Below are 57,671 nucleotides of genomic sequence, written 5' to 3' on the forward strand. Positions count from 1 at the left end.
CCTTTTCCAGCCAACAACGCAGCCGAACACAGGCCGCCAATCCCCGCGCCGATAATCACGACGTGGTGGTCTCCTTGCGGCGCGGCATGCGAGGCTGATGGTGCTGTCAGGTCGCCCCCTTTCGAAACGAAGATCATTGACCTTTACACCGCATCTGTCCAGTTCATTGGACATATGGCGGATCAATTTTCTCGATCTGGTGCAGCTGCGCCGTCCTCATGGAAAATCCGCTGGGTGGCTCAACGTAATCGAATTCTTGGCTCTCCCGCCTTCCAGAATTGGACTTCGAGATTTTGGCCAATGTCGCTGGTTGCCCGCTACAAAGCTAGACAGGCTTTCGACCTTGTGGCGGGCTTCACCTACTCTCAGACCCTTCTCGCATGCGTTGAATGCGGGTTACTCGATTTGCTGGCGACGGGACCCTGCGATCTTCCCAAGATCGCCGAACACACCGAGCTTTCGCACGACGCAGCGCTTCGGCTGGTGAAAGCGGCGGCTGCGATCGATCTGGCACAGGAGGTTTCATCAGATTGCTGGATGCTCGGCAAACAGGGCGCTGCTCTTCATGCAAATGAAGGCGCCATCGCCATGGTGCGCCACCACCGGCTGCTTTACCGCGACCTCACCGATCCGCTGGCTCTGCTGCGCGCAGACCGGAAGCAAGAGACGGCGCTTTCCCAATTCTGGCACTATGCCTCCGAGCCGGACGGCGAAAAAGCTTCGGAATATTCGCAGCTTATGGCGACGTCTCAGGCGATGGTGTGCGAGCAGGTGCTCGGCGCTTACGATTTCGCGCAGCATGTCAGCTTGCTGGATATCGGCGGCGGTCACGGGCGCTTCGTTTCCGGAGTTGCCGAAGCCCATCCGGCATTGCGACTCGGCATCTTCGATCTGCCGCCGGTTCTCAAAGGAACTGCGAGTCGGCTGGCGCAGCAGGGGCTGGCGGGCCGCGTTTCGCTGCATGCAGGGGATTTCTTCCACAGCCCCATTCCCGCCGGATATGATTGCGTTTCGCTCGTGCGGATCCTGCATGATCATGACGATGAACAGGCGGTCCATCTGCTGACCGAGATCCGCAAAGCACTGCCGCCCGGCGGACGGCTCATCATTGCCGAACCGATGGCCGATACCCCCGGTGCCAAGGGCATGGGAGACGCGTATTTTGGCCTTTATCTCTGGGCCATGAATTCCGGACGCCCGCGCTCAGCAAAGGAAATTTCAAAGATGCTGCGCGCTGCCGGTTTTGCCCGCTCCGGTCAGGTACGAACACGCCAGCCTTTGCTGTGCAGCGTGATTGTAAGTTTTCTTTGACATAGATCATTGTCTTCTAAAATTGACACTCGGTGCTGTAAGGCGTAGCTAACGGTGAGGAAGAGTATCGAAAGATACCGAGAGGCCCTCACGGGACGGAAAGGGGAAGACCGGGCGCATGGATGCACACGCGGTCATTTTAGAGGCACCACGGCAGCTTGCGCTCCGCCGCCTGAACCTGTCCGAGTGCGGCCCTTCTGACGTTATCGTCGATATCGCCTGGAGCGGTATCAGCACCGGCACCGAAAAACTTCTTTGGAATGGCGAAATGCCGCGGTTTCCCGGCATGGGTTATCCGCTTGTACCTGGCTATGAATCGGTCGGCCGGATCACCGACGCTGGGCCTGACGCTCAGGACCGCATCGGCGAATGGGTCTTCGTGCCCGGCGCCACGTGCTATCAAGATGCTCGCAGCCTTTTCGGCGGCACTGCAGAGCGGGTGATCGTCCCGTCATCGCGGGCGCTTCTGGTTTCCGAATCACTTGGCAAGGACGGCGTCCTTTTCGCTCTGGCTGCGACCGCGCTGCACGCAATCTCCGGCGAAAGGCCGCCCGAGCTGATTGTCGGCCACGGCACATTGGGGCGCCTGCTCGCCCGCCTGACCATCGCTATCGGAGCGCCTGCACCCACTGTGTGGGACAACAAGCCCAGTCGCCGCAGCGGCGGGATTGGCTATGATGTGATCGCCCCGAAAGACGATGATCGCAAAGACTATGCGACCATTTATGACGCGAGCGGATATGCCGATGGTATCGACACGCTGATCGGTCGCCTCGCCCATGGCGGCGAACTGGTCCTCGCAGGCTTCTACGCCAACCGCCCAAGCTTCGCCTTCCCGCCCGCTTTCCAGAAGGAAGCGCGGATGCGCATTGCGGCGGAATGGCAGCCGCAGGATCTCGCCGTAACACGCGATCTTATCGAAACCGGCGCGCTCGATCTTTCCGATCTGATTTCGCACACCAGCCCCGCTGGCGATGCGGAGCGCGCCTATCCCACAGCCTTTCACGATACCGACTGCCTGAAAATGGTGCTCGACTGGAGCCAAGCCGCATGACGATGCTCGATACTGACGCCGCCCTGCGCGAAGAAGCCGCAATCGAACCCGATCCGGTCCACACCGGAGAGGTCAAATCGGAAACGCAGATTATCGCGATCTACGGCAAGGGTGGATCGGGCAAAAGCTTTGCCCTCTCCAACCTCAGCTACATGATGGCGCAGCAGGGCAAGCGCGTGCTGCTGATCGGCTGCGATCCGAAATCCGACACCACCAGCCTGCTGTTCGGCGGCAAGAGCTGCCCGACCATTATCGAGACATCTTCCAAGAAGAAGCTCGCGGGCGAGGAAGTGACCATCGAAGATGTGTGCTTCCAGCGCGATGGCGTTTTCGCGATGGAGCTTGGCGGGCCGGAAGTGGGTCGCGGATGCGGCGGTCGCGGCATCATCCATGGCTTCGAACTGCTCGAAAAACTGGGCTTCCACGATTGGGGCTTCGACTACGTCCTGCTCGATTTCCTCGGCGATGTGGTGTGTGGCGGCTTCGGCCTGCCGATTGCCCGCGACATGTGCCAGAAAGTGATCGTGGTCGGATCGAACGATCTGCAGTCTCTCTATGTCGCAAACAATGTCTGCCAGGCGGTCGAATACTTCCGCAAGATGGGCGGCAATGTCGGCGTCGCCGGCATGATCGTGAACAAGGATGACGGCACCGGAGAAGCGCAGGCCTTTGCTGACGCTGTTGATATCCCGGTCCTCACGGCCATTCCTGCGAATGAGGATATTCGCCGGAAATCAGCCAATTACCAGATTATCGGAACGCCCGGCGGCGAATGGGGCTCGCTCTTTGAAGAGCTGGCCGCGAATGTCGCTGAGGCTCCGCCGCGCCAGCCCACCCCTCTCGACCAGGACGGGTTGTTAGGCCTCTTCTCCCCGGAAGACACTGGTGGTGACATCACTTTGGTGCCAGCCACTCAGGCCGATATGCGCGGCGGTTCTTTTGAGCCGAAGCCAAGCCTCGAGGTTGTCTATGACGAGGTGTAGCGCTTGACCGACGGCATTGCCTCCGTGCGCGAGCGTGACACGCTCGATATCGGTTCCACCGAGGGTGGCGCATGTTCCAGCACGGAAACCATGAAGGATGCCGCGCGCAAGGCTGGCAAGAGCGAGATCCTCGATCAATATGCCGCCGACTATCCGGTGGGCCCGCATGACCAGCCGCAGAGCATGTGTCCCGCATTCGGCTCGCTTCGCGTCGGACTGCGAATGCGGCGTACGGCTACGGTGCTCTCGGGCTCGGCTTGCTGCGTTTACGGACTGACTTTCACATCCCATTTCTACGGCGCGCGCCGGACCGTGGGCTACGTGCCCTTCTCTTCCGAAACGCTCGTCACCGGCAAGCTTTTCGAAGACATCAAGGAAGCGGTCGAGGAATTGGCCGATCCGGAGAATTACGACGCAATCGTCGTCACCAATCTCTGCGTTCCCACTGCCAGCGGCGTTCCGCTGCGACTGTTGAAAAAGCAGATCAATGGGGTGCGTATTGTCGGCATCGATGTGCCGGGCTTTGGCATTCCGACACACGCTGAGGCAAAGGACGTCCTCGCTGGCGCGATGCTCAAATATGCGCGCGAGGAAGTGGCCGAGGGCCCCGTCGCCGCGCCGCGCGAGCAGAGCGACAAGCCCACCATCACCCTTTTGGGTGAGATGTTCCCCGCCGACCCGGTAGGCATCGGGATGATGCTGGAGCCGCTCGGTCTTGCAGCCGGACCGGTTGTTCCGACCCGCGAGTGGCGCGAGCTTTATTCCGCACTCGATTGCGCGGCTGTTGCTGCGATCCATCCCTTTTACACTGCCAGCGTTCGCGAATTCCAAGCTGCTGGCCGCAAAGTGCTCGGCTCAGCTCCCGTGGGGGCAGAGGGCACCGCAGCTTGGCTGGACGCCGTGGGCGAGGCGTGCGGCATTGCACAGGCCAAGGTCGATGCGTCGAAGAATGCCTTTATCGGCGCAATCAAGGGCGCGCTTGCCGCCAACCCAATCAATGGCCGGATCACCGTATCGGGCTATGAAGGTTCGGAACTACTGGTTGCGCGGCTGCTGATCGAAAGCGGCGCGGATGTGCCCTATGTCGGCTCCGCCTGCCCGCGCACGCAATGGTCCGATCCCGACCGCGAATGGCTCGAAGCCAAAGGCGTGCGCATGAACTTCCGTGCGAGCCTGGAAGAAGACATCGCAGCGATCGAAGAATTCGGTCCTGACCTTGCGATTGGCACCACGCCCGTCGTGCAGCACGCGAAGCAGAAGGCGATCCCTTCGCTCTATTTCACCAATCTCATTTCGGCCCGTCCGCTGATGGGCCCCGCTGGGGCTGGCTCGCTGGCACAAGTGATCAACGGCGCGATGGCGAACAAGGCGCGCATGGACAGCATGAGCGCTTTCTTCGACGGCGTCGGCACCGATCACACCTCGGGCGTATGGGAAGACACGCCGCAGGATCGGCCCAAGTTCAAAGCCAAATATGCCGCCCTCAACGAAGCTGCGCGCAAGGCGGCAGAGGCGGTGGGCACATGAGCCTGATCCTCGATCATGACCGCGCTGGCGGATATTGGGGCGCGACCTATGTCTTCACCGCGGTGAAAGGCCTGCAGGTGATCATCGATGGCCCGGTCGGCTGCGAGAACCTGCCCGTCACAAGCGTGCTGCATTACACAGACGGCCTGCCACCGCACGAATTGCCGATTGTCGTCACTGGCCTGGGTGAAGAAGAACTCGGCAAGACGGGTACCGAAGGCGCGATGAAACGCGCGTGGCAGACCCTCGATCCCGAATTGCCTGCCGTGGTTGTCACCGGCTCCATCGCCGAAATGATCGGCGGAGGCGTCACACCCGAAGGCACCAACATCAAGCGCTTCCTGCCGCGTACGATCGACGAAGATCAGTGGCAAAGCGCTGATCGCGCGATGAGCTGGCTATGGACCGAATTCGGCCCGAAGAAAGTGCCCAAGCTGCGCCCGCGCAAGGAAGGTGCGAAGCCGAAGGTCAATATCCTTGGCCCCGCCTACGGCATGTTCAACATGGCGAGCGACCTCGCCGAAATCCGACGCTTGATCGAAGGAATCGGCGCGGAAGTGAACATGGTATTCCCGCTGGGCAGCCATCTCGCCGATGTCCGCCGCCTTGCCGATGCTGAAGCCAATGTCTGCATGTACCGCGAATTCGGCCGCAATCTGTGCGAACTGATGGAGCGGCCCTATTTCCAGGCGCCTGTAGGTCTCGACAGCACGACGAAATTCCTGCGCGCAATCGGCGAAGAGCTGGGCCTTGACCCGGAGCCGTTTATCGAGCGCGAAAAGCACACGACCATCAAACCGCTGTGGGATCTGTGGCGCTCTGTCACGCAGGATTTCTTTGCGACCGCCAGCTTTGGTATCGTCGCGAACGAGACGTACGCGCGCGGCATCCGCAAATTCCTCGAAGACGATATGGGCTTGCCCTGCTCTTTCGCTTTCAGCCGCTCTGCCGGGGTAAAGCCGGACAATGCGGCGGTGCGCGAAGCCATTCACACCAATCCGCCGCTGATCGTTTTCGGCAGCTATAATGAACGCATGTATATGGCCGAGTGCGGAGCGCGCGGCATCTACATCCCTGCCAGCTTCCCGGGCGCAGCGATCCGTCGCCACACCGGCACGCCCTTCATGGGCTATTCGGGTGCGACCTATCTGGTGCAGGAAGTCTGCAACGCGCTGTTTGACGCGCTCTTCCATATCATTCCGCTCAGCACCGATCTGGATACGGTCGATCCCACACCCGCGCGCGCCGAAATGGCGTGGGACGAGGATGCGAAAGCGAAGCTGGATGTGCTGATCGAGGCACAACCCGTCCTGATCCGAATTTCCGCTGCCAAACGTTTGCGCGATGCCGCCGAACGTGCGGCACGTGCAGCTGGCGCGAGAAGCGTCAGTGCCGAATTGCTGGCCGATGCGCTGCTTCAGGGGGAGCGCGCATGAGGCTGACCAACACCATCCATTCTGCCCGGTCGAGGGGCAACTCCCAATCCCCGCGGATCCTCCGCGAGGATAAACCGGAGGCACATGCCTCTCGCACACCAACCAGAAATGGAGAAAAGCTATGAGTGATCCCGATGATCGCTTCGGCGTTCGGACTTACCTGACGCCCGAAGAGGCCAAGGAATTCCACAAGCTGTTCATGGCAACGTTCGTAGGCTTCGTGGCAATCGCCGTCGTCGCCCACGCGTTGGTTTGGGCCTGGAGGCCCTGGCTCGCCTAACAGTCGCGTCTTCGCTGCCAGCTTGTTCTGGCAATGAAAAAATTCAATTAATCAAGGAGATGTACCATGTGGAGAGCTTGGATGATCTACAATCCACGTACGGCAATTGTGGGACTGCATGTGTTCCTCGCCGTGCTGGCATTCACCATCCACTTCATCTTGCTGAGCACGGATACGTATAACTGGCTGGACGGCCCGAATGCGGCCAGCACAGCACAGCTTACGTCCAACTGACGCTAGCTAACGAAGTGTAACCATTCGACTGTGCGAGAGGTGCGGCTGGCGCCGCCAGTCGCGCCTCACGGTCGAAATGTTGACTAACAATTGCCCGTCATTCGGCGGGGGAGGATTGGGCTATGGCGCTCCTCAGTTTTGAGCGAAAGTATCGTGTGCGTGGCGGCACGCTGATCGGTGGAGACATGTTCGACTTCTGGGTCGGCCCGTTTTACGTGGGCCTGTTCGGGGTCATTACGGCGCTCTTCGCCACCTTGGGGACGATGCTGATATTTTACGCAGCGTCGCAGGGCCCGACCTGGAATCCGTGGCTGATCAGTATTGCGCCACCGGATCTGAGCTACGGGCTGATGATGGCCCCGCTCAAGGAAGGTGGTTTCTGGCAGATCATCACGGTCTGCGCGCTGATTTCTTTCGTCTCGTGGGCGCTGCGCGAGGTGGAGATATGCCGCAAATTGGGAATGGGTTATCACGTGCCGGTTGCGTTCGGCGTTGCCATTCTCGCCTATTTCACGCTGGTGGTGATCCGGCCCGTCCTGATGGGCGGCTGGCACTTCGGCTTCCCCTACGGGATTTTCAGCCATTTGGACTGGGTGTCCAACACCGGCTACCAATACCTCCACTTCCACTACAATCCGGCGCATATGCTGGCGGTGAGCTTCTTCTTCACCACCACGCTGGCACTGGCATTGCACGGCGCGCTGGTCCTTTCCGCCACGAACCCGGCCGCAGGCGAAGAAGTGAAGACACCCGAATATGAAGACACCTTCTTCCGCGATCTGATCGGCTATTCGGTCGGCACGCTGGGCATCCACCGCGTGGGCCTGCTGCTGGCACTGAATGCCGGTTTCTGGAGCGCGGTATGCATCGTCATCAGCGGACCATTGTGGACCAAGGGCTGGCCCGAATGGTGGACCTGGTGGCTTAACCTGCCGATCTGGTCGTGAAGGAGCACTGAGACATGGCTCAATATCAAAACATCTTCACCCAGGTTCAGCTGACCGCCGCACCGGAAATGGGTGTTCCGACAGCAGACTCCGGCCTGCATCGCACCAAGAAAGCAAGCTTCAGCCACTGGATGGGATTGATCGGACAGGCGCAGATCGGCCCGATCTACCTCGGCTGGCTCGGCGTTCTCTCGCTGGTTCTCGGCATTATCGCCTTCGAGATCATCGGGCTGAACATGCTTGCCTCGGTCAATTGGGACCCGGTGATGTTCGTGCGGAACCTGTTCTGGCTCTCGCTCGAGCCGCCGGCACCCGAATATGGCTTCTCGCTCTTCGTGCCCCTGGCAGAGGGCGGGTGGTTCATTTACGCTGGTGCCTGCCTCACCCTTTCGGTGATCCTGTGGTGGGTGCGGACATACAAGCGCGCCGCCGCTCTCGGTATGGGCAAGCACGTATGCTGGGCTTTCGCTTCCGCCATCTTCCTTTTCCTGGTGCTGGGCTTCTTCCGCCCGATGCTGATGGGCAGCTGGGCAGAGGCGGTGCCATACGGCGTATTCCCGCACCTTGACTGGACCGCCGCTTTCTCGATCCGTTACGGTAATCTGTTCTACAACCCGTTCCACGCGCTCTCGATCGTGTTCCTCTATGGCTCGGTCCTGCTCTTCGCGATGCACGGTGCGACCATTCTGGCAGTGGGCCGCTATGGCGGTGAACGCGAGATCGAGCAGATCACCGATCGGGGCACGGCATCCGAACGTGCAGCGCTGTTCTGGCGCTGGACCATGGGCTGGAACGCCTCGATGGAATCGATCCACCGCTGGGCCTGGTGGTTTGCAGTGCTGACGACGCTTACGGGCGGCATCGGCATCCTGCTGACGGGCACGGTGGTCGACAATTGGTATCTGTGGGCACAGCAGCATGGCTATGCGCCCGCCTATCCGGACACCGGCGTCATCGACCCGGCGAGCATGGGGAGTGATGGCTAATGAAAAAGCTTGCAACAATTGCCCTTGTGGCAAGTCTTCCCCTCGCTCTTGCCGCGTGTGAAGTCGCACCCAAAACGTCCGAACAGACCGGCTTTCGCGGAAGCGGCGGCAACCAGATCTATGTGAGCGACGAGACTGGGATGCCTGACGTCCCTCCGCCTCCCTATGAGCTGCCGGAGGATACCGGCGGCCCAAGGGCTTCCGAGGTCTATGAGAACGTCCAGGTGCTGGGCGATATCTCGGCGGATGAGTTCAACTATCTGATGGCAGCGATCACCGAGTGGGTCGCACCAGACGAAGGCTGCAATTACTGCCACAATCCGGCGAATATGGCGTCTGACGAGATCTATACGAAGATTGTCGCGCGCCGCATGATCCAGATGAACCAGAACATCAATCAGGAATATGGCGATCACGTCGGCCAGACCGGTGTGACCTGCTATACCTGCCATGCAGGCAACAATATCCCTGAGAATGTCTGGACGCTGCCGGAAGATGGCGGCCATCCGAGTATTGCAGGCGATCTCAATGGGCAGAACAATCCGGTCATCGGCACAGGCTATTCATCCCTGCCCGAGCATGCAGTCGCGCGATATTTGCTGAATGGCGACTCGCTGGATGGTATTCGCGTGCAATCGGCCAGCATGCATCCGACGGACAATCCTGTGACGACCATGGACGCTGAATCGACCTATTCGCTGATGGTCCATATGTCGCAGGCGCTGGGTGTGAACTGCACCTATTGCCACAACACGCAATCCTTCGGTGACTGGAGCATCTCCGGTCCGGTGCGTTCGACAGCCTGGTATGGCCTGCGCATGGTCGCCAATTCCAATGAGGAATATGTGACCCCGCTGACCGAATGGTTCCCTGACAACCGGCTTGGGCCCGCGGGTGATCCGTACAAGATCAACTGCACGACCTGCCATCAGGGTCTTCGCCGTCCGCTTGGCGGCGCGCAAATGGCTCAGGATTATCCGGCGCTTTGGAACTATCGCGGGAGCGACGGGGCGATTGCTCCGGATATGGAGCCGGATGAAGTCGAAACGCCTTAGGCCACCCGATCAGGTCGAAAAAGAACGCCGGGCCGTGAAGGTCCGGCGTTTTTGTTTGTCTGGTATGAGGCGTTGCGCCCGAAGCTATGAATTGCGGCGCGCGAGGTCTGCGAGGTGCGCGGGAAAGGACAATGCAAGAAAAGCCGCTATCCAATACCATTCCGCACCGATCAGCGCGGCGCGCAATGCGAGCAGGATGAGAGCCGCAGGTAACAGCATGAGGAAAGTATCGAGCGCGTTCCGGCCCCTTCGCCAAAGCCACACGAACTCCAGCGCCAGAACCGCGAGGACGAGGTCAACCGCGTGGCCACTGGCGAAGAACCACTCCACGCGTGATTATCCGAAGGGCGCGTTGAGTTGCACGATCTGCCAATTCAGCAGGCCCGCTGCAGTGACCCACGCAATGTATGGCAGCAGCAGAACACTCGCCACGCGCGACAACCGCCAGCAATAGAGCATCATGGCGAGGATCGAGATCCACAGCACGATCAGCTCATAAAATGCCCAATCCGGCCGTTGCACGCGAAAGAACAGCAGGCTCCACAAGATGTTGAGAAAAGCGTTCGCGGCGAACAGTCCAATCAGCGTGTCCGAAACCTTGGTGCTGGGCGCGTTTCGCCACGCCGTCACAAAGCTGATGACGGTCAGCGCGAAGACGGTGGTCCAGGCAATCGGGAATGCGAGGCGCGGCGGCGTCCAGTCGGGCTTTTCCAGCCCCTGATACCAAGGTCCCAGATCAGTGATCGTCCCGCCGATTGCGGCCACTACCAGCGCTGCAAGTCCGGCAAGGGTGACTGGCAGTATCCAGCTTCTGCTCATCGTGTGACAGGTCTCAATCCCAACAGATGCGCTGTATCCTTCAGGAAAATGCGCAGATGGGCAAGCGGCTTCGCCCGCACCAGCTTCTTGTTCATATAGGCCTGCCAGGTGAGCTGCTGCACATCCTTGTCGGCGCACATGTCGACGAAGCGCTCGCGCCGTTTGTCACTGGAATACCAGAAATACTGCATCATCCCGAGTACCCAGAACACCCGGCCATGCGCGCGCATGAAAGTCTTGCGCGCCATCTTGAGCGTCGAGGGATTGCCGCTAGCGACAAAGGCGTCAGCCGTCTGCGCGGCAATGCGGCCGCACGTCATCGCGTAGTAAATGCCCTCGCCGGAAGCGGGGGCGACCACGCCCGCGGCATCGCCTGCCACCAGCACATCGCGGCCATTGTCCCAGCGCTTGAGCGGTTTCAAAGGAATAGGCGCACCCTCGCAGCGGACCGTCTCGCAATCCTGCAATCCCATGTCATCGCGCATGGTTTTGACTGCGCCGCGCAGGGAGAAGCCCTTGTTGGCGCTGCCCACACCAATGCTTGACTGGTCTCCATGGGGGAAGACCCAGGCATAGAAATCGGGAGAGAGATGGCCCTGATAAAGCACGTCGCAGCGCGTCCCGTCGAAGCCTTCAGGCGTGCTGGGCGGCGATTTGATCACCTCGTGATAGGCGAAGACGCATTTCATGTTTTCTGCGTTCTCGATGTTCTCGCGCGCCACGGCGGAGCGGGCGCCGTCGCAGCCGACCACCAGTTTTGCGCGAACTTTCTGCATGTCCCCGCCGCGTTCTTCGCGGAAGCAGACGATCGGTCCTTCGCCGTCGTCTCGTTCGATGTGATCGAAAGTGCCCTTGCGCCGTTCTGCTCCGGCAATGCGCGCACGTTCGCGCAGCCATTCGTCGAACACATCCCGATCGACCATGCCGACATAGCCGATCTCTCCCACCGGCATATCCACCGCCCGGTTGGACGGGGCGACCATCCGCGCTGAATTTGCACGTGCTACGAGCAGGCTTTCGGGGACTTCGAATTCTTCCATAAGCCGTGGAGGCACCGCGCCGCCGCAAGGCTTGATCCGCCCTGCCCGGTCGAGCAGCAGCACGCTGCGTCCCGCTTTTGCCAAATCCCAGGCTGCGGTTGCACCCGATGGGCCACCGCCCACCACGACCACGTCATATTGCTTTTCGACCATTATCCCACTCCCACAAGTTCCGCTTGCGCCCTCGTCCGCGTGCTTGCTGCGCGAATGGCGAGGTATGCTGCCACGAGGAACAGCGCCGCCTCCGCAGCGAATATCAATTGGAATGCCGCGCCATCTTGGCCCTGCACACGGCGAGCAATGTCCACGCCGACTGCGCCCAGCAGTCCGCCAGTGCCAAAGGCGATCGCCTGCGATGCGCCCCACACACCCATGCGGATACCCTCGCGCGTGTTCTCTCCAGAACCAGCCAGACCCATCATCGCGCCGATAGAGGCCACTGCGAATACGCCATTGCAAAAGCCCAGCGCGAAGACATTGGCGACTAGCGGCCAGCCCTCACCCACTTGCGCCGCAACTGCCAGTCCGCAGAGCGCGAGCGCGGAGCCCAAGCAGCCGGCAACGATCCATGTGCGCAGCTCCACCGGCATGCGTCCGGCAAAGGCGCTGCCGCCGATCCCGGCGATAATCATTCCAGCGAGCACGCCGCCGTGTTGCATTCCGGCAAGGCTCGTGGACTCTCCCGGCGTCATGCTGAAAACGAGCCCTGCGAAAGGCTCCAGGATCAGATCCTGCATCGAATAGGCAAGCATCGAGACGAAGATGAAAGCGGTGAAACGCCGTGCTTCTTGTTCCTGGAAAATCTCGCGGATCGCGGCTTTGAAGTCGGGTGCCGGGCCTTTCGGCTCCTCGCGCTCAAGGCGGGGCGCGTTCGTTTCGAGGCGGAACATGGCGATTACGCAAACCGCAAAGGCGACGACCACCACTCCTGTCGCCACCATCGCCAATCGTTGCGGCGAGAACGGATCGAGCAGGGCGCCGGCGACGCCCGCTGAGATGACAATACCGGCAACCATCATGATCCACGTCACCGCCGCTGCAGCCGCGCGCCGCTGCGGCGCTACGCCCGATGCTAGGAGCGCCAACATCGACGTGCCGCCTGCGCCGACGCCTGCACCGATCATCGAGAAGGCAACAATCGCCAAAGCAAGGCCGAGTCCGAAATCGTCAGCTATCATCACCGTTGCGGTGACTGCCAATAATCCGCCGAGGCCCAACAAAAACACACCGCCGATGATCCATGGCGTGCGCCGCCGCCCCATATCGGAGCCGTGGCCCCACAGCGGGCGCGTCAGCTGCACCGCATAATGCCAGGCGACCAATCCAGCCGGAATGGCTGCGACAAGTGCATATTCGACCACCATCACGCGGTTGAGCAGCGATGTGGCCAGCATCACGATCGCGCCGATCGAGGCCTGAACGGCTCCAAGGCGGATGATGGAAAACCAGCCGAAGCCGCCGCCAGCCAGTGGACGCGCCGAGCCGATCATACATAGCCTCCGAGGCCCAGAGCAGCAGCGAGCATGCCAAGCACATAGAACGTCACGCCGGTGGCATTGTACCATGGAGCGAACTTGGCCGGATCGGAGAGAAGGCGCGGCATGCAGGCGAGCTGCGCCGTGAGCAGAACCCCGACAGCCAGAGCGGAAATAAGCATCCCCCACTGAACGAGCAGCGCGATGACTATGATTTGCGGGACCGCCATGACGATGCACGCCAGCCGGGCCGCTCCGCTGACACCAAGGGTCACCGGGAGCGAGCGCAGTCCGGTCGCCCTGTCACCTTCAACTGCCTTGAAATCATTCAGCGTCATGATGCCATGCGCGCCAAGGCTATAGAGACCAAGCACGAGCAGGATGCCGAGGCTGGGCAGTGCCCCCGCCATGGCGCTGGCGCCGGTAAACCAGCTCAGCCCTTCGTAGGTGATGGCGACCACTGCGGGCCCGATCCAGCCGCTGGTCTTCAATCGGAATGGCGGTGCGGAATAGGCCCAAGCGCAGGCGAGGCCGAAAATCGTTGCGGCAAAAACCCATGGGCCGATCAGCCATCCCATCGCAAGCGATAGCAGGCTCCACAAGATCGCGATGCGCAAACCCCAAGTGCCGCCGATACGGCCCGATGGTATCGGCCTGTTCGGCTCATTGATGGCATCGACATGGCGATCGAACCAGTCGTTCACCGCCTGACTGGTGCCGCAGACGAGCGGTCCGGTCAGGAGAATACCGGCGATCAAGAATGGCCAACGCCCTTCCAGCGCCACGCCCGAAGACACGACGCCGCACATGAAAGCCCACATGGGCGGAAACCAGGTGATCGGCTTGAGAAGTTCGAGCACGTCTCGCGCCGCCGGAAGCGGAGCAGAGACATGAGAGACAGCCGAACGTGCCATCTGCCGAGGCTACGCCTGACACTCTATAGCGTCAAATTATTTTGACACCTTTCGTCAGTCTTCTTCGGCGACGAAATTGCCAAGCCCATGACGATGCAGTTTGGAATAGAGGCTTTGACGGCTCAGGCCCAGGATTTCAGCGGCCGATGCGCGGTTGTTGGAAGTGTGCTTGAGCGCTTCCTCGATGCACAGACGCTCGATCAGATCAGTCGACTCGCGGACGATTTCCTTGAGCGACATGCGGCCAACCATTTCGCTGAGCTGGTCCACCGAGCGCGGCGAATCCTGTTCGGCGCCGGGCAGGTCGCGCATGCGCCGGCCCACGGGGCGAATGACCAGACCGAAAAAGGGGTCATCCCCCTCGGTTTGCACCGCGGACAGTTCCACCGGTTCGCCGCCATGGGCATCGGTAGCGCCAACGACAGTGCTGACATTGCGCGCGACCCCGTGCTTGGCCAATTGGCCCCGGATAAGGTCGATATCGATACCCGGGCGACCGACGTAATCGCTCACAGGCTGGCCAATAAGCTGCTCCACACTGGCTGCGCCAATCAGGTCGGCAAACTCGGCATTGGCGATCACGATCGTCAGCTTCTGGTCTGCGAGGACGAATGCATCGGGCATGTGCGAAATGGCTTCGAGCATGGGCGCCGCAATATCGCCGTCCAAATCCTTGCCGCTGCTCATGCGAACCAGCAGGAATTGCTTGCCGCGTTGACGAAAACTCGTCGCACGCATCGTCAGCTCTGTTTGCCCATCGGCGGCAGGCAGGGTCAGCGGCTTGACCGAAGGCGTGGCCACGACCGATCCAAGATAGCCGATCAGTGCATCGCGAGATGCGCGCGCAAAGAGGCCGGGTAGCTTCCCACCGCTTAGCGAACCGGACTTGGCCTGAAAAATGCGATGTGCGGCGGGATTTGCCTCGCGGATGCGATAGCTATCGGCTTCGACCATCAGCACGGCTTCCGCCATATGCTCGAACAGATTGCGATAGCGGTTTTCGGCCTGTCGCAGGCGCATATAGTCGCGCTCGAGCGCTTGCTGGGCTTGCAAGAACCGCTGCTGCAGCGCCGCTTCTTCCCGCATATCGCGCCCCAGCGCCAGGCAACGGTCGCTGCCTTCGATGGTCACGATGGCGTATCGTACCGGTATATCGCTGCCTGCAACGGCATGATTGATCTGGCGCCACGATTGCGTCTTGCCTTCGCGCGCACTTGCCAACAGCTCGGTGATTTTCGGGTGGCTTTCCACGGTGATCGTGTCCTGCCAATCCTGCCCGATCCAGCTTTCCAGTTCGGGAAACTGCGAAGGATCGGCGCTGCCGCCAACAATCGTACCAGACATGTCGAGGACAAGGCAGATGTCACCTGCAATGAGCGACAGCTTGGCCGCCGCATCGGGATCGATATCATCGAATATCCCGGCAAAGTCGCCATAATGCAGCTTGCCTTCGATGCTATTCTTGCGAGTGAGCATTAAATTCCTCGGGTCAAGGCTGTGACAGGTCGACCCGGTTCGACTCCACTACGATCCTCTCAGCGAGGACCAATGCTGAACATGCATCTGTGGCAGTTCCATCAGCACCCACCAGATCGACCAAATCCGGATTGGTGTTGATGGCTTGGCCACCGACAATGATTTTGACAGTGCCGCATCGCGATACGGAGCGAATGGCTGACACCAGGTTGCAGAGGTGGCCGCTAGGGCAATCAATACTGACGGTCAATCCCACCAGATCGAATGATCGTTCCGCCAGCAATTGCAGCAAATCACCGCGTTGCGGTTCGATCAGAGCTTCGCTGTCCCAGCCTGCGCGCGCGAAGATTTCCTCGACCATCAGCGCCCCGAATGAGTGCTGGTCTCCCGGCACCGATGAGAAAAGAGCGCTTGGGCGGTATGGACGCTCACGATGCTCGACAGGGAAGCGCGACGAGACCTCGCGCATCACTTCCTGCAATCGCCACAGCCCCATCGTAACGTCCACGAAATCGCATTCGTCAGCGCTCCAGTATTCCCCGAGCGTGCGTGCGGACTCGCCCAGCAGGTCGATATAGACCGACTCGACAGGCACTCCGCGTTTCAGAAAAGCGTCGATCTCGATCATCAAATCATCGACATCATGCACCAAGGGCATGGGTGCGAATTGCGAAATTTCCGATGCGAGAACCTTTTTCGCATCATTGTGACAAGCGGCCTGATCGCTTCGAGAAGACCGATCCGTACCGCCCGTTACGCGGACTTTTTCATGCCGCGTTTCGAGCCAGTCCTGAACTTTGGAGTTACCGGACAAAGCTCCGCCTGATTCAGATTTTTCATCTGAATATTCAAGTCCTTGAGAGGCATTATTCTGCGGATCGGAGTGATCCGGAATCTTGCCCGAAGCCATGTCAGACACCTCCGTCTGGTAGCGGCGCGGATCGCGTCAACCAGTTCAATCCGGCGGCATTTGCCGACTCGATCCGGTGGGCCAGCGATACGCCGATTGTACCAGTCTGGCAAATCACAAAGTGTCAACTGCAATTAACGTCTAGTTTGATTGACACTCAGGCCAAGAAGAGCGTAGGTTCCCTTTCAAACCAGCGGAGGAAGACGCGGGGGATGAGAGGGGACGTACCAGTTTTTCAGGCACAGCCATCGAGCCAAGACCTGTTACCGCACGAAGGAGCGCTCTACACTTCGGCTGAGCGTCGTCGCCGTGACGAATCCATCTGGACGCTGGTCCAGGGCGTGCTCGCCCCACTGCAATTTCTCGTATTCATCGCCAGCCTCACGCTCGTGCTGCGCTATCTCACATCCGGAGAAGGCGCTTTTGCTGCCGATGCCTCGGTGGTGGTGAAAACGCTGGTGCTCTACGCCATCATGATCACCGGCTCGATCTGGGAAAAGGTCGTCTTCGGCAAATGGCTGTTTGCCCGCCCGTTCTTCTGGGAAGACGTGTTCTCGATGCTCGTGCTGGCGCTGCACACCGCCTATCTGGTGATGCTGTTTGGCGCGATCGGAAGTGTCGAAGCACGCATGATGGTCGCACTGGCGGCCTATGCGGCTTACATCATCAACGCGGCGCAGTTCCTGCTTAAACTGCGCGCAGCACGTTTGCAGGCGGAAGCGATGGCAGCCGCGTGAACGAGATGGCTCCCCTTCCCAACAATGGCGCAGATTGCGCGCCCGTCCTTCGTGAACGCGGGCAGCGCGAAGTTTTCTGCGGCCTCACCGGGATCGTGTGGCTGCACCGCAAAATGCAGGACGCCTTCTTCCTCGTCGTTGGATCGCGCACCTGTGCACACCTGTTACAAAGCGCTGCGGGCGTGATGATCTTCGCCGAGCCGCGTTTCGCCACCGCCATCATTGAAGAGCGTGACCTTGCCGGCATGGCGGATTGCCAAGACGAGCTGGACCGCGTGGTCGAACAACTCCTCGGGCGTCGCCCGGATATCGGCACACTCTTCCTCGTCGGCTCGTGCCCGTCCGAAGTCATCAAGATGGATCTGAGCAAAGCGGCCCAGCGACTCGGCGAGAAATATGCGGGCCGCACACGCATTCTCAATTATTCGGGCAGCGGGATCGAGACGACTTTCACTGAAGGTGAGGATGCCTGCCTTGCATCGCTCGTCCCGGAAATGCCCGCAGCCCAGCCCGATGCCGCGCCGGAGCTGCTGATTGTCGGTGCCCTGCCCGATATCGTGGAGGACCAATTCCTCCGTCTGTTCGCCGAACTCGGCATTAAGCCCGTCCACTGCTTGCCCGCGCGCAAGGCGGCAGACCTCCCCTCGGTCGGTCCGCACACGCGCTACCTGCTGGCTCAGCCCTTCCTGACTGAGACGGCTCGTGCGCTGGAAGATCGCGGCGCGCAGCGGCTCGATGCCCTTTTCCCCTTCGGCGCTGAGGGCACCACTGCATGGCTACATGCCGCGGCGCAAAGCTTTGGCGTTGATGAAATGCACTTCAACCGCGTGGTCGCTCCCGGCCGCGAACGTGCCAAGCGCGCTATCGAACACAGCCGTGCAAAGCTTGAAGGCAAGCGCATCACCTTCCTGCCGGATTCGCAGCTGGAAGTGCCGCTGGCGCGCTTCCTTGCGACCGAACTGGGCATGGTTCCGGTCGAAGTCGGCACCCCCTATCTCCACCGCCATCACACAGCGCGCGAGCTGGAATTGCTGCCCGAAGGCACACGCATTTCCGAAGGCCAGCATGTCGACAACCAGCTCGACCGTGTGCGCGAAGACAAGCCTGACCTCACCGTATGCGGCCTCGGCCTTGCCAACCCGCTGGAGGCCGAAGGCTTCTCCACCAAATGGGCGATCGAGCTCGTTTTCTCCCCCATCCACGGTTTCGAGCAGGCAGGCGATCTTGCCGAGCTCTTCGCCCGGCCGCTGCGGCGGCGCGACATGCTGAAGGTGTAGGGGCGATGCAGCTATCCGTCTGGACATATGAAGGCCCGCCCCACGTAGGGGCCATGCGCGTCGCCACGGCGATGGAAGGCATGCATTACGTGCTCCACGCACCGCAGGGCGATACCTACGCAGACCTGCTCTTCACGATGATCGAGCGGCGCGGAAAGCGCCCGCCGGTCACCTACACCACGTTCCAGGCGCGCGATCTTGGAAAGGATACGGCTCAGCTGTTCCAGGACGCCGCACGCGATGCGATGGAGCGTTTCCAGCCGCAGGCGATGATGGTCGGCGCGAGCTGCACGGCCGAGCTGATCCAGGATGATCCGGCCGGAATGGCAGAGGCCATGCGCCTGCCTTGCCCGGTCATCCCGCTCGAACTGCCAAGCTATCAGCGCAAGGAGAACTGGGGCGCAGCGGAGAGCTTCTACCAGATCGTGCGCACGCTGGCAGACACCGATATTACTCCGCAGGATCAGGCTGGTCGCAGGCCGCTCGCCAATATCATCGGCCCGACAGCGCTTGGCTTCCGCCACCGCGACGATCTGGTCGAGATACGCAAAATCCTCGATACGCTTGGCGTGGACGTCAATTTGGTCGCCCCGCTGGGTGCGACGCCGCAGGACATTACACGCATTGGCGCGGCAGACTTCAACATCGTCCTCTATCCCGAAATCGGCGATGAAGCGGCGCGGTGGCTGGAGAAGACTTTCCACCAGCCCGCCATCCGCACCGTTCCCATCGGCGTCGGCGCGACCCGCGAATTCATTACCGGCATCGCTGCTCTGGCTGGTGTCGATCCTGCGCCGGCGCTCGGCGACACGGCTTCACGCATGCCATGGTGGAGCCGGTCGGTCGACTCGACATACCTCACCGGCAAGCGCGTTTTCATTTTCGGCGATGCGACCCATGCGGTGGCCGCCGCTCGCATTGCCAGCGAAGAGCTCGGCTTCGAAGTCTGCGGCCTTGGCTGCTACAACCGCGAATTCGCCCGCGACGTGCGCGCCGCTGCCAAGAAATACGGCGTCGAACCGCTGATCACGGATGATCACATGGTGGTCGAAGATGCCATCGCCGCCGCATGTCCGGAACTGGTGCTCGGCACCCAGATGGAACGGCATATCGCGAAGCGGCTTGGCGTCGCCTGCGCGGTCATTTCATCGCCAGTCCATGTGCAGGATTTCCCCGCCCGTCACAGCCCGCAAATGGGATTCGAAGGCGCGAATGTGATCTTCGACAGCTGGGTCCACCCACTTGTGATGGGCCTCGAAGAGCATTTGCTGACCATGTTCCGCGAGGATTTCGAATTCTCCGACGAAGCTGGCCCCTCGCACCACGCCGCCCATTCGCCGCGAAAGGCACAGGTTGAGCCGGAGCCGCAAGCCGATGTCGCCGTGCTTGAGCCGCTTGGCGATGCCTCCGGCGGGGGCTGGACCGACGAGGCCGAGCGTGAGCTCAAGAAAATTCCGTTCTTCGTTCGCGGCAAAGCGCGCCGCAACACGGAAGCTTTCGCCGCCGAACACGGTCGCGACGAAATCGATCTCGCCACGCTCTACGATGCAAAGGCGCATTATGCCCGGTAGCTTCACGCCTCTTGTGCGCGTCGCCATCGTGACGCTGGACAACCACCTGAAAGGTGCCGTCGAGCGCGCGGACATGACTTTGCGCAAGAGCAATATCGCCGTCTCGCTTCACGCAGCGGCGGACTGGGATCGCGGCGGCAATGCGCTGGAAGCGACGAAGAAGGCGATTGCAGAGGCCGATATCGTCATTGCGACAATGCTGTTTCTCGATGATCACGTGCGCGCCATCCTGCCCACGCTCGAAGCACGCCGTGAAGATTGCGATGCAATGGTCTGCCTGATGAGCGCGGGCGAAGTGGTAAAGCTCACCCGCATGGGTCCGTACCGCATGGATGCGCCTGCCAAGGGTCCGCTGGCGCTGCTCAAGAAATTACGCGGATCGAAGAAAGCGGGTGCGAGCTCGGGCGCTGGCCAGATGAAGATGCTGCGCCGCCTGCCCAAGATCCTGCGCTTCATTCCGGGCACTGCGCAGGATGTGCGCGCCTATTTCCTCACGCTGCAATACTGGCTGGCGGGCTCTGAAGAGAATGTCGTCGCCATGGTGCGCGCGCTGATCGATCGCTACGCTGCGGGCGATCGCCTGACACGGCGCGGGATGACGCCTGCCGGTGCACCCGTCGAATACCCTGAAACAGGCGTCTATCACCCCGGGACACAGCAACGCATCAGCGAAAGCCTGAGCCTGCTGCCGCGCAAGAAAGGCAAGAACGGAACGGTCGGCCTGATCATTCTGCGATCCTACCTGCTCGGCAAGGACACCGGCCATTACGATGGCGTGATCGAAGCGATGGAAGCTGCCGGGCTGAAAGTCGTTCCGGTATTCGCCAGTGGCCTGGACGCGCGGCCCGCCATCGAGAAATTCTTCACACACAATGGCAAGGTCTTCGTCGATGCGATCGTCAATCTGACCGGCTTTTCGCTTGTGGGTGGCCCGGCCTATAATGACAGCGAAGCCGCGATAGACCTGCTCGCGCAGCTCAACGTGCCCTATATCGCGGCGCACGCCATCGAATTCCAGACATTGGGCGAATGGCGTGAGCGTCGGCAAGGCCTGTTGCCGCTGGAAAGCACCATGATGGTTTCGCTGCCCGAGCTCGATGGCGCGACCAATCCGACCGTGTATGGCGGCCGCCGGGAGAATGGTGACGGGCCGGTGCGCGCCATGCATGCCGACCCTGAGCGGACCCATGCGCTTGCGGCGAAAGTGGTCAAGCTGATCGGCAATCGCGAGGCGGAGCGCACAGAACGCAAACTCGCCATCGCCATTTTCAACTTCCCGCCCAACGCCGGCTCGGTCGGCAGCGCGGCGTTCCTGTCCGTGTTTGAATCGCTGTTTGAAACGCTGAAGCGCCTCTCTGCAGAGGGCTACACCGTCGATGTGCCCGAAAGCGTCGATGCGCTGCGCGATGCCATCCTTATCGGCAATTCGGACACGTATGGCACCGATGCCAATGTCGCTGCGCGCGTATCTGCAGACGATCACCTGCGCCGCGAACCGCATATTGCCGAGATCGAGGCGCAGTGGGGCCCTGCTCCCGGCAAGATCCAGTCGGATGGGTCGCATCTCCAAATTCTCGGCGCGCGGTTCGGCAATGTCTTTGTCGGTGTGCAACCCGCATTTGGCTACGAGGGCGATCCGATGCGGTTGCTGTTCGAAGGCACCTTCGCCCCGACCCACGCTTTCGCCGCCTTCTACCGCTGGATCCGCGAAGACTTCGGTGCGCATGCCATGCTGCATTTCGGCACCCACGGGGCGCTGGAATTCATGCCCGGCAAGCAGGTCGGCCTGAACGGCGACTGCTGGCCGGAGCGGCTGCTGGGCGACATGCCCAATTTCTATCTCTACGCCTCGAACAACCCGTCCGAGGGCATTCTGGCCAAGCGCCGCTCTTCAGCGACATTGATCAGCTATCTGACGCCGCCTCTGGCGCGGGCTGGTCTGTACAAGGGCTTTGCCGAGCTGAAAGAATGCGTCGATCGCTGGCGCTCTGCAGAGGCCGGAAAAGAGCGCGATGCGCTGTCGGCATCGATCGAAGAGCAATGCGCAGTGCTCGACATCGAGTGCGGAGATATCGAAGGACTGTCCGCGCGCCTTTACGAACTTGAACGCACACTTATCCCGCACGGTCTTCACGTGGTCGGCAAGGGCCCCCAGGGAGCCGAGCGCGAAGAGCTTCTCCAGGCCATGGCCGATGCCGATCCTGAGCTGGACCGCGAGGATATCAAAGCTCGGCTTGATAGCTGCGATGAACTCGGCTCGCTGATCCACGCGCTCGATGGCGGATATGTGAAGCCTGCCCCGGGCGGAGACCTGCTCGCCAATCCGGACGTGCTGCCAACGGGCCGCAACATCCACGGTTTCGATCCTTTCCGCATTCCCAGCCGGTTCGCCTGCGAGGAAGGCCGCTCGCAAGCCGAAAGCCTGATCGCGCGCCATGTCGAAAGCGGCCAACCCTTCCCTGAAAGTCTCGCCATGGTGCTGTGGGGCACGGACAATATGAAAAGCGACGGGGTGCAGATTGCGCAGGCGATGACACTGATCGGCGCGCGTCCCCGCCACGATGGCTATGGTCGCCTGGCAGGTGCCGAGCTGATCCCGCTGGAGGAACTCGGTCGCCCCCGCATCGACGTAATTGTGACCCTCTCCGGCATTTTCCGGGACCTCCTGCCGCTGCAAACGCGCATGCTGGCCGAGGCCGCCCTGCTCGCCGCGCAGGCAGACGAGCCGGCGGATATGAACTTCGTCCGCAAGCACACGCTGGCACATCAGGCCGCCCATGAATGCGATTTCGAGACGGCGGCGCTGCGTGTCTTCTCCAATGCCGAAGGCTCATACGGCGCAAATGTAAACCAGCTGATCGAAGGCGGCGTCTGGGCCGATCCCGACGAGCTGGCCAACGCTTTCGAGACGCATAAGGGCTTTGCTTACGGTGTGAACGGCACGCCGGTGCAGCAGCGCGAATTGCTACGCACGGCACTCAAAGACGTTGAATTCACGTATCAAAATCTCGAAAGCGTCGAAGTCGGCATTACCGATCTCGATCAATATGTCGACGGGCTTGGCGGCATCAGCCGCTCGGTCGCGCGGGCTAAGGGCGCCGACGCGCCCGTCTATATCCTCGATGCGACGCAGGGGGCGGCAAAGGTGCGCACCCTGTCCGAACAGATTGATCTCGAAACCCGCACTCGCACGCTCAATCCCAAGTGGTTCGAAGGGATGCTGAAGCACGGCTACGAAGGTGTGAAGAACATCGAAGGCCATGTGACCAATACCATGGGCTGGTCCGCGACGACCGGTCAGGTCAATCCCTGGGTCTACCAGAAAATCAGCGAGACATTCGTGCTTGACCCCGAAATGCGCGAGCGCCTTGCTGCGCTCAACCCCCACAGCTCTGCCCGCGTGGCAGAACGGCTGCTCGAAGCCTGCGAGCGGCGGCTTTGGGAACCTGACGACGAAACACTCGAGGCGCTGCGCGATGCCAGCAACGACCTTGAAGACCGGCTCGAAGGCATCTTCGCGGCCGAATGAGGAAATAGATTATGAATGTGATGACACCCCCGAAGACGATGCAGCCGGATGGCGAGGGATCGGTGCAGGTCAAGCTTGATCCGAGTGACAAGATCAAGGGCGCCAAGGTGTTCGCCGTTTATGGCAAGGGCGGCATCGGCAAATCGACAACTTCGTCCAATCTGTCTGCCGCTTTCAGCAAGCTGGGCCACCGGGTGCTCCAGATCGGCTGCGATCCGAAGCACGATTCCACATTCACGCTCACCAAGAAGCTGATGCCGACGGTGATCGACGTGCTCGAAGAGGTCGAGTTTCACTCCGAAGAATTGCGGCCTGAGGATTATATGTTCGAAGGCTATAATGGCGTGATGTGCGTCGAGGCGGGCGGCCCGCCTGCTGGCACCGGCTGCGGCGGCTATGTCGTTGGCCAGACGGTGAAACTGCTCAAACAGCACCATTTGCTGGAAGACACCGATGTGGTGATTTTCGACGTTCTGGGCGATGTGGTATGCGGCGGCTTTGCTGCCCCGCTGCAACATGCCGAGCGCGCGCTGGTGGTCGCGGCCAATGATTTCGACAGCATCTTCGCGATGAACCGCATCGTCGCCGCCATTGGCGCGAAGGCGAAGAACTACGAAGTGCGGCTCGCTGGCGTGATCGCCAATCGCAGCCGCGAGACCGACGAGATCGACCGCTTCGCCGACAAGATCGGCATGGAGCGGCTCGCCCATTTCAAGGATCTCGACGCCATCCGTCGCAGCCGCCTGAAGAAGTGCACGCTGTTCGAAATGGATAGCGATGATCCGGACGTTCACGCCGCGCAGATGGAATACATCCGCCTCGCGCAATTGCTGTGGGACGGTGTCGAGCCGCAGACGGCAACGCCGATGAAAGACCGCGACATTTTCGACTTCCTGGGATTTGAATGATGGCCACCCGTGCTCCCACCCAATATGATGCGCAGCGCGAAAAGCTCGCCGCCTATTTTGACGGGACGGCGCGCAAGGCGTGGATCGATCTTACATCGGATGCAAAGGTCAGCGGCATCCGCGCCACCGTGCGCGCAGGCCGCGATGAAATGCGCAGCACGCTGCTCGATTGGCTTCCTGCAGACCTGCGCCGCAGCCAGCTGCTGGACGCCGGATGCGGCACTGGCGCGCTGAGCATGGAAGCCGCATGCCGCGGTGCGGAAGTCACCGCTATCGATGTTGCCGGCGGGCTTGTCGATATCGCGAAGCAACGGGCCGACAGTTTTCATGGCCACGGCCGTATCCATTGGAAAACGGGCGACATGCTCGATCCGGCGCTCGGCACCTTCGATCACATCGTCGCGATGGACTCGTTGATCCACTACCGGGCCGAAGACATTGTCGAGACACTCGCCGTGCTGAGCGAGCGGGCGCATCGCTCGATCCTGTTCACTTTCGCGCCTTACACCAAGCTGCTCGGCACCATGCACAAGGTGGGCAAGCTCTTCCCCCGCTCCGATCGCTCGCCCGCAATCGTGCCGGTGGCCGAAGATGAACTGCGCGATCGGCTCTCCGCCCTTACCGGCTGGCGCATTGCGCGCAGCCACCGTGTTTCGAGCGGCTTCTACACATCCCACGCACTAAAGCTGGTGAAGAGCTGATGGATCAGCGCGTTCCTGTCTCGGCGAAATGGACACGGGTGGCGACAGCCTTCCTGCCCTTTGCCGATGCGGCGAGCGCCGATCTGCCGCTCGGCCGCTTGATGCGCCTTGCGCTTTTCCAGGTGAGCGTTGGCATGTGCCTTGTGCTTCTCAACGGCACGCTCAACCGCGTGATGATCGTGGAGCTCGGCATCCCCGCATGGCTTGTCGCAACGATGATCGCGATCCCGCTGCTGGTCGCGCCCTTCCGCGCCGCGCTGGGCCACCGTTCGGACACGCATCGCAGCGTTTTGGGCTGGCGGCGAGTGCCCTACATCTGGTTCGGCTCACTGATGCAGTTTGGCGGGCTTGCCATCATGCCCTTCGCGCTGCTGCTGATGAGCAGCCCGGAAGATTTCAACCTTGGCGTCGCTGCCTCCATGCTCGCATTCGTGCTGGCAGGTGCAGGTATGCACACGACGCAGACCGCTGGCCTTGCTCTCGCCACCGATCTTGCCCCCAAGGACAAACGCCCGCGAGCGGTCGCGCTGCTCTACGTCATGTTGCTCGTCGGCATGATGTTCTCCGCTTTCATCATCGGCAGCCTGCTGCACGATTTCTCGCCAACGCGGCTGGTGCAGGTCATTCAGGGCGCGGCCGTTCTGACCATGGTGCTGAACGTCATCGCCCTGTGGAAGCAGGAAGCACGCAACCGTGCGCTGACCGATACGAGCGAACCCCGCCCCGCCTTCAAAACCGTTTGGCAGACCTTCGCTGCCCGCCCGAACACACTGCGCCTGCTGACGGCCATCGGTCTCGGGACAATGGCCTTTGCCATGCAGGATGCACTCTTGGAGCCGTTTGGCGGCGAAGTGCTGGGCATGAGCGTCGGCGCGACCACCGGCCTTACCGGAGCATGGGCCTTCGGCGCGCTGGTGGGCTTTACGCTGTCTGCCCGATACCTCTCGCGCAATGTCGATCCGCTCCGCCTTTCAGGCACGGGTGCGGTGATTGGCATTGCAGCCTTCATGATGATCCTGTTCGCGTCGCCTTTGGGTGCGCCGTTCTTGCTGGTGGGCGGAGCTTTGGTCATCGGCCTTGGCGTCGGCCTGTTCTCGGTCGGCACGCTGTGCGCCGCGATGGAGCTTTCACACGAAGATGACGCGGGCCTGGCCCTTGGCGCTTGGGGCGCCGTGCAGGCCACCGCAATGGGCGCGGCAATCGCGCTTGGAGGCATCATTCGCGATGCCGTTTCGAACTACGCCCTGGCTGACGCATTCGGTGCCACGCTGGCTGGGCGCGCTACTGGTTATGGCACTGTCTACATGATCGAAATTATCCTGTTGCTGGGCACGCTGGCGGTGCTCGGCCCCCTCGTCGGGAAACGCCGTTCGGGCAGGTCGCACAGCGGCGCTGCTGCGTTCGGATTGCAGGAATTCCCGACATGATTTCCGCGAAAGGAAACTCCGATGGCTGACGGTAATATTGTGGGCACAATCGATGTGGCCGAACTGGCATTCTACCTGTTCGTGCTGTTTTTCATCTGTCTTGTCTTTTGGCTGAGGCGCGAAGACCGGCGCGAAGGCTATCCCGTCGAGGACGAGATGACCGGGATGGTCCACGAGCCTGGCGGACCGCTCAGCACGGCAGAGCCCAAAACGTTCAAGCTGCCGTTTGGCAAAGGCACCTTTTCCGCGCCGAACAACAACCGCGACCCGGCGGAAATAGCCGCGCGCCGGATCGAGCCTTTCCCTGGCGCCCCCTATTCTCCGACAGGTAATCCGCTGGTCGATGGGGTTGGCCCCGCAGCTTTCGCCGACCGCGCGAAATATCCAGACATGACAGCGCACGGCACGCCGCGCATCGTCCCGATGTCTTCGGACGATGAATTCGGCGTCGCGTCCTTCATGTTCAGTGTCGATCCGCGCGGCCTCAAAGTGCTGGCTGCAGATGGCAAGGAAGCCGGCACCGTCACCGACATGTGGGTCGACCGGTCCGAACATATCGTGCGCTATCTCGAAGTGGACACCGGCGCGAAAAAGGTTCTCGCCCCGATGGCCATGGCCGTGGTGCGCAAGGACCGGGTGATGATCGATGCGATCAATGCCGCAGATTACGCGGGCGTTCCGGCAGTCGCTTCTGCCACCGAAATCACCCGTTACGAAGAAGAGCGCGTGATCGCCTATTTCGGCGGTGGTTATCTCTACGCCAATGAGCGGCGGCAGGAGCCGTTCGTATGATCGAATACGATCACGAACCGGTCCGCGGCCTGCCGGGGGACTTGCCCAAGGGCGAAGCCGTCCTCTGGCAGGGCGCGCCAGACTGGCGGGTATTTCTCCGCACGGCACTCTACAGCCGCTGGGTGATCGGCTATTTCGCGCTGCTGGCGCTATGGTCTGTGTTGAGCGGCAGTGTCGGCGGAGCGGTCGCCAGCGTGATCGCAGCCGTCGTTACACTGGGGCTGCTCGCTGGTTTTGCCGTGCTGGTCGCCCGTACCAGCGTCTATACGATTACCAATCGCCGGATCGTGCTGCGCATCGGCATTGCGCTCAACAAATGCATCAACCTGCCGCTGCACTTGATCGGCTCTGCCGAATTGCGCGCACTCGCTAACGGATACGGTGACATTTCGCTGCACCTGAGCGGCCGCCACGGCCTTGGCTATGCCATGCTCTGGCCGCATGCCCGCCCGTGGAAACTGAGCGCCGTGCAGCCGATGCTGCGCGCTCTGCCCGATGCGGAAGCTGTCGCAAAGCTTCTGGCAGACGCCTGCAATGCGCTTGTCCCCAACGTGAAGGAAGAGCCGCGCGCCAGCTCGGTGAACCGTCCCGCCACCGGGCTGGAGGAGGCCCACGCATGAGCCACGCTCACGATCACGAAAACACCATCCCGCGCCCGGCACTGGTTTCAGCCATTGCCTTTGTCGGCGTCAGCTTCCTGCTGACACTCGCGGTAGTCTTCGGCTTTATCGACCGGGCAGCCGTGCCCGCTGTCGAACGCGAGCAGGCCAATGTCAGCGCCGTGGCGGAGCGGGACCTGCGCTTCCTCGATCAGGAAGACGGAAGTGTGATCGTGACCGATGTCAGCAGCGGCGACACGGTGATCGTGGTGGATACGGAGACGCAAAGCGGCGGCTTCGTGCGCGGCGTATTGCGCGGCCTCGCACGGGAAAGGCGCGCCCATGGCATCGGCGCAGAGCCGCCTTTCGCGCTCACCATGTGGGAAGATGGCAGCCTCTCGCTCGCCGACAGCGCGACAGGCCGCACGCTGGAGCTCGGCGGCTTCGGGCCGGACAACCGCGCGATCTTCGCCGCCATGCTGGAAGAGGAAGACATATCGTGATGGCCCGCACATTCGACCTTCCCTGCCGCATCGCCGTGGAACAGAGCGAGGATCATTTTCACGCGCATGTCGAGCTCGCGCACGAAGTCGGCATCCAACCGGGAGACCGCGTGCGCGTGCATGGCGATCCCATCCAGATTTCCTTTGGCGAGACCGCCGTGTTTGATCGCATGGCCACCGTCACACGCGCCGGGCCACTGATGCGGGCTTGGACGCGCGCCGCCGCCTATTTCGATTTCAAGGAGCTGTACGAAGTCAGCTTCAATCCGGGGAGGGTGCGATGAACGCACACACAGCAATCACCAAAGAAGACGCGATGGATATGGCGAAGGAGAACACCGTTCTCTCGCCGCGCTTCTACACCACCGATTTCGATGCGCTGGATGCGATCGACGTGTCCTCCGTCCGCGGTGAGTGGGACTCGCTGATCGCGGAAATGCAGGGCGATCCCAATAAGAAACACTTCAAGAAGGATGACAGTTTCAAAGGCGCGCTCGACAAGCTTGAGCCGGGCCTGCGGGCGGAGATGATCGACTTTCTCGTAAGCTCGCTCACTGCCGAGTTTTCCGGCTGCGTGCTCTATGCGGAGATCGCCAAGCGCACGAAGAACCCGGATGTGAAGCAGCTCTTCAAACTGCTCGCACGCGATGAAAGCCGCCATGCCGGTTTCATCAATGAAAGCCTCAAAGATGCAGGCATCGGCATCGATCTCGGCTTCCTGACGCGGACGAAGAAATACACTTTCTTCAAGCCGAAATTCATCTGGTACGCAGTCTATCTGTCGGAGAAGATCGGCTATGCGCGCTATATCACGATTTACCGCCACCTCGCGGCGAATCCGGACAAGCAAATCCACCCGATTTTCAGCTGGTTCGAAGAATGGTGCAATGACGAGTTCCGCCATGGAGAGGCTTTCGCCCTGCTCATGCATGCCGATCCGAAGCTGTTGAAAGGCCACAACAAGTTGTGGATCCGCTTCTTCCTGCTGTCGGTCTATGCGACCATGTATGTGCGCGATCACAACCGGCCGCTGTTCCACGCCGCGCTGGGAATCGATCCGACCGACTATGATTATAAGGTTTTCTCGATCTGCAACCAGATAAGCCGCCAGGTTTTCCCGGTAGAGCTCGACATCGACGATCCCGCTTTCCGCGCCAAGATGGAAGCGCTGTATCAAGCGAGCCAGACAATCGAGGCGGGGAAGGAGCGTGGCGGAATTTCCGGGAAATTGACCCAGATCAAAGGAATGCTGGGCGCGGGATGGAATTTCGCCCGCATGTACTTGCACCGCACCAAGCCCAATCAACTCCCTGAAAACGTCCGGATGCAGCCTGCGTGGTAAGCTGGAGCGGCCATATCTTGCCGGTTCTGGCGACCATCGCGATCTGGTTTATCGCCACCGGGCTCGTCGCCTGGATCGACAACCGTGAGCGCAGCACATTCCCGCGCAGCCTCATGCTCGGCGGCGCGGCTGGGATCATCGGGCTGTGCATCGTTTTCCTGACGATGAATTCGGTTTCCGTCTGGGCAGCCTATGCTGCGTTCGGCGCTGCAATCCTTGTCTGGTCCTGGCTCGAAATCGGCTTTCTGACCGGAGCGGTGTCGGGGTCAAGGAAGGAACCGTGCGCCGAAGGCATCTCCGCATGGGAGCGTTTCTGCCAAGCGGCATCCACGCTCTCGCACCACGAAATTGCGCTGACACTCACAGCGGTCATGCTGATTTCGCTCACCTGGAATGCGCCAAACCAGCTCGCTGCGATGACTTTCGCGTTGCTTTACGTCATGCGCCTTTCGACCAAGCTCAACATCTTTCACGGTGTACCGAACTCGGCGACGGACATTCTGCCGCCGCACCTGGCCTATCTGAAAAGCTATTACGGGCCGCAGCGGCTTGGTTGGCCCTTGGTGGTCTCGATCATGGCGGCGGCCGCGCTCAGCATCTGGCTGGGCAGCGTCGCCATCAATTCGCCTGCCGGAAGTGCAGAAGCGGTGGGCGCGAGCCTGCTGTTCGCCTTTGCTGCGCTCGGCACAGTCGAACACATATTTCTCGCCTTGCCGTTCAGGGACGGCATGCTGTGGGGCTGGGCCTTGCCTCGCTCACGCCGCAGCAAAATGGCGCAAAGCCCGATTACAAGAGGGGAAGTTTGATCATGGATTTTGACGGTTTCTTCGCCGAGCAATTGCAGTCCGTTCGCGATGAAGGGCGCTACCGCGTCTTCACCGAGATCGAGCGCAAGCGCGGCGCATTCCCGCATGCCACGCGATATGTGAATGATGGCACACAGAGCGTTACCGTCTGGTGCTCCAACGACTACCTCGGCATGGGCCAGCACCCCGTCGTGCTCGAAGCCATGCACACGGTTCTTGACCAGTGCGGCGCTGGCGCTGGCGGTACGCGTAATATCTCCGGCACCAATCACCAGCACGTGTTGCTGGAACAGGAACTGGCTGACCTTCACGGCAAGGAAGCCGCGCTACTCTTCACTAGCGGCTATGTCTCGAACTGGGCGGGCCTTGGCACGCTTGCGAGCAAAATCCCGGGCTGCGTGGTCTTCTCCGATGCGCTCAACCATGCGAGCATGATCGAAGGCATTCGCCACAGCCGCGCGGAATACAAGATCTGGAAGCATAACGATCCCGAAGACCTTGATCGCCACCTATCGGCCTTCCCGGCGGGCGTGCCAAAGCTCGTTGCATTCGAGAGCGTCTATTCGATGGATGGCGACATCGCTCCCATCGCGGAGATCCTCGATGTCTGCGAAAAGCACGGCGCGATGAGCTATATCGATGAGGTCCACGCCGTCGGCCTCTACGGCGAGCGCGGCGGCGGCATTGCTGAACGCGAAGGTCTGATGGACCGCATCACTGTGATCGAGGGCACGCTGGGCAAGGCATTCGGGGTAATGGGCGGCTATATCGCTGCCAGCGCTGATCTCGTCGATTTCGTTCGCACCTTTGCCAGCGGCTTTATCTTTAGCACCGCCCTGCCCCCTGCGGTGGCCGCGGGCGCCTGCGCCAGCATCAAACATCTGAAAGTGAGCAGTAAGGAGCGCGAATTGCAGCGTGACCGGGTCGCCACCGTTCGCGCCAAACTCGACATGCTCGGTATTCCCCACCTCCCCAATCCCAGCCACATCATCCCGGTGATGGTGGGCGATGCGCACAAGTGCAAAATGATTAGCGACTGGCTGATGGACAATCACGGCATCTACGTGCAGCCGATCAATTATCCGACGGTGCCGGTTGGAACAGAGCGTTTGCGGCTAACGCCATCGCCTGTGCATGATGACGGCGATATCGATCGCCTGATCAATGCGTTGAGCGATATCTGGTCGCAATGCGAGCTGGCGCGCGGCTCCGTCGCTGCCTAAGCTAAGCTCACACAAAAGAGGCGCAAACCGGTGTGGTTTGCGCCCCCTTTTTGTGATCTTCGTAGTGAGCTTATTCGGTCGTTTCGAGATAAGCGATCACGTCGGCGCGGTTCTGCGGATCGGACAGACCTGCGAAAGTCATTGTCGTTCCCGGAACAACGCGCTGCGGATTTTCAAGATACTGGAAAAGCTTTTCAGGCGTCCAGGTGATGCCACTGTTGGCATTGGCAGGGCTATAGTTGAAGCCTTCAACCGCACCAGCTTCATTGCCGACAATGCCGTGAAGCGAGGGGCCAATGCGGTTCACGCCCGGCTCGACCACGTGACACGCGCCGCACTGGGCAAACACTTCTTCGCCTGCAGCCGCATCACCAGTGAAGTTGGCGAGCATTGTGCCGTCGACGGTTTCGGTATTGTCCGCAGCAGGTGCTGCATCGCCAGCGTCGCCCGCATCAGACATATCACCAGCCGGTGCTTCGGCTTCCGTGGTATCGGCCGGTTCTGCGGGTGCGGGCTCATCACCGCTGCCGCCACAAGCTGCCAGCAGTGCTGTGCCGGCGAGCAATCCAAGATGACGCATATCAATCTTCATTCGGGTTTCTCCCCTTCTTTACCAACGGCAATACACCGCCTCTCCACGTCCCAACGTCTCAGTCTGGGATTAGTGCCCGAAGACAGAAACCTTTTTCGCGCAATATTCAAGCAAGACTTTCGGACGTGGCGATGCAAACGCACCTAAGAGCGGATCCCGCAGGCAATATAATCCCTACCAAAGTCGCAAAGCGCAGGCCGCCGAGTTTCGCTATACAAGCGACATGGCACAGGAGATTGCCGAGATTACGCGGTTTCTCAGGAAATCGCCGCCGTTCGACCTGCTCAGCAACGAGGAGCTGTCGCGCATCTCGCCGCGCGTGACAGTGACCTATCACCGTGCAGGCGATGAAATCCTGACCGCTGGCAAATCCAATGACCGCCTGATGATCGTGCGCTCGGGCGCGGTAGAACTCCGGCTAGCAGGGAGAGAACTTACCGCGCGCCTCGAAAGCGGGAGCGCCTTTGCCTATCCCTCGATCCTGCGCGGCGGAGAAATCCGCAACACAACCATCGCGTTGGAAGATACGCTGATCTACGCGTTGCCCGGCGCCGAATTCCTGCGCCTGCGTGACGAAAATCCGCGCTTCCGCGAATATTTCAGCGAAGACGAATCTGATCGCATTCGGCATGCCTTGCGGCGACGCGAGGAGGAGGCATATAGCGGCTTCGACGCTGTGCGCATCGATAGCCTGATGCGCCGGACGAGTCCCGTCACCTGCGCACCAGAAGACAGTATTCGTGACGCCGCACAGATCATGCAGGCCGCTGATGTTAGTACGCTTGCCGTTTGCGATGGTGCGGACCTCGTCGGTATTTTGAGCGATAAGGATTTGCGCAACCGGGTGGTTGCAACAGGGCTGCCACCGACACAGCCTGTCAGCGCAGTGATGACGCCTAATCCACGCACGCTGCACACGCATGACAGCGTGGCCGAGGCGATGGCGCTGATGGCATCGGGCGGATTTCGCCACATCCCGCTTCTGGATAAAAGCGGCGTGCTCGCAGGCATGATTTCGTCCAGCGATATCCTCGCCCATCTCGGCCATAATGCAATTGATGCAGGATTAGCCATTGCGCGAGCGGAAACGGCTGAAGCTCTGGTGGCAGCGGCGCGGCGGATTCCCGACAGCTTCGTGCGGATGGTCCGCCAAGGATTGTCTCCCCGGCATGTCACGCGTTTCGTCTCAGCCTTGGGCGAAGCCACCCATCGCCGCGCTGCAGAACTGGCCGAGGCAGAACTCGGACCGCCTCCCGTACCTTACGCGTTGGCCGTATTCGGATCGCTGGCACGCGAGGAACAATTGGTCGGCTCCGATCAGGATAACGGCCTCCTCATCGCAGACGAAGTCGACGCAGCAGGCGAAGAATATTTCGCTGCGCTTGGCACGCGCATTTCCGACCTGCTTCATGAATGCGGTTTCGTCTACTGCAAGGGAGGCATCATGGCCAAGAATGCGGACCAGCGGCTGACCGCTACCGGATGGCGAAAACGATATGAGGACTGGATCGAGAGGCCGGATGAAGACCGCATCCTGCGGGCCACCATTTTCTTCGATATGCGCTGCGTGCATGGAGAGGCCAAGCTTGTCGAAGATCTCAGAAGCGATGTCGTCGCTCATGCCTCAAAATCATCGATTTTTGCCAGCTACCTCGCCAGCGATGCGCAGCGCAGCAAAGTGCCGCTCGGCATTTTCCGCAATCTCGTGCTCGAAGATGCGGCGGATGGTAGCAAAGTATTCGACGTGAAAGCGCAGGCCATCATGCCGATTATCGACGTGGCGCGAACGCTGGCTCTCTCCAATGGTTCGGTCGCTGTCGGCACTGCGGAGCGGCTTCGAGCTATCGCACAAGATGGCCGGATGGCCACTGGCGATGCCCAAAGCCTGATCGATGCCATGACGCTGGTGAGCGAGCTGCGCATTCGCCATCAGGCCGACCAGGTGGCAGACGGGATTGAGCCCGATAATGCGATCGCGCCGTCAACCCTCTCTCCACTTGAACGTGATCATCTGAAAGATGCGTTCGGAGTGATCCGCGGCGCGCTGGATTCGCTGAGGCGTAACCTTGCAGGCGGCATTGCCTGACATGCTGCGGCGATGGCGCTTCAGTCGCGATTTACGAGCGCTGGAGGCCAGCGGAAACAGCGCACTTGCCAGCTTTGCGGCCTCAGTCTGGCCTTCTCCCGACACAGAGGTGAACGATGCCCGCTTTCTAGCCGTGGACCTCGAACTCGATGGGCTGCGCGACAATGCGCATTTGCTTCAGGCCGGCTGGCTGCCATTCGCCTCGAGCGGGATTTCACTGGAAAGTGCGAACTCCTGCGACATCCGCAGCGATGCCACGCTCGACAGCGATGCTGTGACCATCCACGGAATTGGTGAGCAGCGCGCCGCCAGCGGTGAGCCGCTTGCAGATGTGCTGACAAAGGTGCTCTTGGCGGCGGGCGGTCGCATTATCGTGGCGCATGGGGCGAATATCGACACTGCTGCGCTACAGAGCGCCAGTCGTAAGCTGTGGGGAGTGAAGCTTCCTACTCGGTCGATCTGCACGCTGGCGCTGGAGAGACATCTGTCGCCTCATCTCATTGGGACTGACGCCTATCGCCTCGGCCCTACCCGCAGTCGCTATGGGCTACCCGAATACGCTGCGCATGATGCGTTGAGCGATGCGCTGGCCGCTGCCGAACTGTTCCTCGCCCAGCTCACTCGCCTACCCGCAGACACGCGCCTTTCGCGGCTGGAAAGGCTTCGTTGAGCCTCTCATACTAAAGTCGCTCTCCCCTCGCCTCGCCTTGGCGCATAGCCTTCCGGGCAAGCTGCCGCCTTTGGCTGCTCGGAGAAAATGGAGGGGATAATGGCTGAAAACACACCACCCGATACCGGCGAGACGACGTCCGCCAACGAATCCGCTTACTGGCGGGACAATATCCGATTGCTGGTTTCATTGATGACCATCTGGTTCATCGTATCTTTCGGCGCAGGCATATTGTTCCGCGACTGGCTCGATCAGTTCATGCTCGGCGGATATCCGCTCGGCTTCTGGTTCGCGCAGCAAGGATCGATCTACGTCTTCATGCTGCTCATTCTCTATTACGTCGTCAAAATGCGCTCGCTCGAGCGCAAGTACGACCTTGACGATTGAGGGAGGGGATCATGGAAACACAAACCCTTATCTACATCTTCGTCGGCCTCAGCTTCGCGATGTATATCGGCATCGCCATCTGGAGCCGCGCGGGTTCGACCAAGGAATTCTATGTTGCCGGTGGCGGGGTGAATCCGGTCGTCAACGGCATGGCAACGGCGGCTGACTGGATGTCAGCGGCCAGCTTCATTTCGATGGCGGGCCTTATCGCCTTCCTCGGCTATGATGCATCGGTCTACCTGATGGGCTGGACGGGCGGCTATGTGCTGCTGGCGCTGCTTCTTGCGCCATACCTGCGCAAGTTCGGACAATTCACCGTGCCCGATTTCATTGGCACCCGGTATTATTCGAAGACTGCGCGCGTTGTCGCAGTGATCTGCCTGATTTTCATCAGCTTCACCTATATTGCGGGCCAGATGCGCGGCGTCGGGATCGTGTTCTCACGCTTCCTCGATGTGTCGATTTTCTGGGGCGTGATCATCGGCATGGGCATTGTGTTCATTTACGCCGTTCTCGGCGGCATGAAGGGGATCACCTACACCCAGGTCGCGCAATATTGCGTGCTGATTACCGCCTATATGGTCCCGGCATTCTTCCTCAGCTTCATGATTACCGGCAACCCGATCCCGCAGATCGGCCTGGGGTCTGAAGTGAATGACGGGTCCGGATTATACGTACTGCAAAAGCTTGATCTGGTCTTACAGGATCTGGGTTTCGGCGCATATACCGATGGCAGCAAGTCGATGATCGACGTGTTCTGCATTACGTTGGCGCTGATGGTCGGCACGGCGGGCCTGCCCCATGTGATCGTGCGCTTCTTCACCGTGCCCAAGGCATCGGACGCGCGCAAATCGGCTGGCTGGGCGCTGCTGTTCATCGCCCTGCTCTACACCACGGCTCCGGCTGTTGGCGCATTCGCCCGGATCAACTTCATCGATACGGTGAACGAGACCAGCTATGCCGAAGCACCCGAGTGGTTCCAGAATTGGGAAAGCAATGACCTGATCGCATGGCAGGACAAGAACGGCGACGGCGTTATGCAATACCGTTCGGGCGATGCCTTCGCCGGTGCGCCCGAATTCATGGAAGGTGAAACCGGACCTTCGGGTGAGCGTGTCGTCAGCAATGAACCTGTCGCTGACAGCGAGAACGAAGTCTATGTCGACCGCGACATCATGGTGCTCGCCAATCCGGAAATCGGCAATCTGCCGGGATGGGTGATCGCTCTTGTGGCAGCCGGCGGCCTTGCGGCTGCGCTATCCACGGCGGCAGGCCTGCTCTTGGTGATTTCGAGTTCGGTCAGTCACGACCTGCTGAAATCGACCTTCAGGCCGAATATCTCGGAGAAAGGAGAGCTCCTGGCAGCCCGTGTCGCGGCTACGGCAGCGATCCTTGTCGCCGGATACCTCGGCATCTATCCGCCAGGATGGGTGGCGCAGGTGGTCGCCTTCGCTTTCGGCCTGGCTGCGGCCAGCCTGTTCCCGGCGATCTTCATGGGCATCTTCACGAAGTTCATGAACCGGGAAGGCGCGATTGCCGGCATGGTCAGCGGCCTTGCCTTCACTTTTGGCTACATCTTTTACTTCAAGCTGATGAACCCGGAGGCAAATGTGGCCGAGAACTGGCTGCTGGGCATTTCGCCTGAAGGTATCGGCGTGGTCGGCATGGTGCTGCACTTCGCCGTTGCCATCGCGGTGGCCAAGATGACCGGTCGCACGCCCAGCGATGTGCGCAAGCTGGTGGACAGCATCCGCGTACCGCGCGGAGCAGGAGAAGCGCACGCGCATTGATTGCGCCTCCGCCAAAGCTGAAGGGGCGGCATCTGAGGGTGCCGCCCCTTTCGTATTGCAAAATCACCATGCCGCGCTAGCCTGAATTGAGAGGGGAGAAGACGGCTGCATGCTGTTTGCAAGCGCCATTATCGCCAGCGCCCTGTATCTGGGCCTGCTGTTCTGGATCGCCGCGCGCCGCGATGCTGCAGGCGATGACGGGCGCGCCAGATATCCCGGCCTCGTCTATGGTCTTTCACTCGCAGTTTATTGCACCAGCTGGACCTTCTTTGGCGGTGTCGGAACAGCGGCGAGCGCGGGATGGCAATTCCTGCCGATCTATCTGGGCCCTATACTGGTTTTCGCCTTGGGCCATCGGTTTATCGGACGCGTGTTGGCGCAATCACAGGCGCAACATTCCACTTCCATCGCCGATTTTCTCTCTGCCCGTTATGGCAAAAGCGCGAGCGTTGCAGCGCTCGTCACCATCATCGCGACCCTCGGATCGCTTCCCTACATGGCACTGCAATTGCGCTCGGTCGGTGCCTCGCTTGCTGCGCTTGATGAAGGGATGGCAGCGGGGATCGAGTTCGACCAGATTGTGTTTCTGGTTGCCGCCGCAATGGCTGTATTCGCCATCCTGTTTGGATCGCGCAGGGCAGACCGCGCGGGCGACAACGCTGGATTGGTGCTCACCATCGCTATCGAGGCTGTCGTCAAACTGGTCGCGTTGATCGCGGTCGCTGTTTCGGCTGCCATTCTACTTGGCGGTGAGCTTCGCACCACGGAGGCCGCGCAGGTTTTCCGGGCCGATCAGATCGATCTACGCTTTGGCATACTGACGCTGCTGGCCGCTTGCGCCGCGCTTTGCCTGCCACGGCAATTCCATATGATTTTCGTCGAAGCGCCGACAGATAGATTGACGCCTGCCATGCGCTGGGTCTTCCCCGCCTATCTGGCGTTCACCGCGCTGGTGATTATCCCGATCGTGCTCGCCGGAACTGCCGCCCTGCCAGCCGATGTTCCGCGTGACACCATCGTGCTGGCCTTGCCGCTGGCCATGGGAAATGATGCGCTGGCGCTGCTCGTCTTCATCGGCGGCCTTTCGGCATCGACAGGCATGATCCTGATCGCCAGCGTCGCACTTTCTACGATGATCACAAACGACCTGCTCGCCCCGGTCCTTCTTCGCCAGCAATTGCGCGGAGGTGGGGATCGCTCACTGCTCGCTCGACGCCTCCTGCTGGTGCGGCGGGCGGTCATCGCTGGCCTGCTTGCGCTGGCCTATTTCGTTTATTTGGGGTTTGGGCGCGGTGTCAGTCTTGCGGGCATGGGCACGCTTGCCTTTGCTGCGGCGGCACAATTCGCCCCTGGTCTCGTACTCGGAATGGTCAGCCGACATGGGAACAAGGCCGGTATGCTGGCGGGACTGGTCACGGGCTTCGTCTGCTGGCTCGCGCTGCTGATATTGCCGGCGATGACGGGCGATGCCGCGATCGTGCAAATTCATCCCGACACGCTGGTTTCCGGCACAATCCTGAGCCTTGGCGCGAATACACTAGTCTACTGGCTCGTCTCAGCGGCCTTCTCGCCGAGCATAGTCGATGCAGCGCAGGCGGCCACTTTCGTTCCAAGCGGAGGTCCTGGTCAAAACGTCAATTTCGTCACCCGCAAACGCGTCGCGGATATCCGTCTGCTGCTTGGGCAGATTGTCGGCAGCGATCGGGCCAATGCCGCCATCGCCGCATTGCCCGGTATCTATCGCGATAGCGATCCGGCGGATGAGATTGTCATGGCCATGGCAGAGCGCACGATTGCCGGGGTCGTGGGATCATCATCATCACGCATGCTGGTCTCTTCCTGGTCGGGCGGAGAGCCAGTCCCGCTCGCCGATGTCGTGGCGATGATGGATGAAACCAGCCGCAAGCTCACTTTCAACGCCGATCTGCTGCAGCTCGCGATCGAGAATATCGAGCAGGGCGTGGCTGTGGTGGATGCGGATATGAATCTGGTCGCGTGGAACAGCCAATATCGCAGCATGTTCGGCATGCCGGCAGATCTTGTCACGATTGGAACACCGATTGCGCGTCTGATCGCATGGAACCTGAGGCGCGGCGATGTGCCCGAGGAGTTGATCGCCGAGGAGGTCGAAAAGCGCCTCGAACATATGCGGGCCGGTCGCCAGCATCGGATGGAGCGTGAACAGGCCGATGGCACGATCATGCGTATCGTCGGCAATCCTGCGCCGGGCGGCGGATATGTCACCTCCTACACCGATGTCACTGCAGATCGGCGCGCCGAACAGGCGTTGGAAGAGAAGGTTGCCGAACGCACCGCGCAATTGAGCGATGCCAATGCGGCGCTGGAAAAAGCCACCCGCTCCAAAACGCGCTTTCTTGCAGCTGCCAGCCACGATCTGATCCAACCGCTCAACGCCGCACGTCTGTTTACCTCCGCGCTTGGAGAGGAACTGGGAGCGGATAACCCTTCTCACAAACTCGTGCGCGATCTCGATGGCTCGATCGCTTCCGCAGACCGGCTGATCCGCGCGTTGCTCGATATTTCCAAGCTGGATGGCGGAGGGATCGAGCCGCAATTTGCTTCCATCCCGCTCGATGATGTGCTCACCGAAATCGCGCGCGAATTTACCGTTCAGGCAGAGGCCAAAGGTATCACTCTGCGTCACGTCAAAACGCGCGCCTGGGTGCGGACGGATAGAGCACTGCTCGCCAGCGTCCTGCGCAATTTCGTGAGCAATGCGGTGCGCTACACGCAAAACGGCGGTGTGCTGATCGGTGTGCGCCGCAGATCAGACGGAATTGCGCTATGCGTTTACGATACCGGTCGCGGAATTGCCGAGGATGATATCGAACGCGTGTTCGGCGAATTCCAGCGTGCAGAGGCGAGCGACCGCGAAGGGCTAGGCCTAGGTCTTGCCATCGTGCGGCGCATCACCGTTCTGCTCGGCCTGCATGTCGAAACGCGTTCAGAGAGGGGCAGCGGAAGTTGCTTTGCCCTCCACATGCCTGTGGAGCATTGGGCAGAGGCTCCGCACAAAGCCTCCGGTCGCAGGGCGGGCGCCAGTCTTTCGGGAGCCCGGATACTGGTGATCGACAATGAGGAAGGCGCACGGGAGGCGGCACGCGCACTGCTCGAACGTTGGCAGCTTGAAGTGACCGATGCACCTGACTTTGACACCGCTCTCGAAAGCTCATCTGGAGCGCCCGATATCGTGTTGCTCGATTACCAGCTCGATGACGATGTGCTGGGGCATCAGGTGTATTTGCAGCTTTGCGATGCGTGGGGCCGCCGCCCACCAGTGATCCTGCACACTGCCGAAGCCAGCGAGAACACCGCTGCAGCCGCACAGTCCATCGGCGCGCACCGCCTGCTCAAGCCCGCCGCGCCTGCAGCCCTGCGCTCGCTTATCGCCAGCGCGCTCGCAGCCAGGTCAGCGGCAGAGGATCAGGACGAAGCGGAGTCCGCCGCCGGCTGATCGACATCAAGTTTCGCGGCCAGCATCGCCGCCTGCGTCCGGCTGATCACATTCAGCTTGCGGAATATGGCGGTGATGTGCGCTTTTACCGTCGCTTCGCTGATGGAGAGTTCATAGGCGATCTGCTTGTTGAGCAGGCCTGCACGCATGTGTTCGAGAATGCGGCGCTGCGCCGGCGTGAGCGAGCTTATCCGCGCAAGATCGTCATCCTCGGCATCGTCCCCGCTTTCGGGAAACCAATTGTCGCCCTCACGCACCGCTTCCAAGGCCTCGCGCATGACCGGGAGGCTGGCGGATTTCGGAATGAACGCAGCCGCACCCAATTGCGCTGCCGCGCTGTAAACGCGCGGCTCTTCACTTGCTGACACGATCACCACCGGCACGGCGGGGAAGTCCTGCCGCACATCCATCAGCGCGCTCAGCCCATGCGAGTCTTCCATATGCAGGTCGAGCAGCAGGCAATCGGCTGGCTCAGCCAGTGCGGCGCGCGCTTCGCCCGCGCTGGATGCTTCGATCACCTGCGCATCGGGCCACACATTCGCCACCGCGTGGCCAAGCGCTGCACGAAACAGCGGATGATCATCGGCGATGATGATGCGTTGCGTCATGGCTCAGCGGTTCTGCCGCCCCTCGATCAGCCTGTCCACCAGCGACGGATCGGCAAGCGTGGAGGTATCCCCCAGCGAGCCGTAATCGTTCTCTGCGATCTTGCGAAGGATGCGCCGCATGATCTTGCCCGAACGTGTCTTGGGCAGGCCGTCGGTGAAGTGCAGGTGATCGGGTGTTGCGATCGGGCCGATTTCCTTGCGCACATGGGCACGGAGCTCGGAATAGAGCTCGTCCGTTTCGTCCACGCCTTCCATCGTCGTCACATAGCAATAGATGCCCTGCCCTTTGATATCGTGCGGATATCCGACGACTGCGGCCTCTGCGACGGCGGGATGCAGCACGAGCGCGCTTTCCACTTCTGCAGTGCCCATGCGGTGGCCGGACACATTGATCACATCGTCAACGCGGCCGGTGATCCAGTAGAAGCCGTCTTCGTCCAGTCTGCACCCGTCCCCGGTGAAATACTTGCCTTTGAACGTGCTGAAATAGGCTTCGATAAAGCGATCATGGTCGCCATAGACGGTGCGCGTCTGACCCGGCCAGCTGGCGGTGATGCAGAGATTGCCCTCGTTAGCCCCTTCAAGCACCTGCCCTTCATTGTCGACCAATTGCAGCTGCACCCCGAAAAAAGGCTTTCCGGCACTGCCCGGCTTCATATCGCTGGCATAGGGGAGCGTTGTGATCATGTGGCCGCCCGTTTCGGTCTGCCACCATGTGTCAACGATAGGGCAACGACCTTCGCCCACGACTTCATGATACCAGCGCCATGCTTCGGGATTGATCGGCTCACCCACGGTACCGAGGATGCGGATCGAAGACCTGTCGTGCTTCGTCACATGATCGTCGCCTTCGCGCATCAGCGCGCGGATGGCAGTTGGCGCCGTGTAAAAGATATTGACCTTATGCTTGGCGATCACTTCCCAGAAGCGGCCGTGATCGGGGTAGTTCGGAACGCCTTCGAAGATCACGCTGGTGCCGCCATTGATGAGCGGACCATAGGTCACATAACTGTGGCCTGTGACCCAGCCGATATCGGCGCTGCACCAGAAGACTTCCCCGGGCTGGTAATCGAAAGTGTAGTGGAACGTCGTCGCCACCCACACCGCATAGCCGCCGGTGGTGTGCAGCACGCCTTTGGGCTTCCCGGTCGAGCCGCTGGTGTAGAGGATGAACAGCGGATCTTCCGCGTTCATCTCCACGCAGGGGCAATCATCATCGCTGGCGACATCGGAATACCAATGATCGCGGCCCTCCTTCATCTCGATAGCGCCGCCCGTATGCTTGATGACCAGCACGCCCGAGACATCGACACCGTCGAATTCCAGCGCTGCGTCGACATTGGCCTTCAGCGGCACGCGCTTGGTGCCACGCAATCCCTCATCCGCCGTGATGACGAAGCGGCTTTCACATGCCTCGATCCGGCCCGCGAGCGCTTCGGGGGAGAAGCCGCCGAAAACAACCGAATGAATCGCGCCGAGCCGGGCGCAGGCCAACATGGCCACAGCGCCTTCGACGATCATCGGCATATAAAGCGTGACGCGGTCACCCTTCGATACGCCCATGGCTTTCAGCGCATTCGCCATCCGGGCGACTTCGCCATGCAATTCGCGATAGGTCAGGCTGCGGCCCGGAGTTGCGGGATCGTCCGGCTCGAAAATGAAAGCCGTCTGGTCGCCGCGCGTTTCGAGGTGACGGTCCACCGCATTGTAGCAAAGGTTGAGGGAGCCATCGGCATACCAGCTGATTTCGGCAGGATCGAAAGACCACTCGCCCGCCTTGGTCGGTTTGGTCATCCAGTCCAGCCGCTCGGCCTGCTCGAGCCAGAAGCCATCCGGATCTTGGATAGAGCGCTGGTAATGCGCGTCATATTCTTCCGGGGTGCAGTGGGCGCTCGCCGGTGGCGATGGATGCTGGACGATAGTGCTCATTGTGGAGACCTCCCATTTTTACGCGAGCCTAACCCATCGCGGGTCTGCGGCTGACTCAGACATAGGTCGTAATACGTTAGGCTAATTGTGCCCACCCCATGATCGGCGCGACAAGCTCTTCCGATAAAAGACCGGGAGGGTTTCATGCAGACATTCAACTTTCGCAAAGGCTTTTGCGCCGCTCTGGTCGGCGCATCATGCCTGATGCCAGCGACCGCGCTGGCGCAGGAGGCGAGCATCGAAGACCGGCTGGACCGGCTCGAGGCATTGGTGGCCGGGCTCGTCGAGCGGCTGGACGCGCAGCAGGACATCGACGCGCAGCAGCAGGCCGACATCGCCGCGACTGCCGATCTGGTGATGGCAGAAACGACCCAGATGCGCGGCGAACAGGCAGAACTTGCCGCGCAGGTCGAGACGGTCAGCGAAGAGCAGGACCGCGATGGGTTCGGCATCGGCAACACGCGCTTCACATTGGGCGGTTACGTGAAAATGGACGCGCTATCGCTGCGTACCAGCGGCGGCCAATTGCCCGATGGCGCCATCACTCGCGACTTCCTCATCCCCGGAGCCATCCCTGTAGGCGGCGAGGCATCGAGCTGGGATACCGATTTCAACGCGCGCCAGACCCGGGTGACCTTCGGCACCTCGACCGATGTGGGCACCGGCACGCCGCTGCGCTCGCATATCGAAGTCGATTTCATGGTGACGCCGGGCGGCGATGAGCGGATTTCCAACAGCTACGAACCGCGCCTGCGGCAGGCCTATCTCACCTATGGCGACTGGCTGCTGGGCCAGACATGGTCGACTTTCCAGAATGTCGGCGCCTTACCTGAATCGATGGATTTCATCGGCACGACACCCGGGACCGTCTTTGATCGCCAGCCGATGGTCCGGTATACCAACGGCGGCCTACAGATCGCTGTCGAGCAACCTGAAACGGTCGTCACGACGCCGACCGGCGGCAGGTTGCTGGCTGGCGATGACACCATGCCCGATGTGGTGGTCCGCTATAATTACACTGGCGATGGCGTTTCGCTGACCGCTGCGGGTATCGTCCGCAGCCTCAATATTGCCGATGACGATTTTGGCATGGGCGATGATTCAGCTTTTGGCTACGGGCTCAGCCTGTCAGGCCGCATCGGCATTGGCGAGCGGGACGATATCCGTTTCATGGGTACAGTCGGCGATGGCCTTGGCCGCTATATCGGCCTAAATATTGTGAACGATGCAGCACTCGATCTCGATGGTAATCTCGATCCGATCTTCACCTATTCGGGCTTTGCCGCTTTCCGCCATTTCTGGGCTGACGATTTGCGATCCACAATCGCAGGATCGTACTTCCGGGCTGACAACCCAGTGATGCTGACCGGCAATCAGGTGACCGACGAAAGCTGGAACGCCTTCGTCAACCTCGTCTACTCGCCGGTCTCCCGCCTCGATGTCGGGATCGAATATATGTATGCCGAGCGCCAGCTCGAAGATGGCCGCTCGGGCAATCTGCAAAAAATCCAGCTCTCGACCCGCTACGCGTTCTAGTCTCCCCGGACACCTCGCAAAAAGGAAGGGCCCGAACCAGAGCGGTTCGGGCCCTTTCTTGGTCGATCAGGAGGAGGTCAGAAGCGGAAGGAGACGCCCGCGCTGATTACCCAGGGGTCGAGTTCGTGTTCGGTCTCGATGGCCAGCGTATCGCCGACATACCAGCGCGCCGTCGTGTCTACGAAATAGCGCTTGGCATCCACCGTAATCCCGAAGCCATTGTCTCCAATCGGAATGTCGGCACCTGCCTGCAGGACAAAGCCCACTTCATCGGAAAGCGTGGTTTCCGTCACGCCGAGCGGGATCGTAGCCGCGCCGGGTTCCACATCGATCCACCAGAAATATGTCGCGCCAGCGCCGACATAGGGTTCCACATCGCCAAGATCGAAATGGTATTTGGCTGTGAAAGTCGCGGGGATCAGCGTGCCATTGGATACTAGCTCGGCACCGGGCAGGCCCGAAACGGCATCGACATCATGCCGCGTTAGGCAGCAGATCGTCTCGATCGATAAATTGTCTGACACGAAATACTCGGCGGCCAGCGTCGGCACGAAGGCATCGCTCGCTTCGGTCTGGGTATCGGCGGGCAGCCCGACGATATCGGTGTTCACGCTGGTGATGGCACCATCGGGAAGCACGCCCGTGCCGAGCAATTTGATCTGAAAATCACCCTGGGCATCCTGCGCCTGTGCGGGGCAGGCCAGAACTGCCAGGGCAGCAAAGGCGGCGGTTGTCAGCAGTTTCATCGATCATTCCTTTTGCCCCGCAGTGGCCACCCGATGTGGCCCAGGTAGTTGCGAGGGCGTGATGATGCTCTGGCGCGAGGAGGCGCAGCGATCCTTGATGCAGATCAATGTCAGCTGCGAATGTTCATGCGACTTCGCCGCCCATGATCGAGGCCACTGAACCCTTCGCTATTTTCGCAAAAGCCATCCTGCCACCGGACCTGCCGGACGCGCTGTTCATGCATTTTGGCGCCATTGCCGAGCAGTGCGAGCTCGACGCACATCAAGCGCTTGCGCACAGTGACGATGCAGAAAAGCTGGTCTTTATCGCGCAAGGAAGTGCCAAACTGGTCGCGAAGGGAGCGGGCGAGCGCGAACAGATCATCGGCTTCCATTTTGCAGGCGATTTCCTGCGCCTGCCATGCCCATGCGAGCACTCTTACTCGCTGGTCGCCCTGGAAGATGCACAGCTGCTGGTCTTCTCAGCCAGCCAATTCGTCGAGCTGGCGCGTGGGGAGCCCGGGATCCTCCAGCATCTCCTCGATCAAAGCGCCACGATGCTCGATCGCAGCAGGGAAAAATCCATCGTCCTTGGCCGCAAGAACGCCTGCGAACGCATGGCCAGCTTCCTGCTTTCCATGGCGCGCCGCATTGGTGAGAAGCAGGCAGAGACCATCCGCCTCACCCTGCCCATGTCGCGGCGGGAAATCGGCGACAGCCTTGGCCTCACCATCGAAACCGTCAGCCGCCAGCTCACCCTGCTGCGCGATGCGCAGATCATCGAAACGCATGGCCGGCACGAGGTCATCCTCCGTCACCCGGAAGAACTCCAGAAACGATCCGGATGGCTGACGAGAGCCAACTGACAATTCCCAGCCAAATTTGCGCCAGATCAAAGAATCGCATCACGGCGCTTTCTATTCACTCCCCTGACAACGGACGGAGATTCCAATGCAAGCCGAAGCCGCACTGAGCCGGACGATCCTGTGGGGATTGCTGGCATTCATGGCACTGGCAGTGGTGATAGCCGCTGCTGATGCCGGTTTTGCCGCCCATGCAGCCATCGTGGGGCTCGTCTGCCTCCTCCTGATGGTCATGAGTGCGGCGAAGTTCGATCCGACAAGCCGCCTCAATTCCTTCTTCAAAGTGCCGCAGAGCACCTCGCAATATGATGACGATCCCATTCGCTGGGGCGTGATAGCGACGATGTTCTGGGGTCTGGCGGGGCTGAGTGCCGGCCTGTTCATCGCGCTTCAGCTGACCTGGCCGCAATTGAATCTTGAGCCCTATCTGAACTTCGGTCGCCTGCGCCCGCTGCACACCAGCGCGGTGATTTTTGCGTTTGGCGGCAACGCGCTGATCGCTACCAGCTATTACGTCGTGCAGCGCACCTGCCGCACGCAGCTGGCTTTTCCCAGCCTCGCTCGCTTCGTGTTCTGGGGATACCAGCTGTTCATCGTGCTGGCGGCAACCGGCTATCTGCTCGGCGTCACCCAATCGAAGGAATATGCAGAGCCTGAATGGTATGTCGACCTGTGGCTTACCATTGTCTGGGTTTGCTATTTGATCGTTTTCGTCGGCACGCTCGCCAAGCGTAAAGAGCCGCATATCTACGTCGCCAACTGGTTCTACCTCGCCTTCATCGTCACCGTCGCGATGCTGCATGTGGTGAACAACCTTTCGCTACCCGTCAGCCTGCTCGGCGCGAAAAGCTACAGCCTTTATGCAGGGGTGCAGGATGCACTGGTGCAATGGTGGTATGGCCACAATGCGGTGGGCTTCTTCCTCACCGCCGGCTTCCTCGCCATGATGTATTACTTCGTGCCCAAGCAGGCCGAACGACCGATCTACAGCTATCGCTTGTCGATCATCCATTTCTGGTCGCTGATCTTCCTCTACATTTGGGCGGGGCCCCACCACCTTCACTACACCGCGCTGCCCGACTGGGCGCAAACGCTGGGCATGGTCTTTTCGATCATGCTGTGGATGCCGAGCTGGGGCGGCATGATCAACGGCCTGATGACGCTGAACGGCGCGTGGGACAAGATCCGCACCGATCCGATCATCCGCATGATGGTGATGGCGCTCGCCTTCTACGGCATGAGCACGTTCGAAGGCCCGATGCTGTCGATCCGCGCGGTGAATGGCCTGTCGCATTACACCGACTGGACCATCGGCCACGTGCATTCTGGCGCGCTGGGATGGAACGGCATGATCACATTCGCCTGCGTGTACTTCCTCGTCCCGCGCCTCTGGAAAAAAGAGCGCATGTACTCGCTGCGGATGATCAACTGGCACTTCTGGCTCGCGACGCTCGGCATCGTATTCTACGCCGCCAGCATGTGGGTCGCGGGGATTCAGCAGGGCCTGATGTGGCGCGAATATGGCGCTGACGGATACCTTGTCTGGTCCTTTGCAGACACCGTCGCCGCGATGTTCCCGATGTATGTGCTGCGCGCCTTTGGCGGCCTGCTCTACGTCAGCGGGGCGATCCTGATGAGCTACAACATCTGGATGACGCTGGCCGGCAAGCAGCGCGAAGAAAAGGCCATGATCGAGGCGGCTTACGATCCTGAAAAGGACCGCCCGATCACCGATCCCGAACCCACCGCCGTTCCGGCTGAATAAGGGCCCAATGCCATGAGCATGACCGAACGTCACAAGACACTTGAACGCAACATCACGCTGCTGGCGATCTGCACTTTCATTGCAGTGTCGATCGGCGGGCTGGTGCAGATAACGCCGCTTTTCTACCTCGACAACACGATTGAGGAAGTGGACGGCATGCGGCCCTACACTCCGCTGGAACTGGCCGGGCGCGACATCTACATCCGCGAAGGCTGCTATGTCTGCCACAGCCAGATGATCCGCCCGTTCCGGGACGAGGTGGAGCGCTACGGCCATTATAGCCTCGCTGCCGAAAGCATGTATGACCGGCCTTTCCAATGGGGTTCGAAGCGCACGGGTCCTGATCTGGCGCGCGTGGGCGGTCGCTATTCGGATGAATGGCATGTCCAGCACCTGATCAACCCCCAGGCTGTGGTGCCCGAAAGCATCATGCCGTCCTACAGCTTCCTTGCCGAGACGACTCTCGACGCGGGCGATCCGGCGGCGAACCTGGCCACCCTGCAAACGCTGGGCGTGCCCTACAGCGATGAAGACATCACCCAGGCCATGGCCGACCTGATCCTTCAGGGCAGCGCTTTCCCGGGCGCAGGCCAGGCCGAGTTCAACGAGCGCTATCCCAATGCGCAGGCACGCGATTTCGATGGCGATCCCGATCGCCTGACAGAGATGGATGCTCTGATCGCCTACCTGCAGATGCTCGGCACGCTGGTCGATGTCGATAGCGCCGCCGCGCAGCAGGAATTGTCAGAGGAGCTTGGTCGATGAGCTTCTACGAAACCCTGCGGCACTTCGCCGACAGCTATGCCCTTATCGTGATGTTCGGCCTGTTCGCCGTGCTTTGCCTCTACCCGTTCCGCCCCGGCGCCGGGGACCGCAACCATCACGCCGCAAATTCGATCTTCAAAGGAGCCGATGATGGCGACCAATAAGCGTATCGACGAGCCCACCGGCACGGAAACCGTCGGCCATGAGTGGGACGGGATCGAAGAACTCAATACGCCGCTGCCGCGCTGGTGGCTGTGGACCTTCTACCTCACCATCGTGTTCGCGGTGGTCTATGTGGTCCTCTATCCGGCATGGCCGCTGATTGACCGGGCGACGACCGGTATTCTCGGCTGGTCCAGCCGCGGCGCGTTGCAGGAAGAGCTGGTCAATGAAGATCAGGCGCGCCAGGCCTTCCGTGCTGAGCTGGCCGAAGTCGAAGTCGCCGATCTGCGCAATGATGAAGAGCTGTTCCGCCGTGCTGTTGCGGGCGGGGAAGCAGCGTTCAAAGTGCATTGTACCCAGTGCCACGGCTCGCAAGGCGCAGGGTCGCAGACGCTTGGCTACCCCAATCTCAATGATGATGCGTGGTTGTGGGGCGGCACGCTGGAAGAAATCCATTACACGATTGAAAACGGCATCCGCCAGCCGGAAGACAATGCGCGCCGCCAGAGTGCCATGCCTGCATTCGAGGGTATTCTGGATGCCGGTCAGGTGGCCGCTGTCACCCAGCATGTCCGCTCGCTGGGCGATCTTGCCGAACCCAATGCCAATGGTGCGGCGCTGTATCAGCAGAATTGCGCCGTCTGTCATGGCGAGAATGGCGATGGCAACCGCCAGCTCGGTGCTCCGCGCCTGAATGACGCGGTGTGGCTCCGCGGCAGCAGCGCGGCGGAAATTACGCGGCAAATCCTGCAGCCGCGCATGGGTGCGATGCCGGCTTGGGGCGAGCGCCTAGGCCCCGCAACGACCAAAATGCTGACGGCCTATGTCTATTCGTTGGGAGGCGGTGAAGAAGCTGCCCCTGAGGTTGCTGAAACCGCGCCGGACGAAGCGGCAGAAGGCGCGGCTCCCGAAAGCGAGAACAGTGCCGGATAACACCGAACCGCGCCCCGCCGGAAAAGACGACACTGCGCTGTCGAGCGCCGATGCGCGTCCTGAGGCGACGACGATGCGGCACACCACCGGCGAGCCCGATTTCCAGCGCGAGCCGGAAAGCTATTACGAGGCGCGCAAGGCGGTCCACAACAAGCGGATCGATGGCAATTTCCGGCGCTTCAAATGGGCGGTGATGATCGTCACCCTGGCGATCTATTACATCACCCCGTGGATCCGCTGGGACCGCGGCGAATATGCGCCCGATCAGGCGGTGCTGGTCGATCTGGCGGGCCGCCGCTTTTACATGTTCGATATCGAGATCTGGCCGCACGAATTCTATTTCGTTGCGGGCTTGCTGATCATGGCGGGCATCGGCCTGTTCGTGGTTACCAGCGCCGTCGGGCGGGCATGGTGCGGCTACGCCTGCCCGCAGACCGTTTGGACCGACCTGTTCCAGCACATCGACCGGCTGGTGGACGGGGACCGCAACGCGCGCATGCGGCTGGACCGGGCACCGTGGACCTGGGGCAAGGTCGCACGCCGGGGTTTCAAATGGACGGTCTACCTTCTTATCGGCCTTGTAACAGGCGGCGCCTGGATCCTCTATTTCGCGGACGCGCCGACGCTGTTTGCCGAATTCTTCAGCGGAGACGCTGCCCCCGTCGCCTACATCACCGTGGCGATCCTCACCCTTACCACCGTCACACTGGGCGGCTTCATGCGCGAGCAGGTGTGCATCTACATGTGCCCCTGGCCCCGTATCCAGACCGCGATGATGGATGAGCACTCGCTGATGGTCACCTACAAGGACTGGCGCGGTGAAAAGCGCGGCAGCTTGAAGAAGGCGAGGAAGGAGCCGGGGAAATACGGCGACTGTATCGATTGCACCGAGTGCGTGCAGGTGTGCCCCACGGGCATCGACATTCGCGAGGGTCCGCAAATCGGCTGTATCACTTGCGCCCTGTGCATCGATGCCTGCGACCGGGTGATGGCCGATATCGGTCGCCCGCGCGGCCTGATCGATTACGCCACGCTGGAGGATTGCGAGCGCGAAGCGAAAGGCGAACCTGCGCGCTCGCCCTGGAAAGCCGTATTCCGCCCGCGCACCATGATTTATTTCGGTATCTGGGCGGCGATCGGCCTGGCGCTGCTTTTCGCACTCGGCACGCGCACCCGCACCGATCTGTCCGTCGCGGCAGACCGCAATCCGCCCTTCATGCTGATGAGCGATGGCGCGGTGCGCAATTCGTTCACGCTGAAGCTGCGCAATATGGAAAGCCGCCCGCGCGAAATGGAAATCGCGATAGAAGGCCTACCCGGCGCAGTGCTGTGGACCGACACGATCGACCGTTCGCAAGCCGCCGCCAGCCAGCGCGTCACCGTAAATGCAGACCAAGTGCGAGAAGTGCGCGCCTATGTCGCCGCACCGCGCGGCACGCAGCAACAGGAATTCGTATTCAGCCTGACCGCTTTGGACGAGAAGGCCGAGAGCGATCTGGTCGAAACCCGTTTTGATACTCCGGAGGACAATTGATGGCACAGCAATTTACCGGCAGGAAAATGACGGCAGTGATGGTCGGCGGCTTTGCCGTGATCATCGCCGTCAACCTCACCATGGCGACCTTTGCCACGCGTGGTTTTAGCGGGACTGTGGTCGATAATTCCTATGTTGCCAGCCAGAACTTCAACAACTGGCTCGATGCCGCGGCGGCGCAGGAGGCGCTGGGCTGGGAAGCGCAGGCGAGCCGCAGGGATGGCGCACTGCTGGTTCAGACGAGTGGCGTTCCGGAAGACGCAATCGTCACTGCGCAGGCGCGCCGTCCGCTCGGTGAGCCTGACATTCGCAGTTTCAGCTTCAACGCTGGGCCCGACGGCGCTTTCGTATCGAGCGAGGCCTTGCCCGAAGGCCGTTGGATTATTCGACTCACCATCACCGCCGGCGCAGATAGCTGGGTGGCGGAGCAGCAGATATCGTGACCGCGCCCGCGCGCCTTGATCCTGCCAGTGCAGAAGCCCTGGTCGACACGCGTTTCACCGTGCCCGGCATTCGCTGTGCCGGCTGCATCGCGAAGATTGAGCGGGAGCTTCCCAAGCTGGACGGGATTGCTTCCGCGCGGGTGAATTTCTCTGCCAAGCGCGTCGCCATTCGTCATGCAGAAAGCATGCCGCACGATGCGCTGACCAATGCTCTGGAGCAACTCGGCTTCGAAGCGCAGGAACTGGACGACAATCCGCTGGGCAGCGAGGATGCAGAGGCGAAACGGCTTCAGCGCGCACTCGCGGTGGCGGGCTTTGGCATGATGAATGTCATGCTGCTGTCGGTCAGCGTCTGGTCAGGCGCCGGCGGCGTGACGCGCGATCTGTTCCACTGGCTCTCCGGCGTGATCGCCCTGCCGGTAATAGCCTATGCGGGACAACCGTTCTTCCGATCGGCATGGATGGCGCTGAAATACCGGCGAACCAATATGGACGTTCCGATTTCGATCGGCGTCCTGCTCGCCACAGCCTTGAGCATGTATGAGACGGTTGCAGGCGGCGGCCACGCCTATTTCGAAAGCGCCGTCATGCTTCTGTTTTTCCTGCTGGCGGGCCGCGCGCTCGATGCCGCAATGCGAACGCGCACGCGCGCAGGGATCGGCGCGCTGCTTTCGCGGATGGGTCGGAGCGCCATGGTGATCGCCGCTGACGGCAGCTTCAAGACGGTAGCTTCGCAAGAGCTCAAACCGGGCATGACGATGGCTGTCGCCGCAGGCGAAGCGCTCGCTGCGGATGGCGTGGTTGAACAAGGGGCAAGCGCGGTCGATAACGCCATGCTCACTGGCGAAAGCACGCCAGAGCGAGTGGCTGCCGACAGCCCGGTCTATGCAGGCGCTGTGAATTTGTCGGCGCCGCTCAGGGTGCGAGTGACCGCAGCTGCTTCCAACACGCTTCTGGCAGAAATCGCGCGGCTGATGGACGAAGCTGGGCAGTCCCGCAGCCGCTATGTCCGCATCGCCGATCGCGCCTCTCGTCTCTATGCGCCAGCCGTCCATACGCTTGCGCTGCTCGCTTTCGTGGGATGGATGCTAGCAGGCGCAGGCTGGCATCAATCGCTCGTCATCGCCATCGCGGTGCTGATTATCACCTGCCCCTGCGCAATGGGCCTTGCGGTGCCCGCCGCGCAAGTTGTGACTTCGGGCGCTCTGCTGAAGCGTGGGCTTCTGGTGAAAGACGGCAGCGCGCTTGAGCGTCTGGCCGAAGTGGACATCGCCCTGTTCGACAAGACCGGCACGCTCACCCTCGGCACGCCGCGCGCTGATATTTCCGGGCTTGATCCGGAGGCACGGGCTGTCGCACTCGCCCTTTCCCAGGCAAGCAACCACCCGCTCAGCAAGGCGCTGGCGTCGAGCCTGCGTGAAGCCGGAGTAGAAGCGGCGGAGGTCACAGACATCAGCGAACAGGGCGGCGAAGGTCTGTTTGGCACATGGCGCGGGATCGAAGTCGCATTGGAGCGGCCCGATTGCGCGCAAGCCGGTCTCTCCAGCCAGTTGCGGATCGGCATGGACACCAGCCTGATCGATTTCCACGATCCGCTGCGCGCCGATGCCAAGCAGGCGATCGACGCCCTTTCTGAGATGGGTATCGAAAGTCGCATCCTGTCAGGTGACCGGAGCGCCTCTGTCAGCACGATTGCCCGCAAGCTCGGACTGCATGCGAGAGCCGGTGCGAGTCCGCAGGACAAGCTCGCCACGCTCGAGCATTTGCGCGAGCAGAGTCGCAACCCTTTGATGATCGGAGACGGGATTAATGATGGCCCCGCCCTTGCCGCTGCCCATGCCTCGATCGCTCCCGGCAGTGCCAGCGATGTCAGCCAGCAGGCCGCCGATGCCGTCTTTACCGGACGTGCGCTGATGCCCGTCGCCACCGCGATCCGCGCCGCCCGCGCCTGCATGCGCGTCGTGCGCCAGAACTTCGGCTTTGCCATTATTTATAACGTCTTCGCGGTGCCTTTGGCGCTGTTTGGCATGGTGACGCCCCTGATTGCCGCCATCGCCATGTCGGCAAGTTCGATCGTCGTCGTGGCGAACTCCTTGCGCCTGGCGAGAGTCGCGCGATGAGCGGCCTGCTGATCCTTATTCCCGTGGCGCTGGGACTGGGCCTGCTCGGTCTCGTCACCTTCTTCTGGGCTATGCGTCAGGGGCAATTCGAAGACTTAGACGGGGCTGCCCAGCGCGTCCTGATCGATGATGAAGAACCCGAAGAATGAACGGCGCGGCAATCGCCCTCGTCGCCATCGCGCCAATCGCGCTTGGGTCTCTGCCTCAAACGGCGCCCGTGCTGGTCACCACCCTGTGCGCCAATGGCGGCACCACAACGATCGAGATCCCGCTCACCCCGCGTGAACCTTCGCTGCCAGACCCCTGCAAGGCGCAGGCATGCCACGCCGCCAGTCGCGAAAAGAATTTGATCCAGCGCAAGGACGTCTGAACGCGCGGGCTGCATATGGCTCGCATGTGGCCATATCACCCAGACCTGCTCGCGACGCCCGTTCCGCGTTATACCAGCTACCCCACCGCCGCTGAGTTCGGCGATGTAACGGCTGCGGATTATCGGGCTGCGTTGGAGAATGCGCATGGCGCAATCTCGCTCTATCTGCACATCCCGTTTTGCGAGAAGATCTGCTTTTACTGCGGATGCAATACGGGCAAATCCAATCGGCAGCAGCGGCTGCAATCCTATCTGGAGGCACTGCAACGCGAGATCGAGCTGGTCGCGTCGCTGCTACCGAAAACGGCGTTCGTCACGCGCATCAGCTTTGGTGGCGGCAGTCCCAATGCCATTTCTCCGATCGAGATGCTTCGGCTGGTCGACGCGCTGACGGTAAATTTCCAGCTCGACAATCCGGTATTCTCGACGGAACTCGATCCGCGCACGATGAGCGCCGCTTGGGCTGAAGCCATCCGGGCCATAGGGTTCGAACGGGCAAGCCTTGGTGTCCAGACCTTTGCTCCGCATTGTCAGAAAGCCATTGGGCGCGAGCAGAGCGAGGAACTGATCGTCCAGACCGTGGACTGGCTGCGCGATGCAGGTGTTTCGTCGCTCAATTTCGATCTGATGTACGGCCTGCCCGGCCAGACCCGCGACGATTTACAGGACAGCCTGCATCGCACGCGCGTGCTTGGCGCCGATCGCATCGCCCTGTTCGGTTATGCCCATGTCCCGCATCTCATCCCGCGCCAGCGCATAATCGATGCGAGCAACTTGCCCGATCAGGCGGAGCGCTTTGCCATGGCAGAGCTTGGCCATACCTATCTGAGCACGCATGGTTATGTCCCTGTCGGCTTCGATCATTTCGCAAGGCCAGGCGGCGATCCGCTGGCGCGGGCAGCGCTGGACGGAACCTTGCGACGCAATTTTCAGGGGTACACCGATGATCAGGCAGAGGTGCTGATTGGCCTTGGCGCCTCGGCCATTTCCAGCTTTCCGCAGCTGCTGGCGCAGAACGAAAAGAATTCCGGCCGCTATCGCATGAGCCTTTCACAAAGCCGGCTGGCAACGACCAAGGGCATCGCGCGTTCGCCGGAAGACCGCTTGCGCGGTCGGCTGATCGAACAGCTCCTTTGCCAGGGTCATGCGAAAGCCCCCGCTGCGCTCTTGCAGGAGCAGGAAACGACCTTGCGCCCGTTTCTCGACCGTGGTCTCGCCGTGCTCGAAGCCGATCACCTCTCGATCACTCCCGATGGCCTCCCCTATTCGCGCACCATCGCCGCGCTGTTCGATCCTTACCGGAGCACATCGCAGCGGCGCTTCAGCTCGGCAGTCTGAACGCACGCCAGGCGCGGGCGGCGGTCAGCATTCGATGACGTTGACCGCAAGCCCGCCTTGGCTGGTTTCCTTGTACTTGCTCGACATGTCGAGGCCGGTCTGGCGCATCGTTTCGATGACCTGATCGAGCGATACGCACGGCTGGTCCGAAGCGACCAGTGCGAGGCGCGCGGCGTTAACGGCTTTCACCGCACCCACGGCATTGCGCTCAATACAGGGAATCTGCACCAGCCCGCCAACGGGGTCGCAGGTGAGGCCAAGATTGTGCTCCATGCCTATTTCCGCCGCATGTTCGATCTGAGCGGGCGTGCCGCCCCAGATCGCAGCGAGCCCTGCAGCGGCCATGGAGCAAGCGACACCGACTTCGCCCTGGCAGCCCATTTCCGCGCCCGAAATCGATGCGCGTTGTTTGTAAAGAATGCCAATGCCAGCGGCGGTCACGAGGAAACGGCGGCTCGCCTCGCGGTCGCTGCAACCGGTGGTCTCGCAATAGTGTTTGAGCACTGCGGGGATGATGCCTGCCGCGCCATTGGTGGGCGCTGTCACAACCCGGCCACCGACAGCGTTTTCCTCGTTCACCGCCATGGCATAGACGTTGAGCCAGTCGAAAATCCGCTCGCTTTCATTGGCGCCGGGTGTGGCTTCCAATCGCTCGAACAATTGTGGGGCGCGGCGTTTGACGTTGAGGCCGCCGGGCAGCTGTCCCGGCGTGGTCAGCCCCCGCTCGATACAGGCGCGCATGACATCCCAGATATGATCGATCCCGGCGAGCGTCTTCTCACGCGGGCGCATGCAGTCTTCGTTTGCGAGCACGAGCTCTTCGATTGAGAGGTCATTGCTTTCGCATAGCGCCAGCAATTCCTTGGCAGAGCCGAAGGCGTAGACCGGTTTCGGTCCGACGGAGATCAGATCGTCTTCAGCCGGATTGCGCAATTGCCTCTCGCTAGCGATGAAGCCACCGCCCACCGAGTAATAGGTCGCTTCCAACAGCACTTCACCTGCGCCATCCAGCAGCGTGATATGCATCTCGTTGGGGTGGATTTCGGGGATGATGTCGGAGCGCAGGTCGATGTCTGCGGCGGGGTCGAAAGCGATCTCATGCGCGCCACCGAGCGTCAGGCGTTTCGTTTCGCGGACATCGCGAACGGCTCTGTCCGCTTCATCCGGAGCGACCTTGTCTGGCTCGTAACCAGCAAGGCCGAGGATGCAGGCCTTGTCGACACCGTGCCCGACCCCTGTGAGAGCGAGCGAGCCATGCAGGCTAATATGGGCGCGGCGAACCGCATCGAAACAGCCCGCAGCTTTCGCATCCTCGATGACGCGGAGGCCCACGCGCATCGGCCCCACCGTATGTGAGCTCGACGGGCCAAGCCCGACCTTGAAGATATCCAGAACCGAAAGCATCGCTTCACACGGCCAATTGACGAGAAATCATGGCGCGCAGACCTAAGCCAGCCGCACCCGCTTGCCAACCAAATTAGTTACGCGTGAAACTTAGCTATTCGGCGACCCAGTCTTTACGCAGTGCCGGTCCGGCAAGCGCCATGAGCAGGGCTGCCCCCGCATAAAGCACGAGCGAATAGAGCATCGAATAGCGCAGAGCCTCGTCCCCATAAGTCGGGGTCAGGAAGTCGGAGACAGCGCCCAGTGCATAAATCCCGCCGCCTAGACCGATCAGATTGTTGATCAACAGGAACAGCGCCGACGCCGTCGAGCGT

Annotated in this window: 55 protein-coding genes (3 of these 55 cut by a window edge); 41 read left to right on the top strand and 14 right to left on the bottom strand. The window is 61.0% G+C overall.

Annotated features, from left to right (window positions below; genetic code table 11):
- A protein-coding gene (crtD, locus tag O2N64_RS01095) for a 1-hydroxycarotenoid 3,4-desaturase CrtD (RefSeq protein WP_271078462.1) crosses the window boundary here: on the bottom strand, positions 1–59 show its start. It extends 1,480 nt beyond the left edge of the window; 59 of the gene's 1,539 nt are visible here — the first part of the coding sequence; the start codon lies at positions 57–59; its stop codon lies off the left edge, out of view.
- Here crtD and O2N64_RS01100 point away from each other — a divergent pair.
- The 10 genes from O2N64_RS01100 to pufC form a co-directional block, all read left to right on the top strand.
- Positions 1–1,311 carry the 3' portion of a methyltransferase gene (locus O2N64_RS01100; protein WP_271078463.1) on the top strand. 18 nt of this gene lie to the left of the window's left edge, so only the last 1,311 of its 1,329 coding nucleotides appear in the window; its start codon lies beyond the left edge, outside the window; its stop codon occupies positions 1,309–1,311. The genes crtD and O2N64_RS01100 overlap by 77 nt on opposite strands.
- Before the next feature lie 118 nt (positions 1,312–1,429).
- Positions 1,430–2,365, top strand: coding sequence for a chlorophyll synthesis pathway protein BchC (gene bchC, locus O2N64_RS01105; protein ID WP_271078464.1), 936 nt, complete (start codon positions 1,430–1,432; stop codon positions 2,363–2,365).
- On the top strand, positions 2,362–3,348 hold the full coding sequence (locus tag O2N64_RS01110) for a chlorophyllide a reductase iron protein subunit X (protein WP_271078465.1): 987 nt from the start codon (positions 2,362–2,364) through the stop codon (positions 3,346–3,348). The genes bchC and O2N64_RS01110 overlap by 4 nt, the downstream gene beginning before the upstream one ends.
- 90 nt (positions 3,349–3,438) lie before the next feature.
- A complete protein-coding gene (bchY, locus tag O2N64_RS01115; RefSeq protein ID WP_271079686.1) occupies positions 3,439–4,875 on the top strand; it encodes a chlorophyllide a reductase subunit Y in 1,437 nt (478 codons plus the stop codon).
- Positions 4,872–6,311 (top strand): chlorophyllide a reductase subunit Z, encoded by a 1,440-nt coding sequence (gene bchZ, locus O2N64_RS01120; protein WP_271078466.1) that lies wholly within the window; start codon positions 4,872–4,874, stop codon positions 6,309–6,311. Before bchY ends, bchZ begins: the two co-directional genes overlap by 4 nt.
- Before the next feature lie 121 nt (positions 6,312–6,432).
- Positions 6,433–6,591, top strand: a complete 159-nt coding sequence (gene pufB / locus O2N64_RS01125) for a light-harvesting antenna LH1, beta subunit (RefSeq protein WP_197920618.1) — start codon at positions 6,433–6,435, stop codon at positions 6,589–6,591.
- Between the two features lie 66 nt (positions 6,592–6,657).
- The gene (gene pufA, locus O2N64_RS01130) at positions 6,658–6,825 is read left to right on the top strand and encodes a light-harvesting antenna LH1, alpha subunit (protein WP_197920617.1); all 168 of its coding nucleotides are present in this window, start codon (positions 6,658–6,660) and stop codon (positions 6,823–6,825) included.
- A gap of 122 nt (positions 6,826–6,947) precedes the next feature.
- Positions 6,948–7,772: a photosynthetic reaction center subunit L gene (pufL, locus tag O2N64_RS01135; protein WP_271078467.1), complete on the top strand. Its 825-nt coding sequence runs from the start codon at positions 6,948–6,950 to the stop codon at positions 7,770–7,772.
- Positions 7,773–7,786: 14 nt separating this feature from the next.
- Positions 7,787–8,758 (top strand): photosynthetic reaction center subunit M, encoded by a 972-nt coding sequence (pufM, locus tag O2N64_RS01140; protein WP_271078468.1) that lies wholly within the window; start codon positions 7,787–7,789, stop codon positions 8,756–8,758.
- Positions 8,759–8,784: 26 nt separating this feature from the next.
- The gene (gene pufC / locus O2N64_RS01145) at positions 8,785–9,813 is read left to right on the top strand and encodes a photosynthetic reaction center cytochrome PufC (RefSeq protein WP_271078469.1); all 1,029 of its coding nucleotides are present in this window, start codon (positions 8,785–8,787) and stop codon (positions 9,811–9,813) included.
- A gap of 84 nt (positions 9,814–9,897) precedes the next feature.
- On the opposite strand, the gene O2N64_RS01150 is transcribed toward pufC, so the two are convergent.
- The 7 genes from O2N64_RS01150 to O2N64_RS01180 are packed head-to-tail and all read right to left on the bottom strand — an operon-like array spanning position 9,898 to position 16,447.
- Entirely contained in the window at positions 9,898–10,143 is a 246-nt protein-coding gene (locus tag O2N64_RS01150; RefSeq protein ID WP_271078470.1) for a hypothetical protein, read from the bottom strand.
- 6 nt (positions 10,144–10,149) lie between these two features.
- Positions 10,150–10,632, bottom strand: coding sequence for a TspO/MBR family protein (locus tag O2N64_RS01155; RefSeq protein WP_271078471.1), 483 nt, complete (start codon positions 10,630–10,632; stop codon positions 10,150–10,152).
- On the bottom strand, positions 10,629–11,825 hold the full coding sequence (locus O2N64_RS01160; protein WP_271078472.1) for a geranylgeranyl diphosphate reductase: 1,197 nt from the start codon (positions 11,823–11,825) through the stop codon (positions 10,629–10,631). Before O2N64_RS01160 ends, O2N64_RS01155 begins: the two co-directional genes overlap by 4 nt.
- On the bottom strand, positions 11,825–13,162 hold the full coding sequence (locus O2N64_RS01165) for a BCD family MFS transporter (protein ID WP_271078473.1): 1,338 nt from the start codon (positions 13,160–13,162) through the stop codon (positions 11,825–11,827). The genes O2N64_RS01160 and O2N64_RS01165 overlap by 1 nt, the downstream gene beginning before the upstream one ends.
- Positions 13,159–14,061 (bottom strand): chlorophyll synthase ChlG, encoded by a 903-nt coding sequence (gene chlG / locus O2N64_RS01170; RefSeq protein WP_271078474.1) that lies wholly within the window; start codon positions 14,059–14,061, stop codon positions 13,159–13,161. Before chlG ends, O2N64_RS01165 begins: the two co-directional genes overlap by 4 nt.
- Positions 14,062–14,115: 54 nt before the next feature.
- Positions 14,116–15,537: a transcriptional regulator PpsR gene (gene ppsR, locus O2N64_RS01175; RefSeq protein WP_271078475.1), complete on the bottom strand. Its 1,422-nt coding sequence runs from the start codon at positions 15,535–15,537 to the stop codon at positions 14,116–14,118.
- A 13-nt stretch (positions 15,538–15,550) separates the two neighbouring features.
- Positions 15,551–16,447: a cobalamin B12-binding domain-containing protein gene (locus O2N64_RS01180; protein ID WP_271078476.1), complete on the bottom strand. Its 897-nt coding sequence runs from the start codon at positions 16,445–16,447 to the stop codon at positions 15,551–15,553.
- Positions 16,448–16,659: 212 nt separating this feature from the next.
- Here O2N64_RS01180 and bchF point away from each other — a divergent pair, with 212 nt between their 5' ends.
- The 14 genes from bchF to hemA are packed head-to-tail and all read left to right on the top strand — an operon-like array spanning position 16,660 to position 31,862.
- Complete coding sequence (gene bchF, locus O2N64_RS01185; RefSeq protein WP_271078477.1) at positions 16,660–17,184, top strand: 2-vinyl bacteriochlorophyllide hydratase; 525 nt, start codon at positions 16,660–16,662, stop codon at positions 17,182–17,184.
- Positions 17,185–17,189: 5 nt separating this feature from the next.
- The gene (locus O2N64_RS01190) at positions 17,190–18,461 is read left to right on the top strand and encodes a ferredoxin:protochlorophyllide reductase (ATP-dependent) subunit N (protein WP_271078478.1); all 1,272 of its coding nucleotides are present in this window, start codon (positions 17,190–17,192) and stop codon (positions 18,459–18,461) included.
- Between the two features lie 5 nt (positions 18,462–18,466).
- A complete protein-coding gene (bchB, locus tag O2N64_RS01195; protein ID WP_271078479.1) occupies positions 18,467–20,032 on the top strand; it encodes a ferredoxin:protochlorophyllide reductase (ATP-dependent) subunit B in 1,566 nt (521 codons plus the stop codon).
- Positions 20,022–23,561 carry a magnesium chelatase subunit H gene (locus O2N64_RS01200; protein ID WP_271078480.1) on the top strand — a complete coding sequence of 1,180 codons (3,540 nt, stop codon included), beginning with the start codon at positions 20,022–20,024 and terminating at the stop codon, positions 23,559–23,561. The genes bchB and O2N64_RS01200 overlap by 11 nt, the downstream gene beginning before the upstream one ends.
- A gap of 20 nt (positions 23,562–23,581) precedes the next feature.
- On the top strand, positions 23,582–24,469 hold the full coding sequence (gene bchL / locus O2N64_RS01205) for a ferredoxin:protochlorophyllide reductase (ATP-dependent) iron-sulfur ATP-binding protein (RefSeq protein ID WP_271079687.1): 888 nt from the start codon (positions 23,582–23,584) through the stop codon (positions 24,467–24,469).
- Complete coding sequence (gene bchM / locus O2N64_RS01210; RefSeq protein ID WP_271079688.1) at positions 24,469–25,170, top strand: magnesium protoporphyrin IX methyltransferase; 702 nt, start codon at positions 24,469–24,471, stop codon at positions 25,168–25,170. Before bchL ends, bchM begins: the two co-directional genes overlap by 1 nt.
- On the top strand, positions 25,170–26,597 hold the full coding sequence (locus O2N64_RS01215) for a BCD family MFS transporter (protein WP_271078481.1): 1,428 nt from the start codon (positions 25,170–25,172) through the stop codon (positions 26,595–26,597). The genes bchM and O2N64_RS01215 overlap by 1 nt, the downstream gene beginning before the upstream one ends.
- Positions 26,598–26,618: 21 nt before the next feature.
- Entirely contained in the window at positions 26,619–27,389 is a 771-nt protein-coding gene (gene puhA, locus O2N64_RS01220) for a photosynthetic reaction center subunit H (RefSeq protein WP_271078482.1), read from the top strand.
- The gene (gene puhB, locus O2N64_RS01225; RefSeq protein WP_271078483.1) at positions 27,386–28,009 is read left to right on the top strand and encodes a photosynthetic complex putative assembly protein PuhB; all 624 of its coding nucleotides are present in this window, start codon (positions 27,386–27,388) and stop codon (positions 28,007–28,009) included. The genes puhA and puhB overlap by 4 nt, the downstream gene beginning before the upstream one ends.
- Positions 28,006–28,491 carry a photosynthetic complex assembly protein PuhC gene (gene puhC, locus O2N64_RS01230; protein WP_271078484.1) on the top strand — a complete coding sequence of 162 codons (486 nt, stop codon included), beginning with the start codon at positions 28,006–28,008 and terminating at the stop codon, positions 28,489–28,491. Before puhB ends, puhC begins: the two co-directional genes overlap by 4 nt.
- Positions 28,491–28,775 (top strand): hypothetical protein, encoded by a 285-nt coding sequence (locus O2N64_RS01235; protein WP_271079689.1) that lies wholly within the window; start codon positions 28,491–28,493, stop codon positions 28,773–28,775. Before puhC ends, O2N64_RS01235 begins: the two co-directional genes overlap by 1 nt.
- The gene (gene acsF, locus O2N64_RS01240) at positions 28,772–29,833 is read left to right on the top strand and encodes a magnesium-protoporphyrin IX monomethyl ester (oxidative) cyclase (protein ID WP_271078485.1); all 1,062 of its coding nucleotides are present in this window, start codon (positions 28,772–28,774) and stop codon (positions 29,831–29,833) included. The genes O2N64_RS01235 and acsF overlap by 4 nt, the downstream gene beginning before the upstream one ends.
- On the top strand, positions 29,827–30,639 hold the full coding sequence (gene puhE, locus O2N64_RS01245; protein WP_271078486.1) for a putative photosynthetic complex assembly protein PuhE: 813 nt from the start codon (positions 29,827–29,829) through the stop codon (positions 30,637–30,639). The genes acsF and puhE overlap by 7 nt, the downstream gene beginning before the upstream one ends.
- A gap of 2 nt (positions 30,640–30,641) precedes the next feature.
- Positions 30,642–31,862: a 5-aminolevulinate synthase gene (gene hemA, locus O2N64_RS01250; RefSeq protein WP_271078487.1), complete on the top strand. Its 1,221-nt coding sequence runs from the start codon at positions 30,642–30,644 to the stop codon at positions 31,860–31,862.
- A gap of 70 nt (positions 31,863–31,932) precedes the next feature.
- On the opposite strand, the gene O2N64_RS01255 is transcribed toward hemA, so the two are convergent.
- Entirely contained in the window at positions 31,933–32,454 is a 522-nt protein-coding gene (locus tag O2N64_RS01255; protein ID WP_271078488.1) for a c-type cytochrome, read from the bottom strand.
- 223 nt (positions 32,455–32,677) lie between these two features.
- Here O2N64_RS01255 and O2N64_RS01260 point away from each other — a divergent pair, with 223 nt between their 5' ends.
- The 5 genes from O2N64_RS01260 (at position 32,678) to O2N64_RS01280 (ending at position 40,862) form a co-directional block, all read left to right on the top strand.
- Complete coding sequence (locus tag O2N64_RS01260; RefSeq protein WP_271078489.1) at positions 32,678–34,540, top strand: DUF294 nucleotidyltransferase-like domain-containing protein; 1,863 nt, start codon at positions 32,678–32,680, stop codon at positions 34,538–34,540.
- Between the two features lie 109 nt (positions 34,541–34,649).
- Positions 34,650–35,210: a 3'-5' exonuclease gene (locus O2N64_RS01265; RefSeq protein WP_271078490.1), complete on the top strand. Its 561-nt coding sequence runs from the start codon at positions 34,650–34,652 to the stop codon at positions 35,208–35,210.
- Between the two features lie 99 nt (positions 35,211–35,309).
- Positions 35,310–35,597, top strand: coding sequence for a DUF4212 domain-containing protein (locus O2N64_RS01270; RefSeq protein ID WP_271078491.1), 288 nt, complete (start codon positions 35,310–35,312; stop codon positions 35,595–35,597).
- Positions 35,598–35,608: 11 nt separating this feature from the next.
- Positions 35,609–37,387 (top strand): sodium:solute symporter family protein, encoded by a 1,779-nt coding sequence (locus tag O2N64_RS01275; RefSeq protein WP_271078492.1) that lies wholly within the window; start codon positions 35,609–35,611, stop codon positions 37,385–37,387.
- A 109-nt stretch (positions 37,388–37,496) separates the two neighbouring features.
- Positions 37,497–40,862: a hybrid sensor histidine kinase/response regulator gene (locus O2N64_RS01280; RefSeq protein WP_271078493.1), complete on the top strand. Its 3,366-nt coding sequence runs from the start codon at positions 37,497–37,499 to the stop codon at positions 40,860–40,862.
- Here O2N64_RS01280 and O2N64_RS01285 read toward each other — a convergent pair.
- Both O2N64_RS01285 and acs read right to left on the bottom strand, forming a co-directional pair.
- Complete coding sequence (locus O2N64_RS01285) at positions 40,832–41,470, bottom strand: response regulator transcription factor (RefSeq protein ID WP_271078494.1); 639 nt, start codon at positions 41,468–41,470, stop codon at positions 40,832–40,834. The genes O2N64_RS01280 and O2N64_RS01285 overlap by 31 nt on opposite strands.
- A gap of 3 nt (positions 41,471–41,473) precedes the next feature.
- Positions 41,474–43,399: an acetate--CoA ligase gene (gene acs, locus O2N64_RS01290; protein WP_271078495.1), complete on the bottom strand. Its 1,926-nt coding sequence runs from the start codon at positions 43,397–43,399 to the stop codon at positions 41,474–41,476.
- A 144-nt stretch (positions 43,400–43,543) separates the two neighbouring features.
- Between acs and O2N64_RS01295 the strand changes: the two genes are divergently transcribed.
- Positions 43,544–44,935 (top strand): DcaP family trimeric outer membrane transporter, encoded by a 1,392-nt coding sequence (locus O2N64_RS01295; RefSeq protein WP_271078496.1) that lies wholly within the window; start codon positions 43,544–43,546, stop codon positions 44,933–44,935.
- A 77-nt stretch (positions 44,936–45,012) separates the two neighbouring features.
- Here the strand turns inward: O2N64_RS01295 and O2N64_RS01300 are convergent, their stop codons facing one another.
- Positions 45,013–45,681, bottom strand: a complete 669-nt coding sequence (locus O2N64_RS01300; RefSeq protein WP_271078497.1) for an OmpW/AlkL family protein — start codon at positions 45,679–45,681, stop codon at positions 45,013–45,015.
- Between the two features lie 143 nt (positions 45,682–45,824).
- Between O2N64_RS01300 and O2N64_RS01305 the strand changes: the two genes are divergently transcribed.
- The 11 genes from O2N64_RS01305 (at position 45,825) to hemN (ending at position 55,953) form a co-directional block, all read left to right on the top strand.
- Complete coding sequence (locus O2N64_RS01305) at positions 45,825–46,526, top strand: Crp/Fnr family transcriptional regulator (protein WP_271078498.1); 702 nt, start codon at positions 45,825–45,827, stop codon at positions 46,524–46,526.
- A gap of 85 nt (positions 46,527–46,611) precedes the next feature.
- Positions 46,612–48,288 carry a cytochrome-c oxidase, cbb3-type subunit I gene (ccoN, locus tag O2N64_RS01310; protein ID WP_271078499.1) on the top strand — a complete coding sequence of 559 codons (1,677 nt, stop codon included), beginning with the start codon at positions 46,612–46,614 and terminating at the stop codon, positions 48,286–48,288.
- 12 nt (positions 48,289–48,300) lie between these two features.
- Positions 48,301–49,053 (top strand): cytochrome-c oxidase, cbb3-type subunit II, encoded by a 753-nt coding sequence (gene ccoO / locus O2N64_RS01315; protein ID WP_271078500.1) that lies wholly within the window; start codon positions 48,301–48,303, stop codon positions 49,051–49,053.
- Complete coding sequence (locus O2N64_RS01320) at positions 49,050–49,217, top strand: cbb3-type cytochrome c oxidase subunit 3 (protein ID WP_271078501.1); 168 nt, start codon at positions 49,050–49,052, stop codon at positions 49,215–49,217. The genes ccoO and O2N64_RS01320 overlap by 4 nt, the downstream gene beginning before the upstream one ends.
- Positions 49,204–50,148 (top strand): cytochrome-c oxidase, cbb3-type subunit III, encoded by a 945-nt coding sequence (gene ccoP / locus O2N64_RS01325; protein WP_271079690.1) that lies wholly within the window; start codon positions 49,204–49,206, stop codon positions 50,146–50,148. The genes O2N64_RS01320 and ccoP overlap by 14 nt, the downstream gene beginning before the upstream one ends.
- A 73-nt stretch (positions 50,149–50,221) precedes the next feature.
- The gene (gene ccoG / locus O2N64_RS01330; protein ID WP_271079691.1) at positions 50,222–51,682 is read left to right on the top strand and encodes a cytochrome c oxidase accessory protein CcoG; all 1,461 of its coding nucleotides are present in this window, start codon (positions 50,222–50,224) and stop codon (positions 51,680–51,682) included.
- A complete protein-coding gene (locus O2N64_RS01335) occupies positions 51,682–52,125 on the top strand; it encodes a FixH family protein (protein ID WP_271078502.1) in 444 nt (147 codons plus the stop codon). The genes ccoG and O2N64_RS01335 overlap by 1 nt, the downstream gene beginning before the upstream one ends.
- Complete coding sequence (locus O2N64_RS01340) at positions 52,122–54,245, top strand: heavy metal translocating P-type ATPase (protein ID WP_271078503.1); 2,124 nt, start codon at positions 52,122–52,124, stop codon at positions 54,243–54,245. Before O2N64_RS01335 ends, O2N64_RS01340 begins: the two co-directional genes overlap by 4 nt.
- Positions 54,242–54,394: a cbb3-type cytochrome oxidase assembly protein CcoS gene (ccoS, locus tag O2N64_RS01345; RefSeq protein WP_271078504.1), complete on the top strand. Its 153-nt coding sequence runs from the start codon at positions 54,242–54,244 to the stop codon at positions 54,392–54,394. Before O2N64_RS01340 ends, ccoS begins: the two co-directional genes overlap by 4 nt.
- A complete protein-coding gene (locus O2N64_RS01350; protein ID WP_271078505.1) occupies positions 54,391–54,615 on the top strand; it encodes a hypothetical protein in 225 nt (74 codons plus the stop codon). Before ccoS ends, O2N64_RS01350 begins: the two co-directional genes overlap by 4 nt.
- Before the next feature lie 24 nt (positions 54,616–54,639).
- Complete coding sequence (hemN, locus tag O2N64_RS01355; protein ID WP_271079692.1) at positions 54,640–55,953, top strand: oxygen-independent coproporphyrinogen III oxidase; 1,314 nt, start codon at positions 54,640–54,642, stop codon at positions 55,951–55,953.
- Positions 55,954–55,977: 24 nt separating this feature from the next.
- Here the strand turns inward: hemN and O2N64_RS01360 are convergent, their stop codons facing one another.
- Positions 55,978–57,357, bottom strand: a complete 1,380-nt coding sequence (locus tag O2N64_RS01360) for an L-serine ammonia-lyase (RefSeq protein WP_271078506.1) — start codon at positions 57,355–57,357, stop codon at positions 55,978–55,980.
- Positions 57,358–57,451: 94 nt separating this feature from the next.
- Positions 57,452–57,671 carry the end of a spinster family MFS transporter gene (locus tag O2N64_RS01365; protein ID WP_271078507.1) on the bottom strand. Its footprint extends 1,058 nt past the window's final position, so 220 of the gene's 1,278 nt are visible here — the last part of the coding sequence; the start codon falls outside the window, past its right edge; it ends in the stop codon at positions 57,452–57,454.

The sequence above is a fragment of the Aurantiacibacter sp. MUD61 genome, assembly GCF_027912455.1.
In the GTDB taxonomy this organism is placed as follows: Bacteria; Pseudomonadota; Alphaproteobacteria; order Sphingomonadales; family Sphingomonadaceae; genus Alteraurantiacibacter.

Coding starts and splice junctions, on each gene's coding strand:
- O2N64_RS01280 (WP_271078493.1), top strand. CDS start 37,497: ATGCTGTTTGCAAGCGCCATTATCGCCAGCGCCCTGTATCTGGGCCTG.
- bchL (WP_271079687.1), top strand. CDS start 23,582: ATGACACCCCCGAAGACGATGCAGCCGGATGGCGAGGGATCGGTGCAG.
- O2N64_RS01190 (WP_271078478.1), top strand. CDS start 17,190: ATGGCTCCCCTTCCCAACAATGGCGCAGATTGCGCGCCCGTCCTTCGT.
- hemA (WP_271078487.1), top strand. CDS start 30,642: ATGGATTTTGACGGTTTCTTCGCCGAGCAATTGCAGTCCGTTCGCGAT.
- pufA (WP_197920617.1), top strand. CDS start 6,658: ATGTGGAGAGCTTGGATGATCTACAATCCACGTACGGCAATTGTGGGA.
- pufB (WP_197920618.1), top strand. CDS start 6,433: ATGAGTGATCCCGATGATCGCTTCGGCGTTCGGACTTACCTGACGCCC.
- O2N64_RS01320 (WP_271078501.1), top strand. CDS start 49,050: ATGAGCTTCTACGAAACCCTGCGGCACTTCGCCGACAGCTATGCCCTT.
- hemN (WP_271079692.1), top strand. CDS start 54,640: ATGTGGCCATATCACCCAGACCTGCTCGCGACGCCCGTTCCGCGTTAT.
- puhA (WP_271078482.1), top strand. CDS start 26,619: ATGGCTGACGGTAATATTGTGGGCACAATCGATGTGGCCGAACTGGCA.
- ccoG (WP_271079691.1), top strand. CDS start 50,222: ATGCGGCACACCACCGGCGAGCCCGATTTCCAGCGCGAGCCGGAAAGC.
- bchY (WP_271079686.1), top strand. CDS start 3,439: ATGAAGGATGCCGCGCGCAAGGCTGGCAAGAGCGAGATCCTCGATCAA.
- O2N64_RS01350 (WP_271078505.1), top strand. CDS start 54,391: ATGAACGGCGCGGCAATCGCCCTCGTCGCCATCGCGCCAATCGCGCTT.
- ppsR (WP_271078475.1), bottom strand. CDS start 15,537: ATGCTCACTCGCAAGAATAGCATCGAAGGCAAGCTGCATTATGGCGAC.
- ccoO (WP_271078500.1), top strand. CDS start 48,301: ATGAGCATGACCGAACGTCACAAGACACTTGAACGCAACATCACGCTG.
- O2N64_RS01285 (WP_271078494.1), bottom strand. CDS start 41,470: ATGACGCAACGCATCATCATCGCCGATGATCATCCGCTGTTTCGTGCA.
- O2N64_RS01260 (WP_271078489.1), top strand. CDS start 32,678: ATGGCACAGGAGATTGCCGAGATTACGCGGTTTCTCAGGAAATCGCCG.
- acs (WP_271078495.1), bottom strand. CDS start 43,399: ATGAGCACTATCGTCCAGCATCCATCGCCACCGGCGAGCGCCCACTGC.
- O2N64_RS01180 (WP_271078476.1), bottom strand. CDS start 16,447: ATGGCTTCGGGCAAGATTCCGGATCACTCCGATCCGCAGAATAATGCC.
- O2N64_RS01360 (WP_271078506.1), bottom strand. CDS start 57,357: ATGCTTTCGGTTCTGGATATCTTCAAGGTCGGGCTTGGCCCGTCGAGC.
- ccoP (WP_271079690.1), top strand. CDS start 49,204: ATGGCGACCAATAAGCGTATCGACGAGCCCACCGGCACGGAAACCGTC.
- ccoS (WP_271078504.1), top strand. CDS start 54,242: ATGAGCGGCCTGCTGATCCTTATTCCCGTGGCGCTGGGACTGGGCCTG.
- O2N64_RS01165 (WP_271078473.1), bottom strand. CDS start 13,162: ATGATCGGCTCGGCGCGTCCACTGGCTGGCGGCGGCTTCGGCTGGTTT.
- O2N64_RS01255 (WP_271078488.1), bottom strand. CDS start 32,454: ATGAAGATTGATATGCGTCATCTTGGATTGCTCGCCGGCACAGCACTG.
- bchC (WP_271078464.1), top strand. CDS start 1,430: ATGGATGCACACGCGGTCATTTTAGAGGCACCACGGCAGCTTGCGCTC.
- chlG (WP_271078474.1), bottom strand. CDS start 14,061: ATGGCACGTTCGGCTGTCTCTCATGTCTCTGCTCCGCTTCCGGCGGCG.
- bchZ (WP_271078466.1), top strand. CDS start 4,872: ATGAGCCTGATCCTCGATCATGACCGCGCTGGCGGATATTGGGGCGCG.
- O2N64_RS01335 (WP_271078502.1), top strand. CDS start 51,682: ATGGCACAGCAATTTACCGGCAGGAAAATGACGGCAGTGATGGTCGGC.
- O2N64_RS01275 (WP_271078492.1), top strand. CDS start 35,609: ATGGAAACACAAACCCTTATCTACATCTTCGTCGGCCTCAGCTTCGCG.
- acsF (WP_271078485.1), top strand. CDS start 28,772: ATGAACGCACACACAGCAATCACCAAAGAAGACGCGATGGATATGGCG.
- bchM (WP_271079688.1), top strand. CDS start 24,469: ATGGCCACCCGTGCTCCCACCCAATATGATGCGCAGCGCGAAAAGCTC.
- O2N64_RS01200 (WP_271078480.1), top strand. CDS start 20,022: ATGCCCGGTAGCTTCACGCCTCTTGTGCGCGTCGCCATCGTGACGCTG.
- pufM (WP_271078468.1), top strand. CDS start 7,787: ATGGCTCAATATCAAAACATCTTCACCCAGGTTCAGCTGACCGCCGCA.
- pufL (WP_271078467.1), top strand. CDS start 6,948: ATGGCGCTCCTCAGTTTTGAGCGAAAGTATCGTGTGCGTGGCGGCACG.
- puhB (WP_271078483.1), top strand. CDS start 27,386: ATGATCGAATACGATCACGAACCGGTCCGCGGCCTGCCGGGGGACTTG.
- O2N64_RS01300 (WP_271078497.1), bottom strand. CDS start 45,681: ATGAAACTGCTGACAACCGCCGCCTTTGCTGCCCTGGCAGTTCTGGCC.
- O2N64_RS01160 (WP_271078472.1), bottom strand. CDS start 11,825: ATGGTCGAAAAGCAATATGACGTGGTCGTGGTGGGCGGTGGCCCATCG.
- O2N64_RS01110 (WP_271078465.1), top strand. CDS start 2,362: ATGACGATGCTCGATACTGACGCCGCCCTGCGCGAAGAAGCCGCAATC.
- O2N64_RS01305 (WP_271078498.1), top strand. CDS start 45,825: ATGATCGAGGCCACTGAACCCTTCGCTATTTTCGCAAAAGCCATCCTG.
- O2N64_RS01215 (WP_271078481.1), top strand. CDS start 25,170: ATGGATCAGCGCGTTCCTGTCTCGGCGAAATGGACACGGGTGGCGACA.
- bchF (WP_271078477.1), top strand. CDS start 16,660: ATGAGAGGGGACGTACCAGTTTTTCAGGCACAGCCATCGAGCCAAGAC.
- O2N64_RS01295 (WP_271078496.1), top strand. CDS start 43,544: ATGCAGACATTCAACTTTCGCAAAGGCTTTTGCGCCGCTCTGGTCGGC.
- O2N64_RS01155 (WP_271078471.1), bottom strand. CDS start 10,632: ATGAGCAGAAGCTGGATACTGCCAGTCACCCTTGCCGGACTTGCAGCG.
- O2N64_RS01270 (WP_271078491.1), top strand. CDS start 35,310: ATGGCTGAAAACACACCACCCGATACCGGCGAGACGACGTCCGCCAAC.
- bchB (WP_271078479.1), top strand. CDS start 18,467: ATGCAGCTATCCGTCTGGACATATGAAGGCCCGCCCCACGTAGGGGCC.
- puhC (WP_271078484.1), top strand. CDS start 28,006: ATGAGCCACGCTCACGATCACGAAAACACCATCCCGCGCCCGGCACTG.
- ccoN (WP_271078499.1), top strand. CDS start 46,612: ATGCAAGCCGAAGCCGCACTGAGCCGGACGATCCTGTGGGGATTGCTG.
- O2N64_RS01235 (WP_271079689.1), top strand. CDS start 28,491: ATGGCCCGCACATTCGACCTTCCCTGCCGCATCGCCGTGGAACAGAGC.